Origin of the sequence: Halanaerobacter jeridensis (assembly GCF_016908315.1) — a bacterium.
In the GTDB taxonomy this organism is placed as follows: Bacteria; Bacillota; Halanaerobiia; order Halobacteroidales; family Halobacteroidaceae; genus Halanaerobacter; species Halanaerobacter jeridensis.
This window is the reverse complement of the sequence record NZ_JAFBDQ010000005.1, coordinates 57,672-115,342: the sequence shown is the minus strand read 5'-3', so window position 1 is coordinate 115,342 and position 57,671 is coordinate 57,672. Positions and strand designations below refer to the sequence as shown.

Sequence of the window (57,671 nt, the reverse complement as noted above, 5' to 3'; positions counted from 1 at the left end):
TAAATGAGTAAAGAAAGTAGTGGGAGTAATAATTGGATTAAAATTGTAGCATTTATAGCAATTATTGTGGCTGTATTTTTCGTAGTGAAGCAGATGGGATATATGAAATATTTAAAAGACCCACAAATGCTGAAGCAAGCAATTGATGGTTTAGGATTTTGGGGTCCTGTAGTATTCATTGGCTTATGGATTGCTTCTGCAGTCTTCTTGTTACCTGGTGGTGCATTAGGCTTAGTAGGAGGAGTTTTATTTGGCCCGTGGTTAGGAACTACTTATACTATCTTCGGTGCTACTTTAGGAGCAGTAGCTGCATTCTTAGCAGGTAAATATGTAGCTCGTGATATGGTTAAAAGTATGGTAGAAAATAATCCTAAATTACAAAAGATTGATAAGGGAGTAGAAGAAGAGGGCTGGCGTTTTCTAATGTTAACTCGTCTAGTACCTGTGTTCCCTTATAATGTACAAAACTATGTTTATGCTCTAACAGCAGTTGATTTATTGACATATACATGGACTACTTTTGTATTTATGCTACCTGGTAGTCTAGCATTTTCTTTTGCTGGAGGAGCTGTTACTTCAGGCGGAAGTCCTGTAAAGATTATCGCTTATTTAGCAGTAGCAGGATTAGTTCTATTTGGAATTTCTCTAATTCCAAAATGGTTAAAGAAGAAAAGCGATGCTGATGTATTAGATGAAATAGAAGAAGCAGAAGAATAGGATATGGTGCAATGAAATAGACCGAGTTTTCGGTCTATTTCATATTTTATTTTAAAAATCTACAGATATCGTGTATAATTTAAATTAGCTATTTGCTGTGGGCTATGGGCGGTTAGTCAAAACCAAAACTAAAAGCAAGGTCACCGGTAGTAGTTAGCAGTCAGCTTTAAGAAAAAGCAAAATTAAAAGTAGTTGTCAAGTTTTAGATGGTTGGCCATCAAAAAAATAAATATTAGCAATAAACTAGAGTGAGAATAATATTATGTAGAGAGTTTTACTAATCTTATTTTTAAATAAAATATATTTCAAAACTACATACTAAGAATTATGAAAAAAGCAGGGGGGATTGACAAATGAAAAAAATTAGTTTGTTTTTATTAATTTTATTATTAGTATTAACAGTAGGATGTGGGAATCAAGTTACAGAGGAAGAAGAAACTAGTTTGTTAGATCAAAATTGGGAGCAGATAAAAAAACAAGCTGAAGGAAGTAAAGTCAATTTTTATATGTGGGGCGGTAATCGAACTATAAATCATTGGGTTGATACATATGTTGCCTCGCAATTAAAAGAAAAGTATAATGTTGAGTTAAATAGAGTGCCAATGGGCCCTGACGATTATCTAAATAAATTGTTAGGTGAAAAGCAAGTTGGCAAAACAGATGGTAGTATTGATTTATTGTGGATTAATGGGGAGAACTTTAAAACTGCGCGAGAAAATGATTTGCTTTGGGGACCGTTTGTAGAGAAGTTACCTAACTATGAAAAGTACCTTGATACTGATGCTGATAAGAATACTACTGACTTTGGTGAACCAACTAAGGGCTATGAGGCTCCTTACAGTCGAGCCCAGTTTGTATTTGTGTATGACCAAGCAAAAGTGGAAAATGTTCCGCAAAATTATGAAGAACTGATTGCTTGGATTAAAGAACATCCAGGCAAGTTCACTTATCCAGCTCCGCCAGATTTTACGGGAAGTGCTTTTGTGCGGCATGTGATTTATCGTGAAACAGGTGGCTATGAGCAGTATTATGATATGACGAAAGAAGAAGTACGGGAAGCAATTCAACCAGCTATGGAAAAGTTAGCTGAATTAGAACCTTATCTATGGCGTAAAGGAGAAACATATCCGGCTACAATTGCTCAAATGGATAATATGTTTACTGATGGTGAAGTATGGATGAGCATGGGTTATGATCCAAGTAAAGCAACTTCTAAGATTAAAAAAGGTAATTATCCTGATACAGCAAGAACTTTTGTATTAGAAAAAGGAACTATTTCTAATACTAATTTCTTAGCTATTCCATTTAATGCAACTCATAAAGCAGCAGCATTAGTGGCAGCTAATTTCTTAGAGAGCTTTGAAGCTCAGTATTCAAAGTATAATCCTGATAACTGGGGAGCACTGCCAGTCTTTAGCTATGATAAGCTTAATCAAGAGCAAAAGTCTCAACTAGATGAGTTAGATTTAGGAAAAGCAACTCTATCTCAAGAAACTTTAGATGAGCATAGTGTACCTGAATTACCTGCTGATATAGTACCGATCATTGAAGAGGAATGGAAGGAAGTAGTAGGGCAGTAAGACAGTAACTAGTGATCAGTAATGAGTAAAGAGAGAAAAGCAGTAAAAACAGTAATCAGTGACTAGTGATGAGTGAAGAGTAAAGATGGTAGACAGTAATCAGTAAAAAACAAGAGAGTCAAATCTGTTTTTAGTTTGTAAGGTTTTGCCTTTAACTCATTACTCATTACTCATTACTTCTTACTAGTCACTGTTCTTAATGATTGGAGGAATTGATGCTTATGTGGAAGAAGCGTTCATTATGGGAACCATATCTGCTATTATTACCTGCTTTAGTTGTATTAGGTGGTTTGTTTTTAGGAGGGGTAGTTCTAGGAGTACTACAGAGTTTTGGCTATTTCCCATTGATTGGATTAAATAATTTTACCTTTGAATATTATACTGAAATGTTATCTAGTCCTGAATTTTTAGATGCATTGGGCTATAGTTTATATATTTCTGTTGTATCTTCAGTATTGGCTGCTGTAATTGGAGTGTTTTTAGCTTATCAATTAGCAAAGCTGCCTAAAAAACATACTCTGGTAAAATTAATTTATAAATTACCAATTGTTGTGCCGCATATTATAGCTACTTTATTAGTGTTTTTATTCTTTACGCAGAGTGGATTATTATCTAGAATTTTATATAATTTAGGAATTATTGAACAGATAGAAAGTTTTCCTGCTTTAGTATTTGATAAAAAGGGGATTGGAATTATATTAGTTTATTTATGGAAAGAGATACCTTTTATTGCGTTGATTACGTATACTGTTTTAAAACATATTAATACTTCTTTTGAAGAGGTGGCAGCTAATTTAGGGGCCAATAGTCGGCAGATCTTTTGGCATATTTATTTACCACTGTCATTACCGAGTATTGGGTCGGCAGTAATTATTGTCTTTGCGTTTTCTTTTGGTGCCTTTGAAATCCCATTTTTATTAGGGCCAACCTATCCAAAGACCTTACCAGTTATGGCTTATCAACGGTATATTAGTTCTGATTTGATGCAGCGGCCTTATGCGATGGTAATTGCTGTTGTTTTAACGGTGATTTGTGTAGGTCTAATTTATTTATATAAAAAATCAGTAGATTTAATGCTTCGCTATAATTAGTTGTAATTAGGAGGAAAAACTGATGGAAGATAGATCTAAAATACTACGATTAACTCTGATATATAGTCTATTTTTTGTATTAGTATTTCCGTTATTAGTTTTGGCTTTATGGGCTTTTACTGGTAGTTGGCCCTGGCCTGGTTTGTTGCCGCAGTCTTGGACTTTAGAAGGCTGGAAGTATTTCTTGAATCCAGTTAATGGGGCTTTAGAAGCTTTACAGACTAGTTTTTTAATTGGCTTAGGTGTTACTATTTTAGCTTTAGCAGTTAGTATTCCAGCTGGGAAAGCATTAGGAGTGTATGACTTTCCTGGTAAAGAGTTTATTAAGATTTTTGTGCTAGCACCAATTATTGTACCTCCGTTAGCAGTAACTTTAGGAATTCATATTAATTTTATTAAATTTGGCTTAAGTGATAGTATTCCAGGAGTTATTTTAGTTCATTTGATTCCGACGATTCCCTATTCAATTCGAATTTTAACTAATGTATTTGAAGCAGTCGGCAATAAGATGGAAGCTCAAGCGCAAGTATTAGGAGCTAGTATGTGGCAGAGATTCATCCATGTTACTTTACCATTGATTTATCCCGGCATTCTTTCAGCAGGAATTATGGTCTTTATTGTATCCTTCAGCCAATACTTTTTAACTTTCTTAATTGGGGGAGGACAAGTTGTAACTTTTCCTATGGTTTTATTTCCATTAGTTAATAGCGGTGATCGAATGTTAGCAGCAGTTTATAGTCTAGTATTTATTGGAGCAGCATTATTTTTTACTATTATTATGGAAAGACTATTTAAAAGTGGAGAGGAAAGAAGTGATCACTTTTATTTATAAAGTTTTATTTTATAAAACTTTATAGTAATGAGTAATGAGAAAAGAGGGATGAGTAAAAGTCAAAAGATAAAAAAACTTTTTACTCTTTACTGAATTAAATAAAGGGAGTAATTAATATGGTAGAAATAAAATTGCAGGATATAACTAAAGAATTTACAGGAGAAGAAGTAATTAAAGATTTAGATTTAACTGTTGAACCTGGAGAGCTAGTAGCTTTGCTTGGTCCTTCAGGCTGTGGTAAGACTACTACTTTAAATTTAATTGCTGGTCTGTTAGCACCAGAAGCAGGAGATATATTATTTGATGGTGAATCTGTTTTAGATGTAGCAACTGAAACGCGGGGGGCAGTTTTAGTCTTTCAGGATTATTTATTATTCCCTCACATGAATGTAGCAGATAATATTGCCTTTGGATTAAAGATGCGTGGTGAAGGTGAAGAAAGTAGAAAGAGGAAAGTGCATGATTTATTAGATTTAGTGGGGTTGTCTGGATATGAAGAAAGTTATCCTCATAATTTATCAGGAGGTCAACAGCAGCGGGTAGCCTTGGCCCGAGCTTTAGCAATCAATCCTGAAGTTTTATTATTAGATGAGCCCTTTTCTAATTTAGATGCTAATTTACGGGCTGATATGCAGAAATTCATCCGCAATTTACATTTAGAAGAGGAAATGACTACTATTTTTGTGACCCATGATCGTGATGAAGCAATGTTGATAGCAGATAGAATAGCAGTGATGAATGATGGGATTATTGAGCAGTATGGGACAGCAGAAGAGTTATATAAGCATCCCCAAACTGACTTTGTAGCTGATTTCTTTGGCAAGGCTAATTATTTACAAGGAGAAATTCAAAATGGAGAGTTTAGTTGTGCTGCTGGTGATTTGCCAGTGCATGAAGATTTAGTAGCTCCAGGAATTAAGATAGAAGAAGGTAAAGAATTAGCAGTAATGATTAGACCTGAATTTATCGAATTTGCTTCAGCTACTGAAGATGATAATTGTCAAGTTCATTTAGAGGGCGTTATTTGTGAAAAAAGATTTGTTGGAGAAAGAATTTTTTATGAAATTTTAGTTAATGGACAAGTGTTACAGGTGACAGTACTGCCTCCGTCTGAATTTGAAATTAAAGAAGAAGTAGAGTTAGTATTAGATGTTAATAACTTGTGGTATATGGAGGTTTGAAAATGAAACCATTAATTTCAGTGATTATTCCTGTCTTAAATGAAGAGGACGGAATTGTAGATATTTTAGAGCATGTTAATAGTTTAGCAGGGAATAAAGAAGTGATAGTAGTTGATGGGGGGAGTACAGATCAAACCCTGCAATTAGCAGAAGAATTGGCAGACCAAGTCTGTGAAACAGAAGCAGGCCGAGGCCATCAGATGAATTATGGGGCTCAAGGTGCTGGAGGCGATGTATTATTTTTCTTACATAGTGATTCATGGTTAGAAGAAGGATCTTTATTGGAATTAGAAGAAGTAATGCAGAAGCAAGAAATTATTGGCGGCTGTTTTAGTTTAAAAATTGATGATGATTCCTGGCCGCTTAAATTTATTGCTTGGACTTCTAATTTACGGGCCAAATACTTAAATTTGATTTTTGGTGATCAAGGGATTTTTGTTCGGCGTGAGGTTTTTGAACAGTTAAATGGCTATCCTGAGATTGAATTAATGGAAGATTGGGAGTTTTCGCAGCAGTTAGCTAAACAAGAGGGTAAGTTAAAGCAATTAGAACATAAAATTTATACTTCGGCTCGCCGTTGGGAGAAGAATGGTACCTGGCGTACTATTTGGTTGATGCATAAGATTAAATTTCTTTATCTGTTGGGAGTAGATCCGGAGAAGTTAAGAGAAATATATAGGAAAGGGTAGTAAGAGCAGTAACTAGTGATCAGTGATGAGTGACAAGAAAAACAGTGAAGAGAACATAGTGATGAGTAAATAGTGAAGAGGAAACAAAACAGTAATCAGTCACAAGAAAAACAGTAAGAAAATAAGATAGAAATCAGTGATGAGTGACAAGAAAAAATAGTGATCAGTAATGAGTAAACAGTGAAGAGAGGAAACAAAACAGTGATGAGTGACAAGAAAAACAATGAAAAGCAGGAAGTAAAGATAAAACAGTGATGAGTAAAGAGATAAGAGATTAAAAACAAGAAAAAATAAAATCAAAAGAGAAAGTAATTATTAATTACGATAGAGGTGATATAGTTGTCGACGGGAATTGTGTTAATGAGTCGAGCGCCGATTCCAGGTCAAACTAAAACAAGATTGGAAGCGGAGTTGAGTCTTGAAGAATGTGCTCAATTACATAAAGCATTTTTAAAAGATATGGGTCAGATGTTGTTAAAAGTACAAGAACACCGAGATATTAATCTTTACTTAGCCTATACTCCAGCAGGTACTGTTGATATGTTTGATGATTTAATTCCAACAGAGTTTGAAAGATTTCTGCAACGAGGACAGGATTTAGGGGCTAAAATGGAGGAAGCATTAAGTTATGCTGCTCAAGCTAATGACGAAGAAATTGTGATTGGTAGTGATTTACCTGCTCTCCAACCACAAGTATTGATTAGAGCTATTGATTTGCTACAGGAAAATGATATTGTGTTAGGTCCTTCTGAAGATGGGGGCTATTATTTATGTGGGACTAATCAACCATATTCATTCTTGTTTGATGATATATTGTGGGGGCAGGAAGATGTTTTAAAAGCAACTATTGCCAAGATTGAAAATCAAGATAATTTAAGTTATGATTTAGTTGCTAGCTGTGGAGATATAGATTACTGTTCTGAATTAATAGAACTAAAAGAAAAATTGCAACAGGCAGAAGAATGGAAATCTTATCCTCAACATACAGCAGAAAGAATAGAAAAATTAAAAATGAAAATATAAAATAATTAGACTTATTTACAAGGGGGTATATTATGTCGGAAACATCATTAGATAAAGATCAGTTGTTAAAAGAAGTTGAACATTATGTGCAGCGGGAGAAATTAAAGCAGCAGCTGCAGTTAACTGGAGAGCCTGAGGCGTCGTTTTTGGCCCAAGGAGAGTACAATCTTAACTTTTTAATTGAAGCTGATAATAAAAAGGTAGTCCTGCGTTTAAACACGGGTAGTCAAATGAATCTTGATAACCAAATAAAGTATGAATATAATGCTTTAGAATACTTAGAAAAATCGGGGGTAACTCCTAAACCTTTATTGTTAGATGATCGAGAACAAGAATTGCCATTAGGAATGTTAGTGATGAATTACTTACCAGGTCGCAGTATGCATTATCGTGAAGATTTACTTGCTGCTGCTCGTGTATTAGCTAAAGTACATAATGTAGAAGTGCCTGATGATCATCAATTAATTACTGAGTCAAAGCCTTTATCGGGGATTTGGAAAGAATGTGCGGAATTAGTACCTACTTATCTTAATTCTGACTTAGGAAAATATAAAGTTAAGAAAATAATTGATAAAATGGTGACTGAATTAGATGATTTACGGAGTAATGAACAAGATATTATGGACTTATTACCGTACTCATTTGTAAATACTGAGGTTAACTCTGGTAACTTTATTATTAATGAAGAAGATGATGAGGCTTATTTAGTAGATTGGGAGAAACCTCTTGTGACTAGTCCCCTGCAGGATTTAAGTCACTTTATGGTGCCGACAACTACTTTATGGAAGACTGATTATCAATTAGATCAATCAGAGAGAGAGGATTTTTTAGCTGCTTACTGCGAAGAACGTAATTTATCTAATAATACATTAAAAGAGATGAAAGAAGCACTAGAAATCTTTGATAAATTTTCTGCTATGCGCGGTATTTCTTGGTCGGCTATGGCTTGGGTTGAATATCAGCAACCTGATAGAATGCTGAAGAATCAAGATACTTTTGAAACAATGGATGAATACTTAACTGAAGAATTTTTGAGTAATCTGTTCCCAGAATTCAGTTAAAAAATATAAAAATAAAGATAAATAATTAATTTTAATTGCCAGAAAACTCTAATTGAAGTGATATGTAGTGTAAGTTATCAATCATTTCAATAGTTTTCTGGCTTTTTATTTTTTGAAATAGGTTATCTTTTTTACTATAGTTGAAAATATTAGAATATAATGGTAAAATTGATTTATGAACTATTTTCTGTTTAGGAAATTTTAAAGTCGCTGCGAAACACTTTTACAGTCATTTTAATAAATTTCGTTTTAAATAAATTATTATTTGGAGGCGAATATAAAATGAGAGACAAAAAAGTGGGATACTAAATCAAATTATAATGTGGGTTGTAATTATATTTGGCCTTTTCATGATTTTTCGAGTTGCTATCGGAATTATGGGTAGCCATAATAAAGAAGCTGTTAGAGCTAAGATAAAAGATTATCTCTATGAAAAGTATGGAGAAGAATTTGTGGTAGACAGAATTGGTCAAAGAAGAAGAAGAGGAGATGTTTTTTATCAAGCAAGAATATATCCTGAAGCAATTATAGGTACTAATAAATGGTGGGATGATTATTATTATGCAAGTGCAAGTGTAGCTAAGAAATCTTTTGGCAGGTTAGGTGGTGTTGGTGATAGTTATAGTTATGTAATGATGAATAAGACTGGTGAAGAATATTTATTACCTAAAGTAAAAGATATATTTGGAGATAGAGTCCGGTTAAAAGTAGATAGTGAAATAGAAATTTGGGGACGAGAAGATGTAATAGTAAAAGAATATAGAAAAAGAGATCCAAGTAGTGATGGGACAGATTCTTTTATAGGATATAAGGAATCAGATTTTAAAAAAGCTAAGGAAAGAGTGGTAAATGATCCAGAAAAGAACAGATTATTTTTAGACCTTGATGTATATATTTTCGACCGCATAGAAGATGATAATGAGAAAGAGAAAAGAAGAAAAGATATTTTTGAATTTGTGCAGTATTTGAAGGAGGAAGGGTTGTTTGAGTATTTAGAAATGAGGATAGTTTTTGTTGATGAAAGGGTGCTTGCTAATAGTTATGATGAGTTTGAGAGAGAAGTAAATTCTTCTCATAAAGTACGGAAGTATATAGAAGAAGAAAATACAATGGTAGAATTACCACCAGAGGATTTACGAAAAGAGATGTCAAGAAAGTTAGAAAAAGAAATTGATGGAATGAGTGAGGAAGAACTGTTGGCTAATATGGAGGGGATAAGAAAAGATGAGTTAAATTATGATGATTTAAGAAAATGGAATAGTCAATATCAATGTTTGATTTATTCAATAGGTATACTTGAAGAGAAATATCCGACTTCATTGGAACAAAATCCCGATGTAGCTAGAGAGTATGAGAAATTTAAAGATGTTGGAATAGGACCAAATTTAGAGTATGTTTATATAGAATAAAGGGGGTAAATTATGAGTGAAGAAAAAATAAGTCATAAAGAATTATTAACATTTTCTAACTTAACAAATCTAGAGTGGGAATTCGTTAATTTGAAAGCCATTAAGGAAGGGGATGAAGATGCACTTGGTGAAGGAATAGTTGGTGCTAATGTATCTACCCAACTAAACGACCTATTAATGCCAGAAGTATTTGCTGTCAGGGATGAAGAAGGAAACATAAAGAGATATATTTATGGAGAAGATAATAATGGGAATTACGAAGAACAACAAGGACTAATTGAGATGCGTAAACAAGCAGGCATAGCAATGGAATACTCAGAACATACAAAAGAAGGAGAAGAGGGTGATTTCTTAAAAGATTGGGAAGTAATCTATGGTGGAGACAAATATAAGATAGTAGAAGATTATTTAGATAAGCGTTGGATTTCTGTGATGAAAGAACATTTAAAGCCTGAAGATTTCAAACTAAGTGCTTTGGGTTTAACTGAAAAGGATTTTAAGACTTCTTGAGATTATAGAAATTATGACTATGAACAAGAGTATAAGAAGTATGTAGAACTAGCTAATATGCCTGAGCGAGAAGATTATGAAAAGTTTGCTAAAAATAAAGGCAAAATAGAATTTGTTGCCTCGCTAGCAAACCCAACTATTAGGTTACTAGCTCTTTGGTTTGATTTCACTAATGGTTTAAGTGCAGGAGGACAACTTACGTTTTTGAATAGAATAGCAAATCGGATAATTTATCAGCTGGGAACAAGTGATGATTATTATAGCTTAAGTTTTGGGTTTTTGTTTTTTCTTAATCCCTTTAATTTAAGTTCAGTGTTAACAGGAATAGATGCTGAAAAAGAAGGAAATGATTATATTAAAGCTGCTGGTAAAGAATTAGAAAAAAGGATGGATGATATAAATGATGCTTTAAAGGAACAGATAGTTAATAAATATACTTTGAATTTCTAATAGAGTTACAAATTTTATATTTGTATTAGAATTTTAAAGTGAAATAGATTAAAATTAAATGCCTTTTACTAGGCGTTTTTATTTTAATTTGCTCAGAAAATTATAATAATCAATTTATAAAATTGCATTAATGTTATATAATGGTAATAAAAGCATGTGATATCAGTTGAATACTCGTAATGTCTGTCAAAGTATTTCTCACTTAAAAAATTTCTTAAAACTCGTCTAAACTCACTATTATAAAAATAAAGTTAGCCTAATCAAAATGGGGGATTAGGCAGTTTGAACTTTATTTTCATTCTAGTTCACTAAGACTCGTTAATAATAAATTTTAAAGTCGTAGCGAAACACTTTCCCATTCATTTTGCTAATTTTATATATAGGGATTAGATTGAAAAAGAGAAATAGTTTGAAATATATAATTGCAGATCGATGTTGAAAAAATAATGCTTTGGAGGTGAAGGAACGTTGGCTAATCAGAGAAACTTCAGATGGACAAAAGCTCTAATTTGGGCAGTGGTTTTATTAATAGCTCCTGTGATTTTTCAAACTGTAATAGGGGATATAGGGGGGGTGATAAAGAAACTGTAAGAGCGAAGATAAAAAAATATCTCTATGAGAAATATGGAGAAAAATTTGTAGTAGATAGGATCGGTCAAAGAAAAATTAGAGATAGAGAGTTTTACCAAGCGAGAATATATCCTAAATCGATTAAAGGTACCAATAGGTGGCTTGATGATTATTATCATGCAACTGCATCTTTGTATAAAGATACGGGTGGTATAGGAGATGGCTATGGAATAGTAAAGATGAATATGAATGCAGAAGAATATTTAATGCCTAAGGTAATAGAGTTATTTGGAGAAAGAGTCAAGCTGAAAATAGGGGTGGATTATAGAGAAAGAATAGATGACAGTAAATTTTTCAGGCGTTATTTAAAACATAATTTTGAAGAAAGACTAAAAAAAGTCAAAGAAGACCCGGAAAATAAGAGAATGATGTTAGATTTGGATGTATATGTATTTGACCGTATAGAAGATGATAAAGAGAAAGAAGAAAGGCGACAGCAGATATTTGAATTTGTGCAGTATTTGAAGGGTGAAGGATTGTTTAAGTATTTGGAGTTAGGAGTAATATTCATAGATGAAAGAGTACTAGCCCCAAGTTATAATGATTTTGAATGGGATATAAGATATGCAGATAAGGTAAAAAAAGAGATAGAAGGAGAAACAGTGAGAATGCCGCCAATGGATTTAAGATAAAAAATGTCTAAGCAATTACAAGAAGAGGTAAATAAGATGAGTGAAGAAGAGTTACTGGCTAGTATGAGGAGTATAAGGAAAAATGATTTGGATTATGAGTATTTAGATAAGTATAATGCTATACACTATGGTCTTATATATTCGGTTGGAATATTAAAAGTTAAATATAACGTATCATATGAAAAATATAAAAAAAATAATAAATTAAATCATTATTATTATAAAGATGCTTCTGAAATTAAAATAGGAAGAAATTTAGAATATATTTATATAAACTAAGGAGATGATAAAATGCCAGAAGGAGAAACAATAACTCATAGAGAGTTATTAACATTTAGTAATTTAACAAATCTTGAGTGGGAATTTGTAGATATAGAAGCAATATTGAATGGAAAGAAAATAGGTAAAGAAGGAGAAAAAGTTGAATCGATCCAACTAAAAGATCTTTTAATACCAGAAGTATTTGTAAGGAAAGAGACTGACCCAGATACTGGAGATGAAAGGGAAATGCCAATTTATCCTGAAGGAGAAGAAGGACTAATCGAGATGCGTAAACAAGCAGGCATAGCAATGGAATACTCAGAACATACAAAAGAAGGAGAAGAGGGTGACTTCTTAAAAGATTGGGAAGTAATCTATGGTGGAGACAAATATAAGATAGTAGAAGATTATTTAGATAAGCGTTGGATTTATGTGATGAAAGAACATTTAAAGCCTGAAGATTTCAAACTAAGTGCTTTGGGTTTAACTGAAAAGGATTTTAAGACTTCTCGAGATTATAGAAATTATGACTATGAACAAGAGTATAAGAAGTATGTAGAACTAGCTAATATGCCTGAGCGAGAAGATTATGAAGAGTTTGCTAAAAATAAAGGCAAAATAGAATTTGTTGCCTCGCTAGCAAATCCAACTATTAGGTTACTAGCTCCTTGGTTTGATTTTACTAATGGTTTAAGTGCAGGAGGACAACTTACGTTTTTGAATAGAATAGCAAATAGAATAATTTATCAGCTAGGAACAAATGATGATTATTATAGCTTAAGTTTTGGGGTTTTATTTTTTCTTAATCCCTTTAATTTAAGTTCAGTGTTAACAGGAATAGATGCTGAAAAAGAAGGAGATGATTATATTGAATTAATTGGTCAAGAATTAGAAAAAAGGATGGATGATATAAATAATGCTTTAAAAGAACAGAATGAAGATGGAATTAAGCTAACTGAAAAGATAGACTTATATGATGAAGGGCGGTATGATGATGATGTAGAGGAATTTAGGGTTTTAGTTTTAAAAAATGATGATAATATAGTAATTACTTGTAAAGGAGAGCAAGTTGATGATAAAGAAATATTACCTCCCGATTTTGAGTGTTTACAAATTGTTTATGACAAGATAAAAAGACAGCATCCAAAAGCTAAAATAACTTTTACTGGTTGGAAAGGTGGAGCAGAAATTAGTTTTATTTTCAGTTTATTTGCTAGTCAAGATAAGAGCTATAAAGTAAAAAAAGGTGATACCTTGTGGGATATAGCTGATGGATTAACTGGAAATAGTGCAGAGTGGGGCAAACTATCAGATGAAGCTGGTAATACTTTTACCGAAGATGCTAAAGAGAATAAGAGAGCTGCAACAGAACTGCAAATAGGTGAAGAAATCGTATATTGCCCTGCTGAAAGTGAAGATGTTCAAGGTAGATTGTTTTGTGATAATTTAAAAAGATTAACAGAACAGATGAATTTTGATTTTGAAAGTATAAATGATTTAGAATATAGCTCTGTATTTGAATTTGGGTGTCAAGGTTTAAATACAGGCGTGAATACTGCGGTATATAAAGCAATATACCTTATAGGTGAAGCAATAAAGAATGTGCTACTTATAAAATCAGGAAAAAGATTAACTTATTTAGGAATTAAAAGTTTAGTAACTGTAGGAGGGGCTACAGGGGGAACCTTAAGTTTTGCTACTATGTTAACTGCGTTAGAAACGGGATTAATGGCTTTAGTTATTTTTATTGTGTTTGAAGGGTCAGAATTTGCCATTGATATAACTGAAATGTTAGAAATGAAAGAATTACTTATAGATGAGCTAGAGTTTATTAAGAAAAATCATAAGGGAATAAAAAATTATGTTACAGATAATTGTTTAGGTCAATATCAGGTTATAAATAAAAAAGCCATTGAGGCATTAACTAAAGAAGAAATTGAAGTACAAATACTTGATGATAAGTATGGAATATATGCTAGTTATATGAAAATGAGAAGAGAAAATTCTGATTTGGTATTAAATTGGCGAGAAGATGTGGGAAGAAAAACTATCTTTTTGAATACTGAAGGAGATGTATGGATTAAATTCGAAAAAAATAATCAAGGTATCTATAAAGCCAAAAGTTTCATATATCATCTAGGTAATGTACATCGGTGGATAAAACTAACTAATGATGTCGAGTATGCTTTTAATCTGGGAGATAAAGATGTTATAGAATGGAAGATAGATGAAATAATTTCAGAAAATGAATTAAGCGAAAAATTAAGCAAAAAATAGAAAACTTAAAAACAATAAAAGAACCTAAAAAAAGAGAGAAGGAGTTAGATGAATTTTATAAGTTAAAGAGGCAAAAGAATATACTATTTAATATTAGAAAAAAGTTAAGTGATTTTTCTTCACTAAGACCTATAATGAAAATTTTGGGTAATATGCAAAGAACTTATTTAAATAAAACAGATAAATTTTTTGAAATTATCTATCCTAATATCAGTAGATACAAAAAAGGCATCAAAGTAGCAAAAGGACTACCAGAAAATATAGAGCAAGTTGAACTAAATCAAAGAGCAGTAAATGAATTTATTTTTATGCCTTATTTAGATAAAGAAGGATATATAGGGGATAAACTAAGAGATGCATATCTAGCAAGTGTATTTAAAAGTGTATTAGCCTATAAAAAAATATTTTGTTCTAATTATCATCTATCCTTTGAAGATTTAAAATATAGAACAGAAAAGATGAAACGTATTAAACACGACTTTAGAGAAATGAAAATGAATGAAGTATTTATAAGCATGATGCTAGAATATGATCAGCCAGGAGAAGTTTTTGGTAATAATTTCAAAGTCTCTCCTCATTATTATAAGCATATATTAAAGACATTATTTGATAGTAAAGGTCAAAAGTTAATAGATGAATTTTATGAAGTAGGAAATATTGAAGATATGGAAGTAAACTTTAATTTTTCTCGGTGGAAAAATCTATTGAGAGATAATGATGATATTAAAGGAGAAGTAATTATAAATCCAAATTGGGAATCATCACTAGAGTATAAATATAATCCTGAAGATATTATTGTGGGAGGAGAATTAAGATTAATTGCTTTAGATTTATCAGATGAGTTAAAAGGGATAGACAGAATAAAAGATACTGAGTATTCAGAGTACAAGCCTAATTACACTATTGTTTACGGTAGCGCAGATGAAGAAAACCCGCCTGAAGGAGAACATAAAGATCTTGAATTTTGGTGTGGGACCCATCACTGCTATGAATACATAAAACACCCGAAAGAGCATCTTTCAAAAGCTAAACAATTACTTAGTAATCCAGAGGCGGAAGTATTTATTGAAGGCCAAAAAATTGGACAGAACTTAGAACGAGAGTTAGAGTGGGAAAGTTATATTGACCATTGTCAAGATCAACAGAAGTATAGAGAAACTATTGAGCTTGAAGATGATATGATTTTGGATTTAAAATATACTTATGACTTAAATGGCGGCTTTATAAGTTTATTTAAAAAAACTAGATTTGCTTATTTAAAGGTTGAATATAGACCTATAGCAAAAGAGGATAAGAACCGAGAGTTTAAAGAGTATGACACATTATTAATTAAGGAGTTTGATGTTTATAATCAAGATTATGGGATTAAAATTCCGGATGAAGTTTTTGTTAAGGCAGGTTTTCATTCTCAACAGGATGAGAGTCAAGAGCCAGAACAAGACCAGATAGAAGTTGAAGAACATAATCAAAATAGAGCAGAGAATAAAGAAGGAAAAATTTTAATAGATGGTAAGCCTGTTACCAGCTTAGGTTTAGAGAAGAATGAAAGAGAGACAGAAGAATATTGGAAAAATTGTTTTCAAAAGATAATCAAAGGAGATTTCCTGCCGGATTTTGATGATTCTAGAGAGCAAACTAGTATCAAAATAGGATTTGAATTATGGAAAGATCATAGTGAAAATTTAAAAAAGGAACACCTTATAACTGCTATTAGAAATAAAGATGAGGAGCAGTGGTCTAAAAAATTATGCAGTAGAGGATGAATTATATTAGTTGTAAAGGTTAAAAAAGCAAAATCTAAGAAAGATAAAAAATGGGCATCTGCCCATTTTTTATTAGTTATTAGCAGCTTGTTTTGATTCTTCTTTGTTTTTAGGTGCTCCTAAAAATTCTACTTGATTGGCAGTGACTTCTTCTGTTCTTTTAATATGTTCAGTACCACAGTCACATTCGATTGTATAGTGATTGACTCTTAACTGACCATCAACTCCAACTAATCTTCCTTTGCAAAGATGCTGATTACAAATTTCTGCTTGGCGTCCCCAAGTTGTAATATTGATAAAGTCTGCTTTAGTCTCTTCTTCTCCTTTGCTGTACCTTCTTTGCACTGCTAAGTTAAAGTTACAAACAGTATGTCCATTATTAGTAACATTTAATTCTGGGTCTCTAGTTAGGCGGCCAATTAAATTAACACGATTGATCATCAAATCACTCCTTGATTTTGTATTAATATCTAGTATAACCATATTATTATTAATTATTACTGATATTTTTTATTTTTCTAGTGCAGGAAAAATTATTATTTTATTTAAGATATAATATAAGGATTAAAATTAAAAGTTAAAAAAGAAAAATGAAAATAGAAAAGTTAGAAGAAATAAAATAACAAGATACATGAAGTATTAATGCTGATTATTAAGATAGTAATTTATTTAATAGAGGAGGGGATTGATTTGCCCAAAATAGAAAATAATAATTTATCTTTAACAGAACTAAATTGTAATTGCGGAAGCGAAGTATTTGATTTTGAAACAACAGAAGATTTAGAGCCTTTAAGTCAACAATTAATTGGTCAAGATAGAGCAGTCAAAGCAATGGATATTGGACTGCAGGTTGACCAAGAAGGATATAATATCTTCATGTCAGGAATTACTGGTACGGGACGAACTACTTATGCTAAGCGCTTGGCCCAGGATAAGTCTGAGGAAGAACCTCCTCCTCAAGATATTTGTTATGTCTATAACTTTTCTGAATCTGAAAAGCCGAGGGTATTGATGTTACCTGCAGGAGTAGGTTCTGAATTGAAAGCAGATATGGAAGAATTGATTGAAGAATTAAAAGAGGAAATTCCTCAGAGTTTTAGTGGAGAAGAATATGAAGAGCAGAAGAATCAAATTATGAATAGTTATCAGAAAAAATCAAATAAATTAATGGAAGAATTCAGAAAGAAAGCCCGCGAAGAAGGGTTTGAATTAGAAAATACACCGCAGGGTTTAATGCCTGTGGCTCTTAATGAAAATAATGAACCGATCAATCAAGAAGAATTTCAAGAATTAGATGAGGAAGAAAAAGAAGAATTAAGAGAAAAGAGTCAACAGATGCAGAATGAATTAGACCAAGTAATGCGTAAAATTAGAAATTTAAAAGATGAAGCTTATCAAGAATTAAATGATTTAGAGAAAAAGATTGCTTTTTCTGTTATTCAGCCGATTATTGCAGGGATGGAAGAAAAATATAGTGACTGTCAACAAGTGATTGATTATTTGGAAGCAGTTAAAGAGGATATTACTGAAAATTTAGATCAATTTAAAGAGATGAGTCAGCAAAATAATGGTAGCCAAAAGAAAAATCCATTGATGATGATGGGCCAACAAAAACAGGACGATAATTTTTTCCACCGTTATGAAATTAATTTATTTGTTAATAATGAAGATGCAGATGGTGCCCCAGTAGTTTATGAATCTAATCCTACCTATTATAATTTATTTGGTAAGATTGAAGGGAAAACACAATTCGGGATGATTAGTACTGATTTTACAATGATTAAAAAAGGTGCTATTCACAAAGCAAATGGTGGATATTTAATTCTTAAAGCTAAAGATGTTTTATCTAAATTTAGAGCTTGGGAAAGTTTGAAAAGAGTTTTAATTAATCAAGAGGCAGTAGTAGAAAATATTGGTGAAGAGTATCAGCGGATTCCAATTACTACTTTAAAACCAGAGGCAATTGATTTGAATGTTAAAGTGATTATGATTGGTTCACCACTACTGTATCAATTACTATATCATTATGATGAAGAATTTAAGAAATTATTTAAGATTAAAGCTGATTTTGATGTAGAAATGGATCGTACTTCAACTAATATGAAAAAGTTTGCATCTTTTATTTCTCATATCAGCAGAAAGGAAGATCTCAAGCACTTTACTGTTGATGCAGTGACTAAAGTAATTGAATACAGCAGCCGCTTAACTGGTGATCGTAATAAATTATCGACTCGTTTTAATGAGTTATTAGAATTGATTTATGAAGCTAATGCCAGGTCGGAAGATAGCCAGTATGTGCAATTTGATGATGTACTAACAGCTATTGAAGAGAAAGAATATCGGGATAATTTAGCTGAAGAGAAAGTGCAGGAAATGATTGAAAAAGAGCATATTTTAATTGATACTGAAGGAGAAAAGGTAGGTCAAATTAATGGATTAGCAGTTTATCAAACTGGTCAATATTCCTTTGGGCGTCCGACTAAGATCACTGCAAGAACTTTTGTCGGCCAAAGTGGATTAGTAAATATAGAACGAGAAGTAGATATGAGTGGTAAAATTCATAATAAAGGGGTTATGATTCTATCTGGTTTTCTAGGTGGTAAGTATGCTCAGGATAAACCCCTTAGTCTATCTGCATCTTTAACTTTTGAGCAAAATTATGGTGGAGTTGATGGAGATAGTGCTTCTTGTGCAGAATTACTTTCTTTATTGTCATCACTCTCGAAAATAGATATTAATCAACAGTTAGCGATTACAGGTTCATTGAATCAAAAAGGAGAAGTACAACCAATTGGTGGTGTCAATCAGAAAATTGAAGGTTTTTACAAAACCTGTCAACAAAAAGGGTTAACTGGTGATCAGGGAGTAGTAATTCCTTATCAAAATGTTGATAATTTAATGTTAAAACAAGAAGTATTGGATGCAGTAGATAATGGTGACTTTAATATTTATGCGATCAAAGAAATTGATGAAGCAATTGAAATCATGATGGATGAAGCAGCAGATAAAGTCCATCAAAAAGTACGAGAAAAATTAGAAGAGTTTGCAGATAAAGCTGAACAAGCGGGAAATGCTGAAGAAGATGAGTAAGTATAAGTATTAAATCTAAGGATAAGTTTAAAGATAGGATTAAGGGTTAGGTGCTAGTGCCTAACTCTTAATTTGTTTAATGGATTAGAATTTAATAGTATTGATTAATATAAAATAATTACTTAATTGAATTTTGAAAAGGAGCGGATAAAATGAAAGATGTTGGGTTGGTTTTAGAAGGGGGAGGGATGAGAGGAATTTATACGACGGGAGTTTTGGATTATTTAATGGAAGAAGATTTATATTTTCCTTATGTAATAGGAGTTTCAGCTGGGGCATGTCATGGCTCCTCTTATGTTTCCAAACAAAAAGGTCGTAGTAAGAGAGTCAATGTAGATTATGTCACTGATTCCCGCTATATCAGCTATAAAAATTTATTGAAAGGGCAGAGTTTATTTGGGATGGACTTTATGTTTGATACAATCCCAAAACAGTTAGAACCTTTTGATTTTGAAGCTTTTTTTGCTTATGAAGGCAAATACATAGTGGGAACTACTGATTGCCAGACAGGTGATCCGCGTTACTTTGACCGTAGTGATTGTGATAGTCATGATGATATTTTACAGATTGTTAGAGCTTCAAGTAGTTTACCTTTTATTTCTCCCATAGTAGAATTTAAAGATTATGAACTATTAGATGGTGGTTTAGTAGACCCAATTCCGATAAAAAAATCAATTGCTGATGGAAATGATAAGAATGTGGTAGTCTTAACGCGACCACCGGGTTATCGTAAAACACCCTTTAAGGGAAAGTGGTTAGCTAAATTATTTTACCGCGATCATCCCCAGATAGTGGAAGCTTTATTGAATCGTTATCAAGTTTATAATCAAACTTTGGAATATCTTAAGGAATTAGAAGCGTCAGGAGATATATTTTTAATTCAACCAGACGATTCTTTAGATGTAGACCGGATTGAAAGAGATCAAGAAAAGTTAGAAGATTTATATTGGCAGGGTTATGAGAGCATGAAAGAAGAATTCAATAGTTTAGAACAGTGGTTAGAACAGTAAGTTTTTAAGCCAGGGTATTTTCCTGGCTCTTTTAATTTTCATAGTCTCTAATTTCAATTGGAACTTCGATTTTATCATTTCGAGTATCTATGTACAATATTCCCTCTGTATCTAAGGTAGCTAAGAACACCTCTCTGCTGGAAGAAATACCTGCTTGCTTAAGCTGATTTTCTAACCATTGTGTATCTAATTTGAATTGTTTGAGGTTTTCTTTGATTACTTGCCCATCATAAATCACTTCGACATTAAGTCCTTTATAATTGCTATCTAAATTCATATCTTGTGGTGTTAAATTTTGATGCTGAGATTTTTTTAAGACTGATAATTTACCGCTAGTTTCTAAAATAGCAAATTCAATTTGAGAAGGGTTAAAGATTCCTTTAACTCTCAGCATTTCTAACAAATCAGTAGCGCGAAATCTCATTTTCTTTAGATTCTCTTCCATGATCTGTCCATTCATAATCACTATTGTAGGTTCTCCATCTATATATTTAGAGAGATGGCGAGATTTTAAGGCAATAGTTTTCATGAGGATTGATAGTATGACCCAAGTTGCTATCCCTAACCAGACTAACCGAGCTTCAGATTTCAAATCAACACTTAAAATTCCAGCTATAGAACCAACTGTAATTCCTAAGATATAGTCAAAATAGGTTAGTTGACTAACCTGCTGTTTACCTAATATGCGCGTAAAGATTAATAAAGTAAAAAAAGCGATTGAACTCCGACTGATAATTAATAGAGATTGGTCGATTTTTCTCCCTCCAAAGCTTTAATAGTAATTACAAATATATTATTTAACAAGAAAATTTTTTTATGTACAATAATTTCACATTTTAATTGACATATGTTCAAAACTTAGTTATACTAAAGTTAAGAATGAGAATAGTTATCGGAGATTGGAGGGTGAAATATAAGATGCATGAAAAAATGATTAAAAAATTAACGGCTAATGTTGATTTTAGAGTTACTAAGCAGCGCAAAAAAATTTTAGATGTTTTAATTAGCCAAGACCAGCATTTATTGGCCCAAAATATTTATGAAATTTTGCGAGAAGAGGATTCTAAAGTTGGCTTGGCTACTGTTTATCGTACTTTAGATCTGTTCGAAGAGTCAGGAATTATTAAAAAAAGAAAATTTAATGGTGATTCGGCTTATTATGAAATTAATGATGAACATCATGGCAATCATCACCATCTTATTTGTAAATCTTGTGGAGCAGTAATTGAAGTTGATGAATTACTGCCGGAAGATATTGAAGAAAGATTAGAGGAAGAAGAAGGCTTTCAAGTAGAGGATTTATGTTTGCAGATGTATGGTTATTGTGAAAACTGCCAGAAGAACAGTGATGAGTAATGAGTGATGCAGTGATGAGTAAGAAGAAAAGAGTGATGAGTGATGCAGTGATGAGTAAAGAGAAGTAAAAACAGTAAAACAGTGAAACAGTAGCTAGTAGTGAGATTAGGAGAAATAGTTGCATATAGATTGCGTAGCTAATAAAGCGGAAAGTAGAGAGACTAGGACTGCACGGAGTGTTTTTTGAATTTTAAAAACACGGAGGAAACGGTTAAAAGGATAATGAGTAAAGAGAAGTAAAGAAAGTAAGACAGTGAAACAGTTAAAAGAATAAAAAATGTAGAGACTTGGCATGCCAAGTCTAGATTGTAGGTTTACAATAATATGATATGAGAAAATGAAAAAAACAAATGACGCAATGTATTCGCGGATAAAATTGCAGTATCAGTAGTGATAATCGTTTATAATATCATTGTTTTTAAGTTGTTAATATGTTGAATTTAGGATTTTAATTCTCAATTTTCAATTATAGATTATCAATTCTAAATTATCAGGTGTATAAAAATCAATAATAGGGGATAATAATTAATAATTTGAGGAAAGTTTTGTTATAATATTGACATATGTTCATAACTTCTTTATACTATTATGTGGAACTGGAATTAATTAAAGCTAATAAAATAAATTTAATGGGAGTTGATCAATTATGAAGATTGTAGTAACTGCTGCTGATGATAATGGTTTAAAGGCTAAATTAGATTCTAGATTTGGTCGAGCAAGTTATTTTGCTTTTGTGGATACTAAAGATGATAGTGTAGAATTTATTAAAAATGATGCGAAGAATGCTAGTAGTGGAGCAGGAGTACAAGCTGCTCAAACTGTTGCTGATACAGGAGCAGATGTTTTAATTTCTGGTAATATCGGGCCAAAAGCTTTTGATGGATTAAGTAGAACAGATTTAGAAATCTATTCTGGACCTGAAGAAAGTATTCAAAAGGTGATTGATGAGTATCAATTAGGAAATTTAGAACAATTAGAGAGTGCAACTAAGTCTGCTCATGCTGGTTTGAATTAGGAGGGGTGGAAGATGCAGATAACTGTTTTAAGCGGCAAAGGTGGGACAGGGAAGACTACTGTATCAACTAATTTAGCCTTGTCTCTACCTAATGTCCAATTCTTTGATGCTGATGTAGAAGAACCAAATTCTTATTTATTCATTAAGCCTGATTTTGCTGATAAGTCAAAGTCTGTGCTGCGTAAAATTCCTGAAGTTGATCAAGAGAAATGTACTTCTTGTCGTGCTTGTGTTGACTTTTGTGAATATAATGCTTTAGCAATGTTAGGTGATGAGGTATTAGTTTATCCCGAGGTTTGTCACAGTTGTGGTGGTTGTAAACATATTTGTCCAGAAGGAGCAATTACGGAAAAAGATAAAGAGGCGGGAGAAATAAATTGGGATTTAGAAGTAACAGAAGAATTAGAATATTGGCAGGGTAAGATGAAGATAGGTGAAGAATCATCAGTCCCGATTATTGAAGAACTAAAAGAAGAAATAAAGCCGGAGAAAAATGTAGTAATGGATGCTCCTCCAGGAACTACCTGCCCGACAATTGAGGCAGCGATTGATAGTGACTATTGTATTTTGGTGACTGAGCCAACTCCATTTGGTCTGCATGATTTAAAGATGGCTGTAGAAGTAGTGGAAGAGTTAGGTAAGCCATATGGAATCATTATTAATCGGGCAGAAGAAGGAGAAAATGAAATCATTGAAGATTATGCGGCAGAAAATAACATAGATATTTTATTAAAGATTCCATTTCAACGTCAAATTGCAGAATTGTATTCAGATGGGATTCCTTTTGTCGAAGAATTACCAGAATGGAAAGAAAAATTTCAAGAAGTCTTTGCAGATATCCAGGCGGTGGTAGAATGAAAAAATTAACTGTAATTAGTGGTAAAGGTGGAACAGGGAAAACAACAGTGACTGCTAATTTAGCTGCTTTGGCCCAGGATTTGGTTTTAGCAGATTGTGATGTTGATGCCCCTAACTTGCATTTGCTAATGAATCCTGAAGTTGAAGAGCAAGAAGATTATAGAGGAGCAAAGTTAGCAGTTAAAGATGATAGTAAGTGTATTGATTGTGGTAAATGTTATGAATTATGTGAATTTAATGCTGTAACTCCGGATTATGAAATTAATGATATTAAGTGTGAAGGTTGTGGACTTTGTGTAGCGCAGTGTCCAACAGATGCTTTAACTTTAGAAAAACAAGTAACTGGAGATTTGTTTTATTCTAAATCTGCTGTAGGGCCAATGGTTCATGCTAAATTGAAGATTGGGGCAGAAAATTCAGGTAAATTAGTTAGTGAAGTGAAAGAAAATGCTGAGCAGTTAGCTAAAGAGGAAGGAAAAGATTTAGTGTTAGTTGATGGGTCTCCAGGCATTGGTTGCCCAGTAATTGCTTCATTAAATGGAGTAGATGGAGCTTTGATTGTGACTGAACCAACTCAATCTGGGTTAGCTGATTTAAAGAGAGTCTTAGAAGTTGTTGATCATTTTTCTCTTCCTGCTATGGTTGCAATTAATAAGCATGATTTGAATCAAAATTTAAGTCAGGAAATAAAAGAGTTTTGCCAAGAAAAAGATGTTAAGTTAGTTGGAGAAATTCCTTTTTCTACTACTATAGTAGAAGCAATGCGCCAAGGGGAATTAGTGATGGATTATGCAGCGGATAGTGAAGCTGCTGAAGCAATAGAAGAGATTTGGGGTAAGGTAAAAAAAGAATTATAGTAATCAGTAAAGAGTAGAAAGTCAAATCAAATTCAAAATATTTGCTATAGATTTTACTTGTTACTACTAAATATTAATAAACGGAGGGTGATTTAAATGCATAAAATAGCTATTCCAACGGATAATGGTCAAGTTGCTGGTCATTTTGGACGATGTCCTGAGTTTACATTAGTAGAGGTTAATGATGATGAAATTGTGGAGCAAAATGTAATTGAAAATCCTGGTCATAAACCGGGTTTCTTACCGCGGTTTTTAAATGAAAAAGGTGCTGACTGTATTATTGCTAGTGGTATGGGAATGAAAGCTAAGAATATTTTTGATGATAATAATATTGAAGTAGTAACTGGTGCTCAAGGGCCAATTGATGACGTAGTTAAATCTTATATTCAGGATAGATTAGATACAGAAGAGAATTTATGTGACCATGGTGCCGATGGACATGATCACGATCATGAACATGGTAATTGTCATTAAAGGTAAATAATTATTCTCTTAATGTAGTATTTATTAAGTGTAAGGAGTGGATTGTTAATGTATGAAAAAGAGGAAGATAAATATCAGTTAGAATTAGGTACGGTAAATGAGAGATTTATTGCTGTAGCTAGTGGTAAAGGCGGAGTTGGTAAATCTACTGTTACTGCTAATTTAGCTGTAGCTTTAAGTGAACGAGGATATAAAGTAGGTGTGATTGATGCTGATATTAGAGGATTTAGTATTCCGCGAATTTTAGGAGTTGAAGAACGTCCTAAAGCTGAGAGTGAAAATATAATTATTCCACCGCAAGTAAATGGGATTAAGGTTATGTCAATGGGGGGCTTAATGGAAGAAGAAAAGCCAATTATTTGGCGTGGTCCTCTATTATCTAAAACCTTCAAACAGTTTGTTAAAGAAGTAAGATGGGGTGAGTTGGATTATTTATTATTTGACTTACCACCGGGGACTGGTGATATGCCCCTTAACTTAATGCAGCAACTGCCTGATTCTGAATTAATGGTGGTTACAACGCCGCAAGTAGCAGCGACTAAAGTTTCAGGCCGCGTTGCTAAGATGGCTGATGAACTTGATTGTGGTTTATTAGGTGTTGTAGAAAATATGTCTTATTATCAATGCTCTGAATGTGGAGCAAAAGAGTATATCTTTGGTCAAGGCGGTGGTGCTGAATTAGCTGCTAATTTAGATACTGGTCTATTAGCTGAACTGCCTTTAGTGACAGAAGTCCGAGAGAGTAGTGACCAAGGAGAACCGATTGTAACTGTTAATCCTGAAGCCGATATAAGTCAAAAGTTCTTTACTATTGCTGACAAGATTACTCCTTAATAAAATAGATGACTCAAGACCTAAATGAAAACGAATTTCATTTAGGTCTTGACATTTTTTTCTGTGAGAGATATAATTAAATTGATAATGAACAAATGATTATAACCTTGTTAAGCAAGGGTTATTTTTTTAGCATTATAACCCCACCCCGTTGGGCTGGATAGGAGGGATGTAGATTATGAATTTACGTGTGGCTTGTGCTACAGATGATGGACAAGATTTAATTAACCGTCATTTTGGTGATGCTGAAGCTTATTTAATTTATGATGTTGATGATGAAAATTTTGAGCAAATAAAAGAAATTAGTAATTCTACCGAGGATGACCATGATGATGAGACAGAAGAACATGCTGACCCTGAAAAAGCAAGGAGTATTAAGGAATTACTCAAAGAAGAAGGAGTACAAGTATTATTATCGCGACAGTTTGGTCCTAATATTAAACGGGTTAGAAAGCATTTTGTCCCTGTAGTAGCTAAAAAGTTTCGTTTAGTAGATGCAGTGCGGATGTTAAAAGATAATTTAGATTTAGTAAGACATCAATGGGAAAAGGAAGAAGAAAGAAAACATATAGTATTAGATGGTAAGAATTATCATAGATCCTAAAGAAGATATAAATTAATGGAGGGATAGTTAATGACAGATTATGAAGTGTTAGTTTTAGGTGGAGGACCAGCAGGAATTACAATTGCTAAAACACTTGATGGAGCAAAGGATTTAGCTGTAATGAGACCAGAGAATCATTCAATGGTTTATTGTGCAATGCCGTATGTGATTGAAGATTTATTACCAATGGAGAAAACATTAAAGGAAGATAGTTTAGTGACCGATACAGGAGCAGATTTGATTAGAGATTATGCTGTTGATGTAGATTTTGATGAACAAGTTGTAACTACTGGGGCAGGAGATAAATATGGTTATGAAGAGTTAATTATTGCTACAGGGGCTAGTCCAGTCTTAGCTCCAGTTGGAGGCACTGATTTAGATGGTGTGACTACATTTAAACATGAAGAAGATTTAAATAGAATTTTGAATCAAGTTGATAGTGAAGTGGAAGAAGCAGTTGTAGTTGGTGCAGGAGCAATTGGTATTGAAATGTCACAAGCTCTTAATGAAGCAGGCTTAGAGACTCATTTAGTAGATATGGAAGATAGTATTTTACCGCATTTGCTCGATGCAGAGATGGTAGCAGAAGGTGAAGAACAGCTTGAAGATTTAGGAATTAATCTGCATTTAGGAGCTCAAATTGATTCTTTAAACGGTACAGAAAAAGTAGAGCAAGTTAAATTAGCAGATGATGAAACGATTGACTTTGGTCCACAAGGTGGTTTAGTTGTCTTTGCCATTGGAATGCAGCCTAATGTAGAGTTTGTTGAGAATAGTGATTTAGAAATTGGTCAATTAGGTATTAAAGTGAATAGCAAGATGGAAACTAATCTAGACAATGTTTATGCTGTTGGAGATTGTGTAGAATATAAGAGTGCAATTACGGATGAAGTAACTGGAGGTAATTTAGCTACTAATGCTGTACCGATGGGACGTTTATTAGCTCAGAATTTATTAGGTGCTGATAGAGAATATGAAGGATTTTATAATGGCTGTGCCACAAAAGTGAATGATTTATTTGTTGGTGGTACTGGTTTATTAGAAAAAGAGGCCGCAAAAGATTATGATATTGTAGTCGGTAAAGCAGAATTTACAACTGCCTTCCCAATTATGCCTTTTGCTAAGCCAGTTAAGGCTAAGTTGATTATTAATCGTGATAATTTAGAAATTTTGGGTGGTCAAATTGTAAGTGGTGAGCCTGCTACGGATAAGATAGATAAAATTACTATGGCGATTCAATACGGTATTGATGCTGAGGAATTATTAGACTTTAGTTATTCTTCGCAGCCCTATCAGTCTTTCTTCCCCGCTCATAATTTATTGGTTAAAGCAGCAGAAAATGCATTAAGTAAATTAACATAAATGAAGAAATGATTTTATCTCAGGGTTTTTGGCCCTGGGTCTCTTTTTTTGAAAAAAGTAGTCCATTATTATTGACATATGTTCATAATCGAGTTATAATATAATTGTAATGAACAAATGATTAAAACAAAAAGGAGATGATTGCTATGCCTCGTAGAGATGGTACAGGTCCTGAAGGTCAAGGTTCTGGAACTGGTAGAGGTCTTGGCCCTTGTAATACTGAGAAGCAAGTTGGAGTTAATGACTGTAGAGGATTAGGTCGTGAAGCTGGTCGTGGCCAAGGAAGAGGTCAAAAACAAGGTCGCGGTAAAAATGCTAGTCGAAATGGTCGTGGACGTAATAGAAGATAAATAAAATCAATATTATAAAGGAGTGATTCTAATGCCAAGAGGAGATGGAACAGGTCCAGAAGGATTAGGACCACAAACTGGTCGTGCTGCAGGATATTGTTCTGGATATAATGCTCCAGGTTATGTTGATAATGCACCTGCTGATCGTGGTGGAAGAAGAGGATTAGGTCGAGATCCTGGTCGCGGTAGAGGTCGTGGCAGAGGATTCGGTCGTGGTAGAGGTTATGCTCGGAGAGCTAATAATGCGCCTGTAGCTAATAATGCACCAAGAGAAAGTGAAGAAGAATATCTTAAAAGAGAAAAATCAGCTCTTGAAGATGAACTAAATGCAGTCCAGAATAGATTAGAGCAATTAGAAGATGATGAAGAATAAACAGTCTTATTAATCCTACTGGTTTCTCAGTAGGATTAATAATTTTAAGCAATCAAATTGACTTAAGTGTTAAAATATATTATCATTTAATTACAATTAATATAAATGGCTTTAAATGATGGTTAATTACTTTATTAGAAACTGAGCAATAAAATAGATAATTAAATTTAATGAGGGGGCGGTATAATGGCAAAATGCAGCTGTTGTGAAGGTCGCGGTTTTATCACTTGTGATTGTACTGAGGCTGGAGGCAGTAGTCCCGACCCTGAATGTAGGTCTTGTAATGGTACTGGCAAGATTGATTGTCCTAGTTGCGGTGGTGATGGTGAAGAAAAATGGCAATAGGCAAAGCTAATTTAGAGTAATTAATCTTATTATTTAAAGCGTAGCTTGACAGCTGCGCTATTTTTTTATGATTGGCGGACAATGATTTTGACATATGTTCATTATAGTTTTATAATTATAGATGGTAATATTAATTTGTTGAGGTGATAAAATGATAATTAGGAAATCAAGTAAAGAAATTAAGAAGATGAAAGAGGCAGGACAAATAGTTGCAGAAACACATCAATTATTAGCAGATAATATTGAGCCAGGAGTTACTACGCAAGAATTAGATAAATTAGCTGAGGATTATATTAGAGGGCAAGGAGCTGAACCAATTTTTAAAGGATATCATGGTTTTCCCGCCTCTATTTGTGCTTCAGTTAATGAGGTGATTGTTCATGGTATTCCGGATGATTACCAATTACAAGAAGGCGATATTATTAGTATTGATATTGGTGCTAGGATTAATGGTTTTTGTGGTGATGCTGCTAGAACTTGGGGAGTTGGAGAAATTTCTCAAGAAGCTAGTGATTTATTAACAGTGACTAATGAATCATTAGCAGCAGCAATTAAAGAAGCTAAAATTGGTAATAGATTATCGGATATTTCTCATGCAGTACAGAGTTATGTTGAAGCAAAAGGATATGGTGTAGTTCGTAATTATAGTGGACATGGTATTGGACGTAAGATGCATGAAGCACCACAAATTCCTAATTACGGTAAACCTGACCGGGGGCCAAGATTACGTGAAGGAATGGTCTTAGCTATTGAACCGATGATCAATATTGGCACGCATAAAAATAAGACTTTAGATGATGGTTGGACAGTAGTAACTAAAGATAAAAAAATGTCAGCCCATTTTGAAAATACAGTAGCAATTACTGAAGATGGACCAGAAATATTAACTGTGCTTGACTAAACTCTTATCAATTGTATAAATGAGGGGATAAATATGCAAATCGAGTTAGATTGTTTTCCATGTATCTTTCGTCAAGTATTGGAATCAAGTCGAATGGTTACTGATGATGAAGGCTTGATTAAAGAGATTTTGGATGAATATTCTAAATTAGTACCAAAAGTAGATGATAATATAATGGGGCCCACTTTGGGGAAATATGGGCAAGATATTGTGAAAGAAAAAACGAATACTGATGATCCTTACCGTGAGTTTAAACGCAAGCATATGAAATTGGCCCAAGAGATCTATCCGGAAGCGGAAGAAATCATTAATCAAGCTGATGATTCTTTATTTGATGCTTTAGTTATTGCTGCTACGGGTAATGCTATTGATGCCGGAGTAAGTTTAGATGTTGATGTAGCTCATCATCTTAAGCAATCTACAGGAAGTGGCTTTGTCAAAAGTGATTATGCAGAATTAAAGACTAAACTGCAAAATGAAGAAAAAGTATTAATTATTGGGGATAATGCCGGGGAAGCTATATTTGATAAGTTATTAATTAAGGAACTAAAGAAATATAATGTAGAAATCATTTATGCTTATCGGGATGCGCCTATTTTAAATGATGTGACGATTAAGGAAATTAAAGAAATAGGAATCGATAAACTGGCTGATAGAGTTTTATCTAGTGGCTGTCAAACTCCAGGTACTATTTTAAACGAGACAACAGATGAATTTAGGAAAATTTATAATCAAGCAGGAATTGTAATTAGTAAAGGACAAGGGAATTTTGAAGGTTTATCTGGTGCCTCAAGAAGTATCTTTTTCTTACTTAAGGCTAAATGTGAGTTAATAGCAAGTATCTTAGATGTAGAGCAAGGAGATTTAATTCTATCCGGCGGAGGTTTTAAACTCCGCTGAGATGATTTTAAGACTTAGAAATAGTATGTTATAATAAAAATAGAATAAAAAAAGTGAGGGTGATATAGATGGTGCGTCCAACTAAGAAAAGACGGGTAGCTAATATACCAGATGTTAAGTTTTTTAAACCAGCCGGTATTAGAAAAAGAGACTTAGAAGAAGTTGTTCTTTCTTTAGAGGAAGTGGAAGCAATTAGACTCAAAGATAATGAAGGATTAACGCAACAAGAAGCTGCAGACAAGATGGAAGTTTCTCGCCCAACTTTCCAACGGATTTTAACTAAAGCACGTCAGAAGATTGCTGATGCATTATTAGTAGGTAAGGCACTTAAGTTTAAAGGAGGAGATTATGACTTTAAACCTCGTTGTCCTGAATGTGGTCAAGATGTGAAATCTAAGGGGAGAAATCGTAAACGAGGTAAAGCAGAAGATTGTCCTGAATGCAGAGAATAGAGGGGGGGTATCATGGGGGACGAAGTAGAGATTACTCTTGTAGTGGAAAATTCAGTCTATAAAAGTCAGTTATTAGCAGAACATGGTCTTTCATTTTGGATAGATTATGATGATAGTAGTTATTTGTTTGATACTGGTCAAGGTCAAGTTTTGACTCATAATTTAAAAACATTAAATTTGAATATTTCTGAATTATCAGGAGTGCTGCTCAGCCACGGTCACTACGATCATGCAGGAGGATTAAGTGCTATTTTAGAGCAGCAGCCTGAAGTACCTGTTTATGGTCATCCGGATCTGTTTTTGCCGAAATATTCACAAAATACTGCCGGAGAAGTTTTCCGAGGCTTTGCTATGACTAAAGATGAAATTAATAATTTTAATCCTAACACAGATTTAACTGCTGTGCAGTCTGGATTGTGGTTAACTGGTGAAGTTCCGAGAAAAAATGAGCGGGAAACTTTAAATGATCACTATCAAGTAAAGGAAGACCGAGAGTTAAAAACTGATCCGTTTAGAGATGATCAAAGTTTAGTCCTTGACACAGAGGAAGGTTTAGTGATAATATTAGGCTGTAGTCATGCGGGTGTGATTAATATTTTAGAGCATGTGCAGCAGAATTTTGCGCAAGAAATTTACACTATTATCGGCGGAATGCACTTAGTAAATGCCAGCCGCGATCGAATTGAATGGACGATTGAACAGTTACAAAAGATTGATTTTACTCAGTTAATTCCGTTACACTGTACAGGCGAAAGAGCAGTCAGAGCAATGCAGTCTGCCTTTGGTGAGCGAGTAGAAACACTGTCTGTAGGAGACAAGATTAAATTAAAAGGGAAAAAGTAAAAGATAAAAATGAAAATAGCGGGCTGTAGCGCAGTTTGGTAGCGCACTGCACTGGGGGTGCAGGGGTCGCTGGTTCAAGTCCAGTCAGCCCGACCAATTTTTAAAGTAAAAATTAAAATATAAAAGATTAAAGTGAGAAAAAGCCCTGCTTAAAAGCAGGGGATAATTTATTATATGCCTAATTTATTTGCTGTCCACAGTTCGCCTGCCTTATCAAGCATATCTTCCCAATTGAGAAAAACGGTCTTATCATTAATGAAGTTATCTAGTTCTTCTTTATCAATTGTTGTAAAGTCGTTTTTATTTTCGATGTCAAAGGGACTAGCTGCAAACATTTCTTCAAGTGAATCAAAATCAGTATACTTATTCATGAAAGTTTCATTAAATAATTGATGAAAACTAACTTCATTGCTTTTCTCTAATTCGTCAATTGCTTCTGATTTTTGTTCTAAATCTGCGGTTAATTCTGCAAAAAGTTCTAATTCTCTATTATTCATAGCATCCCCCCTTTGAAATAGTTTAAAAAGAATTCTACTTTTAAATAATAAAATTTCTTGCATATTTAATTCTTTATTTCTAACTCAATACCTGCAAGTAACTGTAAATGATTTTAATTCATATTTATTTTTTCTTACCGAAAATACGTAGTAAATAGATAAATAAGTTAATAAAATCTAGATAGAGAGATAAAGCTCCTAATACTGCTATTTTATCACTAGCTCTGCTACTTTGAGCTAGATTTTTTATTTTTTGAGTATCATAAGCTGTTAAACCAGTAAATAGGATTACTCCTCCATAAGTAATAATCCAATAAAGCATAGAACTATGCAGAAAAATATTAACTATACTAGCAATAATCAATCCCACAATTCCCATAAGGGCATAACTGCCAAAGGAAGTTAAATCTTGCTCGGTTTGATAACCATAAACAGCCATAAAACTAAAAATTCCTGCTGCAATAGCAAATGTAGAAACAATTGAAGTACTAGTATAAGCTAAGAATATTGCCGAAAAAGTTAGACCATTTAAAGCAGCATAAGCAAAGAAAATTAGTTGCGCAGCTGATAGAGATAATTTTTGAATTTTCCCTGATAAAATCACCACCATAATTAACTCGCCAATCATAAGACCAAAGAAGATAAATGGATTAGTAACGATTGGTCTAACTAATCCTGATTTAATCGTTAACATGCTAACTACTGCAGTAATACCTAAGGCTAAAGCCATCCAGCCAAAAACTTTGCTGAAAAGTTCCTGTTCAGACAAATCATTAGCAACAACTTGCTCTTGATTCATTTTTTAGCTCCTCTCTTTAAGATTAATTTATTTGTATTTACAATCAATTAATCATTTAGTATTAGTATAGCAGTTCTATTTCACATTATCAACATTTTAACTCATTTAACATATTTTAATAAATGGGTGTGCTAAAAGGAATTGTAACTACTCTTAATCTAACTATTGAATTGGACAAATTATATATATTTCAAATTAATAGTAATATAACCGCAAGTAAAGTAATAACATTAGATTAGATTTCACTTTACGAGGGGGAAGAATATGTTGAAACAGAAAATTGGACCAATGATTTTAGTGTTAACCTTATTTTTAGTATTAACAGTCCAGCCAGTAAATGCTGCTGATACTGAGCAGCAGACTCAAGAAGAGCCTGTAGTAACTATTACTTTTTTTAGTACTGATTTAAGGGAAGCATTAAAAGAAATTTCATTGCAAACAGGTGTTAATATTATTCCGGACCAAACAGTCGGAGGGCAGGTAACAGCAGAATTTCAAGAAATGCCGTTAGAAAAAGTATTAGAAAGAATATTAGCTAGTGGGGGTTATACATACCGTAAGATTGAAGATTTCTATTTAGTGGGACTTCCGAGTCCTAAAAGTAATACTTTCAGTAAACTGAGTGAGATAGAGATTATCCGTTTAGATCATATTAGTTCTAAGCAGGTATTTACTTTACTACCTAATTTCTTTAGGTCTTATGTACATGGTAATACCGAGGATAATATCATAACTATTAGTGCTCCTACCCAGAAGTTAACTCGAATTAAATCATTTATTAAAGAATTAGATCAACCGCGACCACAAGTGAAAATAAAAGTGATAATTACTGAGGTTAATTCAAGTCAAATGAGAGAAATAGGCAATAAATTGTTTAATTATAATAAAGATGGTGATCCTAATAAAACTGCCAGCTATGATTTAGATGATGGATTATTGACTTTTGAAGGGGATATTTACGGTAAGTTTCTAGGGCAGTTACGGATGTTAGAGAAAGAACATCAAGCCGAGGTAAGAGCTGATCCTCATGTCTTAGTTACTTCAGGGGAGAATGCTAAATTATTTGTTGGTAAAGAAGAGAATATCATTATTGATTCTTCAGATGATGATTATGATGATGATTCTAGAATTGAAGAGATAGAAGTAGGAATGAAATTGAATTTAACTGCTGAAGTGAGAGGCGAAGAATTGATTGATTTACAAGTAAGTCCTGAAATCAGCCATTTTTTAAATGAAAAACGACCTGATATTATAGTCCGTAAAAATTCATTAACTACTAGTTTACGTTTAAAAAGTGGTCAAACAGCTATTTTAGCGGGGATGACCAAAGAGAATGAAGCAGAATATGAAGAAGGGATGCCTGGTTTTAATAAGATTCCTTTAGTACGTTGGTTCTTTAGTAGAAAAAGCAAACGTAAAGATAAAAGAGAATTGTTGATTTTAGTAACGCCAACGATTCAAAGTCAATCATAGGTGGTGGGATTAATAATGTTTAAAGTAAAGTCAATTATTATTTTAGTGTTACTTTCAATTATTATTGTCTCCCCAGTAGAAGCAGCAAAAGAAGCGGTTATAATTTATTCTTTAGAATTTATTGAAATGAGATCTGAAATTGAAAAATCTTTAAATATAGAATTTAATGAACAAAAATCGGGGGCCAAGGAATGGCAGGTGATTAACAATCAAGACTGGTTAAATTATATACATAATGTTGAGAAAAAGAATTTTTTTATGCTGCGGGGAGGGGGCAAAGAAGAACAGTCGAGATTACACTATAATGCGTGGTTGACTACGATTAATCGTAAGCAGGCAGCAATTGAGTTTACAGAGCGATTAATTAATTGGGAAGAAAATAATTATAGTGATGACCAACGCACTCAATTTAAATTTGAAATAAAACCGCTGCTGATTAATCAACAGCAAAATAAGATTATGACTAATATTAAATTTAAGCACTGTAGTGTTGAAGGAAATAAATCAAAACTAGAAATGAATAGTGCAATCACTACAATTAAAGAACAACCAATCACAATTTTAAGACAGAAAGTAACTAAAAATAATAATTCTAGTTATAGATATTTTGTTCTTTATTTGACTGCTTCTATTGTAAATCCTGATGCTATTGAAGATAATTCTTTAATAGCAATTGGAAATATGAAAGATATTAATAGCCTCTTTGCCAGCAGAGAAGATAAATCTCAACTAAAAGAGAATAAAATTGCTCTGTATCTAGCTAAAAAAGCAGAGAAAATGAAGTACAATTATGTAAATAATAAGTTCCAGTGTAAAATCGAACTGGCTCATGAAAATGAAGAGTTTATTTATTCTGGTGATTTTAGTTATAATTTATCAGAGCAAAGAGGTCTCTTTTTAGTAGGACGGATAGATAATAGAATTGAGCAGCAATTAGAGGCAGGGGCTGCTTTAGGATTTGGAGATAGAATTCAATGGACGAAAAATTTAGCTTTTGAAGTTATCTATTTTCCAGTTTTAGAAGGGGTAAAAGAGGATATAAATAAAGATTCTATCTTAGAGGCTAAATTAGAATTAGATACTACAGATTGGAATATATGGTATTCGAATACCAAAATAGATGATGACTATTTCAATCGCGCTGCAATTAGTTATTACTTCAATCCTAGTTGGGGGCTTGTAGCGGAATGGGAAGAGAATTATAACACTGATGGAAAAATATACTTGGGGACAATTTTTAATTTTAACGAATAATTTAAGAATTATTTCATAATATAGGTTTGGAGGTAAAAAGTGAAATTGATTTTTTAGATAACTCAGAAATTGTTTATATAAAATTCGTTGAAGGACTCTAGAGTTCTGGTCTAAGATATCTTTTTTGGGAGGTGATATAGAGAAGATAAGAGTAAGCAATACATAACAGATAAAGCAATTATCTGTTACTAGGAACAACGGAAAACAATTTTAAAACCAAAAAAACTGAGGGGGATTTTCTCATGAAAAAAGTAATAACTTTAATTTTAGCGTTAGTAATGGTCTTAGGTGTGAGTGCAGTAACAATGGCAAGCAATGATATTGGTAATGACACTGATGTAGATGTTAATGTAACAGTTGATCCTTATGCTGAACTTAATTTAGAAACAACAGAGGTTAATTTAGATAATATTGACCCAGAAAATAATACTGCTACTGGTACAATTAATTATAATGTTAAAGCCAATACAGCAATTACTGTAACATCAGAAATTACAGATAAATTTACTGACAATAACAATCTTGTTTTATCTAGTAATGAAGATGATGAATTTGATTATGTAAATGGTGGTATTAACGAAGATGATTCTATTGGTGTTAAAGCAGAATTAAGTCATGTTGATAATGAAGATGGTGCTTGGGAAAGTATTGAAGCTGGAGATTACAGTGGAGTAGTTACTGTAACTGTAGCAGCTAAAACTACTGATTCTGAAGAATAATAAAGCTAAATGCTTCAGGTGTCTATTTTTTAAGAGTAGGCACCTGCTTTCTTATTGAATTAGATAGAATTTTAGAAAAGTTGTAAACTAATAAAAAGGTTTAATTTAGAAAAGGAGAGATGACTAATGAAACTAATTTTTAACAGCAGTATGTTATTGATCTTATTTGTGTTTTTGGTAGTTGGCACTGCTTACGGTAATCTTGCCTCTAACAGTAATCAAGTTGGTATTAACTGCAAGGTAGACAAGTATGTGAAAATTCAGTGTGATGATATTGAGGAGGATGCGTGGATTGATTATGATGCTCCCGAGTGGCTTTCTTTAAAGAATCGGTTGCGGTGGTCACGAGATAAAAGTTCCACTAATGGAGAAGGTTCGCCTTTTACAGGTCAAGGTGGAGAAGTTAAATGGGCGAGGCAAGAAGTAACAGTCAGGTCAAATACTTTCTTCAGAATTCGAGCTGAAGCTAGTTATCCAGCTCATAGTGATAGTAAGTCAGTATTACATAACAAATGGGGCAAGCCAAAAACTTTTTATAGTTATTTACTGCCTATTTGTGGACCAATTGGTTTTGCTCGGAAAATTATTCCCGGAGAGAATTCAGCTTATTTACCGGGAGTATGGGGTACAACAAAATATATATTAGCATCTAAAATTGCAATGCCAGAAGAATTTTGGCGAGTTGAAGCTGGTCATTATGTAGGTAAAATTACTTTGACAGTTGAATCTTTTTAGAAAATTTTTAGTGTTTAATTTAGATTAAGTAGGGGGCATTAAAGAATGAGAACTAATAAACAGTTGACAATATTTTTAGTAATATTTTTCTTTTTTATTGGCTCAAGTATAGCTAATGTTTATGCAGCAGGAGTCAAACCATTAGTTATCGATATTAAGGCTCAGCCAGGGGATACTCATGAATTTGAATTAACTTTAACTCCTAGCGGTAAAGAAGAAAAAGTTGATTTTTCTTTTTATAAACCAGTTCAATTACTATCAGGAGGTTTGAAATATAAACAAGATACGTCTAAATTTGTTGCTAAAGAATGGGTTAATTTGGAGGAAAAGCAAGTGACTGTTTATCCTGATGAGAAAAAAACAGTTAAAGGTGCAGTTAAAGTTCCTTTTAGTGCAGGAGGTTCCTACACAGTAGTAATTATGGTGGAACCTGGGAAGACAACTACTAAAAAAAATGGATTGCAAATGAAAGTGCGTTATGCAGTCCGAATTAATATTCGAGTTGAACGTCCAGGAATTTATCCCCAAGCGGAGGTTGTTGACTTCGGTTTAGGAGCAGATAAAGATAAGAAACCACAAGTGCAGGCAAAGTTAAAGAATCCATCTAAGACAGATTACTTAGTAGCAGCAGAAGCTACTATTCGTGATCAAGAGCGCCGTTTAGTCGAGCGAGTAACCTTAAAAAGTCCACAAGGAAATAATCCTAAGATTGATAAAACTAGAATGTATCCCAGCAGTAAAGTAGTTTATTTAGGGCAGGTGACTAAGAGAATAACTCCCGGAGATTATGAACTCCGAATTTTCTTTAAGTATTCTGACCATGGTCAAATTATTAAAGCTAAAAATATTAAGGTCAAAGAAGGACAATTTGATTTACCGAGCGCAGAAGAATTAGGCGCATTTACAGTTAAGCCACAACAACTAGACTTAAATTTACAACCAAAGGCCTATAAAAGCAAAGTAGTGCGCTTAAATAGTGAGATTGGCTCAGATGTCAAAGTAACAGCAGCAGTTAGTAATGTACGCAAAGACTACAGCAATTCGCTAGTAGACTGGTTAAAAATTAGAGGGCGAAAAGAGTTTAAATTGCGGGCTAGAAATAGAGGAAAGATTATTTTAACTACTATAGTACCAGAAAAAGTTAAGCTAGGTAGTTATCACGGAAATATTATCTTAAAGGCTTTTAATACTGAAACTGGTAAATTTATTTCGCAAAGAAAAGTACCAGTGACAGCAGTAATTGGCAAGGAGCATAAGTATCAACTTGAAGTTAAGAGTTTATATTCTCAGTCCGTAAAAAAAGGAGATTTGTTATCACTAGATTTATTTAATGCTGGAAATATTTTTGTTGCTCCGCAAGCAGAAGTAATCATTAAAAATGCTAAAGATGAATTTGTAGAGCGGGTAAGATTAATTACTGTAGAAGCAGGACAGAAAATATTACCCAAAACTAGTCAGCGCTTACAAGGCCAAGCGAAAAAACTAACACCGGGCAAATATAAAGCCATCATTACATTTCAGCAGCAGGGCCAAGAATTAAAAAAGCAGACACTCAATTTCACTGTGGAAGAGTAAGGAGGCGGAGATCGTGAAACGGATTGTAAATTTAAGTGTAGTTTTTTCGCTGATCTTTCTTTTTTCTTATAATTGTGGTTTGGAAGCTAAACCAACAAATAAAATAATTCTTAGATATCCTTCTAATAGAGCTCGGGAGATTAATTTTAATCTGAATCCCTGTCAACCGGCGCAGAAGTTTATTCATTTTCAAGTTAAAAATTCAAGCCGTAAAAAATTACTGGTGTGGCTCGATTTAGATTTATATGGTGCTGCAGAGTTAAGAGAGGCTATTGATTACCGAATTCAAGATAATAAACCTAAAAAGAAGAAAGAAAGTTGCTATCATATTAGTTCGAAGCCGCAGGTGAGAAAGAATCCCTTTGTGATTGATAAGAATTATAACGGTTGGATTAAAGTTAACTTTTCGGGTTTAGAAGAGTGGTGGCAGATAGAAGCTGGTGATTACCGCGGGGAGTTGGAGATTCGAGTTAAGGAAATTAAAAAGTAAATAGTATATTGAAAATCAGCCGGGTTAAAAGCCCGGTTATTTTAATTAATATTTTAGTCTAGAAGCTTAAGCGAGTATTATATGATATTTGCTGTTTTATGCAAAAGAAGGGAAAATATAATTTATCTACAATTATAATAATATGACGTTTTATTCACAAAGGGAGGAATTTAAATGCCGAAATTTACTGAAAATGAAATATTAAGATTCTTAGGTAAATTAGCTAATAAGTGGGGTACAGGTCACGAAAGCATTACTAAGATTTTAACTAAAGTAGAGAACTTTTTAGAAGATAAAAGTGAGAAACTACAGTTTTTAGATAAAGTTAGATTATTTGTATCAATGCTCAAAGATCATTCTGATGAAAAATACTATATAGATGATAACTCTCTAGGACTAATTATTGCTACTTTAGCTTATTTAGTGTTGCCAACGGATTTAGTACCAGATTTCATTCCTGTAGTTGGATTTACTGATGATGCGGCAGCTTTTGCTTTAGCAGTGCAGCAGTTATCTTCGGAAGTGAAGAGCTATAAAGCATGGAAAGAGAAGCAGAATGAAGATATTATTGATTTACCGATTGAAGAGGAATAACCTAATTTTATAATCAGCAAGTTATCATTTTTAATGGGTAATACCAGACACCGCATTGCGGTGTCTGGTTGATTTTTGGCTTAAAAAAGTATATATTAGATTGTCTTTAGGTTAAATATTAATCTGTTTCATCTTCTTGTTGATATTTATTAGTTAATTCTTTTATTTTTTTATCTTCCCAAGTTTTAAAGAGGGAGGAAGTCAAGTTGAATACTTTGAACCCATGACTCATTATCCCAATCCCCCAACCTAATAATGGCCAGTAAAACCACAAGTGGTTTGGACTATTAACTAAATTAATGACTAATAAGATAGTATTAACAATTGAATAGACTGCTAAATGCCTATAAAAACCTTTTAATTCTGCTACTCTCTCTTTAGCCTTTTTTCGAGCTTGCTCTTCATCCAAGTTTATCCCTCCTTTATTTATACATTTAAGTTTATTATAATATAAATTAGAATAAATTTCAGTAGGAACTGGATTTAATTGCATTAATAGCCAAGGTAATTGTGAAAAAATTATTAATTAAGCAGGTTTTAGAGTTTGTGTCTAGAACAATATTAGTTAAGTAAATTGTTTTAAAATATTTGGTGGGAGGTAGATAAATGTGAAAACTATTGATGTAATTGAGCTTAATGAAGAGGGTGTTGCTGTTAACGATAATGAGAAAAATTATTTTGATGGGCAGGGAGATTATCCTGATGGAAATTATTTTCGCGAAGATGGAGAACCTACTAATATTGCTGGTGAGTGGTTAGTAATTGATGAGTTATTAGATATTGATAATAATTATCTTACTTATGCTCAACTGCAGGATGATGAACTTACTTTAGTTAAGTTGCCAGAAAAATACGTAGAAAAAGATTATTTAATAGATTATGAAACTGACGAAGAATGCCCAGTAGGGGTCGATGTATTAGTTCGTGAAAATGGTTTTAATGTTGATATTGTACCAGGTTGTGCTTATCAAGGTGATGCTAATGTAAGTAACCATCTTGATGGACATAAATATTCAGGTTACCTAGGTTTTCAATTAAATGATGACTATTTTGTGACTTATAAAAAAGGTGAATTTAAGATGCTTAGTTTATAAATTTATTTCTTAATCACAGCCGGCTTATGCCGGCTGTTTGAATTAAAAAATAAATTTTATCAGTCTGTTGTGAAATATAATTTTATTTGCGATCAGATTTACTGTAATGCTATAATTAATTATAAAAGTAATTTAATAACATTATAAAATATTTAAGGATTAAATTGAAATTTAAGTTGGTTTTTGGCAGTTAAAATGTTATTATAAAGTAAAGTATCTTTAATTCGTGAACTATTTTTCTAAGAAAGAAGGTGTAAATAATGATTAAGAAAATAGGGTTTGGAGTTATAATTTCTTTAGTTTTATTATTATTACAAATTGGCTGGATAACTGGAATTATAATTTTATCGATTATTATAGCTGCTCAAGAAATTTATAGTTTAGCCTATTTACAAAGAAACAGAATTGATTGGAAAAATGTAGTTTTTACTGAATTAGGTGGTATAATAGTTTATGGGATTAGTTATTTTTTATAAATTTAATAAGATTAGTTATCCATCCTCAATTTCCAGGATGGATTTTTTATATTTGTAAATAAAAGAGGTCTTTTGAAAGATTTATGCAATTATATATATATAAGCAGTTTAATTGCTTGGATTGGAGTTTTTTTTATGAATTATATTCAGCAAGATAGACAACAATTAATCAATCAATTAGAAAAATTAGAAAAAGAAAATAATCAATTACGAAAATTTTTCAATAGGATTGAACTAGCAATAGGAGAAGGTAATTTAATAGTAGCCCAGTGTGACGAAGATTTAAGATATGAGTGGATTTATAATATTCATAGTAATTTTAATAACCAAAAGGCAGTGGGAAAACGAGATGATGAATTAGAGCAAGGACCAGGGATTGAAAAATTAATGAGTTTGAAACGAAAGGTATTAGAAACAGGTCAAAAGATAAGGCGAGGGATTACTTTTCACTTTTCTGACCAAGAAATTGTCTATTATGTAATGGCTAAACCTGTAATCAATGAACAAGACTCAATTGTAGGTGTTTTTACTGTTAGTGTAGATGTGACTGAATTTAAAAAGACACATCAGCAAATCATGCAGCAGAACAAAAATCAAGTAATGAGGCAATTAGCTTTAGGTATTTCCCATCAAATTAATAATATGTTAGCAATAGTCATGGGTGATGCTGAATTAATATTATTTGAGAGTAAAAAGAATGATAATCAATTACCACAAAAATCCATTCAGATGATTAATGATATTAAAAAACAATGTAACAAAGCTAAACAATTAATTTTAGATCTTAATTCTATGGTAGAGACTAAGAGTGATAATACTCAAAAGTGTTTAATTACAAATTTGATTGAAGATATATTGTTTGATTTTAATTGGCCTGAGTATAATGTTGAAGTAGAGAGAAGATATGAAGATGTTTCTAAAATAAAAGTTGATAAAAGTAAATTAAAAAAGGCGTTAAGTAATATAATTACTAATGCTTATCAAGCTGTTATGACTAAAGAAAATACTAAGATTACAATTGCAGTGACTGAAACTTCAAAAACGATTAGGATAAAGATCAAAGATACAGGAAGTGGAATGTCAGATGAAGTACAAGAAAAAATATTTCTTCCTTTATATACTACTAAAGGAGAGTGGTCGCAAGATAATAATCAAATTAAGGGTTTAGGCTTAGGTTTAACAATTGCTGAAAAAATCATTAAAGATCATCAAGGCGAAATAAAAGTAGAAAGTCAAGTTGGAGAGGGTAGTATCTTTATAATAGATTTAGCGAAAAATTAAATTGTATAGATGATGTTTACTTAAATTTAATCTAATTTTAAACTCTATGTAATGGATATTAGAGTGAATTATGATACACTATAAATGCAGGGCAAATATTGCCCTAACCGCCCATATATTATTTTATTTTTTTAGAACCTCATCTCCTTTAAGATTTCGGGAGCCAGTTACTGGCTCCTCTTTTTTTATTTTTGGTTGTGATTTTTTAGATTCCGTGGTAATAAGCAAGGAATATTAATAATTATCAAGAATTAATTAAAATAGTCAATAATAGCAATTTTAATTAGATCAAAGTTATGAATATAGAGATTTAATCTACTAAAAAGTATAAAATCAAAGAAATCAGGTGAGTATAATGGAAGAAATCACTTATGATTTGACCCAAGATAAGTATTATGAAGATATTAAAGATTTTGCTCAAAAATTAGTTGTTAAAGGAGAAGAAAATCATAGTAAAATCATTAATGATTTTATGAACTTTATTGCAGCAGAAGAAATTGAAGAACTGCGGGATCGTAAAGAATATATTTTTGAATTTTTATCTTTAGGAGTATTAGCTAACCTTTATTTGAATGATGTGCTGCAGACTTCAAAAACTTCTTATTTATTTATGCGTAAATTAATTGAGTTTAAAGCTAAGTACAGCAAGTTATCTAAAATAATTGATGTATTACAGGGGTTTTTAAATACTACTTTGCTTCACTCAGCCCAGCGTGATAATTATAATTATGAATTTGTGAATAAGGATGATCTTAATGAACTAATTATCTGGTTAGAGTCGATGGGAGAATATCAAGAAGAAGTACAGCGATTTAAAAATTGGCAAAAGTATTTTAATAGTAAATATTCAGTTAAAGTTAGTTATGATTTAAAAGTAGCTCTGAAGTTTGCTCAGTGGTTTCAAAAACAAGGTCAAGCAAGATTGAGTCAATATACTAAGAATGTAAAGACTTTTTTAAAGGGGAAACAGAATAAACATTTATGGAGACAAGATATATTGCTGCGAACTAAAGCAGAACCAGAGTATCATTTGAACATGCTAGGAATAGAGATTATTAATCAAGTGCAGCGTAAAGATTTTTTAGAAACAGAAGAAAGAGTGATTTTAGCTCCAACTTGTATGAGAGATAAATCTGCTGCTGAATGTGCTGCCCAGGAGACAGATTTGGGTTTACAGTGTACTCATTGTGATCGAGATTGTAATATTAATTTAATTGATAGTTTAGGCAGTCAAGGTGATTTTGAAGTTGTAATTATTGACCATGCTTATAGTTTTGCAGATTACTTTGCTCAATGGAGAGAGCAGCAGCAGACAGGATTAATTGTAATTGCTTGTGTTCCTAATTTATTATTGATAGGATATCAATTGCAACGTCTTAATATTCCAGCTCAGGTAATGCCTTTAAATTATTGCGGATGTCAATTGCATTGGTGTGAGAAAGGAGTAACTACTGATATGAATTTAGATCAATTATTAGTTACTTTACGGGAAGATCCCCAAGAGAAGTTTATTCAAATGAGTATTTTTAATGATTAAAAGAAGAGAGAAGGGAGTAGTTTAAATAATGTTAAAGAATTTAGATAGCAAAAGTAGAATTGTTAGTTTAGTAATGTTAGTATTAAGTTTAGCTTTAATACTAACAGCTTGTGGTGGGAGTTCGAATCCTCCTCAAAAGCAAGCAGACAGTAAATTTGGTGGTAATTTAATTTCAACTGAGTTAGGAGATCCTAAGACTTTTAATCCTATTATGGCGCAAGAGACTTCTAGTAGTAATATTTTTGAGGGCTATATTTTTGAAAGTTTAATTACTGTGAATGGTAAAACAACAGAATTAGAGCCTGGATTAGCCAAAAGTTGGTCAGCAAATGATGATGGTACTGTCTGGACTTTTAAGTTGAGAAAAGATGTCAAGTGGAATGATGGAGAAGAATTTAGTGCTGAAGATGTTATCTTTACTTATAATGTGATTTATGATGAAGATATACCGACTAGTACTCGTGATGTATTAACAATTGGGGGCCAAAAGATTAAAGTAGAAAAGGTTGATAAGTATACAGTTAAAATGACTTTGCCGCAGCCTTTTGCACCATTTTTAAGACAGCAGCCACCGATTATACCTAAACATAAATTATATCAAGCTTGGCAAAATGGTGAGTTTAAAGAAAAATGGGGAATTGATACTGACCCGGCTAAAATAGTAGGGACGGGACCATTTATAATAGCAAATTATAAACCTGGTGAAAGGATAGTGATGGAAGGAAATCCTCATTATTGGCAAGAAACTGAAAGTGGCAAAAAGTACCCTTATGTTAAACGATGGGTTCGGGAAATAGTGGATAGTACTGAAACTCAAGTTTTGAAATTTGAACAGCAAAAAGTGGATTTCATCTTAGTACCTAATAAAGATTACCGGCGTTTAAAGAAAAAATCTGAACAAGAAAATAATAAATATCAATTAGTTAATGCGGGGCCAACTTTTAGCAGCAATTTCGTAGTTTTTAATATGAATCCTCGCAATCCTGAGTTAGATAAAAAACCGTGGAAATTAGACTGGTTTACTAACTTGCATTTCCGTCGGGCAGTAGCTCATGCAGTTGATAGAGAGACAATTACTGAGCAGGTCTTTGCTGGTTTGGCTACCCCGCAGTGGAGTCCAGTGAGTAAACCTAATCAGCAATTTTTAAATGAAGATGTGCAAAAGTATCATTATGATTTAGATAAAGCAAGAGCTGAATTAAAAGAAGGCGGTTTTAGTTGGAATGAGCAAGAGCAACTAGTTGGTCCTAATGGTCATCGTGTAGAATTTAATTTTGTTACTAATGCTGGTAATAAAGACCGAGAAGCAATGTTGAATATAATTGCTAATGATTTAACTGCCTTAGGAATGAAAATTCATACAACACCAATTGAATTTAATAAGATGGTTAAACAATTAACTTCCGAATGGAATTATGATGCTATTTTAATTGGTTTTACAGGGAGTATAGAGCCTAATGTAGGGGCCAATGTCTGAAAATCAAGTGGTAGTTTACATGCTTGGAATCCGCGGCAAAAGAAGCCCGCTACTGAATGGGAAGCAAGAATTGATGAGTTGTTTAAAAAAGGTGTGCAGGCTACTTCTGTAGAGCAAAGAAAAAAATATTATGATCAGTGGCAGGAAATTGTAGCTGATAAGGTACCAGTTATTTATACTGTTGCTCCTAATGCGATTTATGGAGTGCGGGATAGAGTTAAGAACACTGAAGTGAGTGCCTATGGTGGAGTTAGTTGGAATGCGGAAAAAATTTATATAAAGCAATGAAGAAGTAAAGAGTAACGAGTGATGAGTGAAGAGAGTAAAGAGAAAAGCGGTAAGACAGTAAAACAGTAAGAACAGTAAGACAGTGATGAGTGACGAGAAAAGAAAAAAACAGTAAAGAAGTCAAAATTAAAAAAGGAAAAAGAAGTAATAAAACTAAAATATAATAGATGAATTTGAGGTAGGGATCATATCCCTGCCTCTTGAATAAGAAGACTATTGAGTAGGAGAGAAGGGAGTTGAATTATGTTATCTTATATTGTCCGGAGGTTACTGCAGATTGTACCGTTATTATTAGCGATTTCGCTAATTGGTTTTTTCGTGATGCAGTTAGCTCCAGGGAATTATCTCGATACATTGAAGATGAATCCTAATATTTCTGATCAATTAGTGCAGCAGCTAAAAGAGGATTATGGTCTTGACCAGCCGGTATGGAAACAATATGTACTTTGGTTGTGGCGGGCGCTGCATTTAGATTTTGGTCGTTCTTTTAAATGGAATGTGCCTGTGAGTCATGTGATTGGGACAAGATTATTGAACACCTTAATATTATCTTCGGCAGCTTTGCTAATTGGCTGGGTAATTGCGATTCCCATTGGTGTTTACGCCGCGACTCATAAATATCAGTGGAGTGATAATCTAGCGACTGTATTTGCTTTTGTTGGTTTATCGATTCCTAATTTTTTCTTTGCTTTATTATTACAATATTTAATTACTCAGAGTGGAATCGATTGGCCGATTAATGGCATGACGAGTATGAATTATGAATGGCTTTCACAGTGGGGGAAAGTAATTGATGTTGCTCAGCACTTAGTCATTCCAGCGGTGGTCTTAGGTACAGCTTATGTAGCTGGATTAATGCGGCAAATGCGGGGTCAAATGCTAGAAACTATAAATGAAGATTATATTAAAACTGCTCGAGCTAAAGGGTTATCAGAACAGAAGGTAGTTTATAAGCATGCGTTTCGTAATGCAGTGAATCCTTTAATTACTATTTTAGGTTTTAGTATTAGTACTTTATTAAGTGGGGCTGCTATTACGGAAATTGTAACTGGATGGCCTGGTTTGGGAAAAATGATGTTAGAGGCAGTAATGTCGCGTGATATATATTTGGCTCAAGCGGGATTAATGATGAGTAGTTTATTATTAATAGTTGGTAATTTAGCGGCTGATATATTATTGGCAGTAGTAGACCCAAGGATTAGATATGATTAAGGAGGTTGCAAGGTGGAAGATAGTAGTCGAGTAGGAAAGGAAGATTTAGCAGCATTAGCAGATCAGGAGTCAAGTTTGCAGGTTTTTTGGTGTTATTTTAAGCGCCATAAAATAGCTTTGATTAGTGGAATCATAATTATAAGCTTATATCTATTAGTTATTTTTGCTGGGTTTTTAGGACCCTATGGACCCACTGAAACCTTTAAGCAGCATTTTTTTCATGCTCCCAGTAAAATTCATTTATTTGATGATGGTGGACTAACTTGGCCCTATGTCTATGAAACTAAAAAGGTAGGTTGGGGAGAGTTTAAAGAAATTAAAACGGAGTAATATCCGTTAAAATTCTTTTACGAGGGCACTCAGTATAAATTTTGGCACTTAATCCCGACCCGGCTTCATCTAGTCGGGGTGGAAGAACCTGCTCATCTCTTTTTATTAGGGACTGATAATTATGGGCGTGATTTATTAACTCGTTTATTACACGGGGGACGTGTTTCGATGTTTCTTGGTTTTGCTGGAATATTGATCACTAGTTTCTTTGGTTTGCTGATAGGAGGAATTGCTGGTTATTATGGAGGCTGGATTGATAATTTATTAATGCGCGGTGTAGAAGTGATGCTTAGTATCCCTAGTTTTTATTTATTATTAGCTTTAGCTGCTGTTTTGCCTATTGAGATGTCGTCTACCCTCAGATTTTTCTTAATTATTATAATTTTATCATTTATCGGTTGGGCAGGGATGGCAAGAGTAATTCGTGGTTTGGTGTTATCAATTAAAGAAGAAGATTATATTACTGCAGCTAAGGCCATTGGAGCTAGTGATTGGCGAATAATTACTAAACATATCTTACCACGAACTTCTACTTATGTAATTGTGCGGGCTACTTTAGCTATTCCTAGTTATATTATTATGGAATCAGCTTTAAGTTTTATTGGTTTAGGGATTCAACAACCAGAAGCTAGTTGGGGTAATATGCTTTCTGCAGCACAATCAGTGACTAAAATGACTTCTTTTCCCTGGTTATTACTGCCGGGAGTGATGATTTTTATAGCTGTATTGAGTTTTAATCTTTTAGGTGATGGTCTGCGTGATGCCCTTGATCCTAAGTCTGTAGAGGATAGACATTAAACAGAAACAATCTTAAGCATATACTCTAAAATTAAATGCATATATGTTTAAAGCTAAGTTGAAAATAAAGAAAGAAGAGTAGATTGGATTAATGTGAAATAATTTATAATTGATAGAGGTAATAAGATAGTTTTGTAAAATTATTATACAATAGAAGTAATTTCTTTTACATGTTATTTTTTTGTTGTTAATAGAAGGGGGTTTAGTAGGATGGCGAAGCAAGAATTGCGAGCTAAAGCTCATAAGATTTTTGATTATTTAGCAGATGTTGTTAAATTAGGCTATAAGGTAGTTTATGATCTGCAGGATCATGATGATTTTTTATTGACTGCAGCAGAAATTAAAGAAGTGCAGCACTTGAAAATTAGTAATGAGTTTTATTTGCCGCAGGGTGAATTATTGACTATGCAGCGTTTACAAGAGACTCCTCACTCTAAAGAAGAAAATAAAACAGCAGCAGTGACTGCTAATCATAAATTGTTTGATAAGTTATTTAATATTAAGCAGCGTTTAGAGTATGAAGAAAAGACAGAATTGGTCTTAGGATATGGTATTTTGCTGTGGGAGCAAGAAGGAAAGCAGTTAAGATATCCACTTCTAACTCGTAATGCAGTAATTGAACATCAACCAAAGGAAAATAAAATTAGAGTAGTTGCCCCTGATGATGCGCAGTGGAAGTTAGAAGTAGAACCGTTAATTGATGTAGGAGCTACGCAATTAGCTGCGCTGCGAGAAAAATTTAATCAAATTAATAGCCTTAATTCCACAGGAGATAATCCTTATTTAGATCTATTGTATGAAGCAACAGGAATTACTGCTGATGGAGAAGTGATTACTAGTTCAGAACCTGCCCAAGCAGCAATCACTGAAAATTTGCAGATTGTTGATGATTGGGTTTTATTTATGCGTCAGCGTAAACAGAATGAAGTATTGAATGATATTGAAGCTTTTAAAAAGCAGTTAGCAGATGATAAAATAACTTTAGCAGATAGTATTAAAAATATTTTATCGGACCCAGAAGAAAGTAATTTTGAATGGGAGGATAAGAATTTTCATGATGAATGGAGTAGTTATTTAGACCAAGAGATACTTTTTCCTAAGCCAGCTAATGATGAACAAGTGAAAATTTTAGACTGTCTAGAACAGTCTAATGGTGTGGTAGTACAAGGTCCGCCGGGGACAGGTAAAAGTCATACTATTGCCAATTTAGTCTCTCATTTTATGGCTCAAGGAGAGAAAGTACTAGTTACTAGTCAAAAAGACCAAGCACTTAAGGTATTAACTGATATGATTCCTCAGCAATTACAGTCATTGACAATGCCGGTTTTTCAGACTGATGTACATCGCAAAGAAAAATTAGAAGAAGTAGTTACAGATATTTCTGATATTGTCTCTAATCAAAGTTATGCGCAGTTGAAATCTGATGTAGAAGAGTTAGAAGAACAATTTGCTACAATTAAAGACAGATTAGAGATCGTAGTCGATGATTTACAAGAGTTAGGTCAAGCAGAATTAGAAGTTAGAACTGAGAGTATGAAGTATTCTTTACCGCCTGCTAAAGCAGCTAAAAAAGTGGCTCATGAACAGGAGAAATATAGCTGGTTTAAAGATGAACCGGATTATGAAGTCAAGCAGCAAGATGGTGTTGTATTATTAAAGAGTGACTTTCCTTTAACAAAAGAAGAATTGGAGACGATGCAGCAATTAAGAGCAGAGCTAAAACCTAATTTAGATGAACTAGTTCAGTATGAACTACCAGATATTGATAAATTAGTAGATTTGCAAAAATACCGCATTATGTCTCATCAACTAAAAGAAGCTAGAGAATTAAAGAATAAAATAGAACATGATTATCCTGATTTAGTATTTAAAGTGACTGAAGATGAAGTAGGAGAATTGCTAGAGCTAATTAAAGAAACTTTAAATGTTTATAATCAAGTCAGTTATTCGCGCAGTTTAAACTTTATTAAGAAAAATCAAGATGCCAAAGAGGAATTAAAAACTGCAATTGATGAATTAGGGATAATAGTTGAGCAGATAACTGAATTGCAACAGCAGGTAGGGAGTACAACTAAAGTTGATTTAGATAAGCGAATTAAACTAAGAGATTATTTAGAATATGTAGAAGATGCTATTGCTCGTGTTAAAGAATCTAAAAGTGTTATATCTTGGTTTAACCTTTTTAATAATGCTAAAAAACAGGCTTTAAGAAATATAAGGATTAATGATCATGAAGTATCTGATTTAGAAGAATGGATTGCAGTAAGAGATTATATTAAGTTAAGACTAACGATTGAAAAGTTCATTGCACATTGGCAGGGTTTAGAGAATAGTTTTATGGGACAATTGCCTGAATTTTCGACGCAAGTAACTGCTAAAATCAAACATAATTATGAGCAGTTGCAGCAAGCTTTTCTTTATAAATATGAATTACGGCCGCAGCTAAAAGAGAGACTAGATGATACTATTATTGGAGAATTAGATGTTGAACAGCGTGATTTTGCTGAACAACTGAGAGATTTATATTATGTCTTTAAGTTAAAAGAGGAAGAAAGTAATTTAAGTCGTGCTCAAGAGTTATTTGATTCTATGCGACAAGAATTAAAAATTTATCAAGAACAGAATGGGCATCCTGCTGTAGAACAATTAATTGATTGTTTAAATATCACTGCAGTAGAAGAATTAGAAGATAAAATAGCTCAGTGGTCGATTTATTATAATCAATTGCAGGAATTAGAAGAATTAAAACCTCAATTCAAAGAATTTGAAGAATTAGTAGATAAATTAGCTACTCAAGCTCCACAGTGGGCAGAAAAATGCTTGGATGCAAATTATGAAGTATTAGATTTAGATCTAAGTGATTGGCAGGAAGCTTGGGAACATAAGGTTTTAGAGTCGTATTTAAAAGAGATTATTAGTCAGCAAGAAAAAGTAACAGAATTAGAGACACAACAAGAAGAATTTCAAGAACAGTTAACTAATTTAAAGCGTAAATTAGTTTTAGCTAAAGTGAAATTGAAATTAAAAGAAAATACTTCACAGGCTGATATTAATGCCTTGAAGAAATGGAAACATGCAGTTAATAGAATTGGTAAAGGTACGGGGAAGAATGCTGCTAAATGGAGTAAAGAAGCGCAAAAGTATATGAAAAAGGCTAAAAATGCTGTTCCCACGTGGATTATGCCGCTTTATCGTGTGTCGGAGACGATTACGCGGGAGATGAATTCTTTTGATGTGCTAATCATTGATGAAGCTAGCCAGTCGAATATCACAGCATTATTGGCTTTGGCCCGGGCTAAAAAGGTGATTGTTGTGGGAGATGAAAAACAGATTAGCCCTAGCGTAGTAGGAATTTCTCGGGATAAGATTGAGGTCTTTATTGAACAGCATTTAAAAGATTTAGCTAATAAAAATATGATGGATTTAAAGACGAGTCTTTATGATATTGCTAAAGCTACCTTTGACGGACGCTATAATTTAATGTTAAAAGAACATTTCCGCTCACTGCCTGAAATTATTGAATTTAGCAATCAAAATTTCTATGAAGGAAAGATATTACCGCTGCGTAATGTACGCGAAGAGCAAAGATTAAAGCCAACTTTAGAAAATATTTACCTCAAAGAGGGAGAAATTGATAGTAAGGGTAAAGTAAATAAACGAGAAGCAGAAGTTATTTGTGAGAAAGTGAAGGAATTAAGCCAAGATCCAATGTATCAGGATAAAACTTTTGGGGTTGTCTCTCTTAAAGGAAAGAAGCAGGCGGAATATATTGCTGCTAAAATTGATGATTATCTAACTCCCCAAGAGCAAGAAGAGCATAAATTTTTAGCTGGTGATGCTTATACATTCCAGGGAGACGAAAGAGATGTAATGCTATTATCAATGGTGGTTGCTAGTAATCGGCGCTTTAGAGCTTTAACGCGAAGTAGTGCCCGGCAGCGTTTTAATGTAGCAGTTAGTCGAGCTAGAGATCAAGTGATTTTAGTGCATTCGGTTAAATTAGAGCAGGAATTAGATAATGAAGATGATATGCGCTATAAATTATTAGATTATATTAAAAATCATCAGTACTTAGAGCAGAAAAACAGAAGCGTTAAGTGTGAAACACAGTTAGAAAAGGATGTTTATCAGTGGTTAAAAGCTGAAGGATACAATGTAACGGTTAAGGAACAAATCGGCAATCATGTGCTTGACCTAGTAGTTAAAGGAGAACAAAATCGAATGGCGATTGAGTGTGCTGGTGATCAATTTTATTCGCCTGAACAATGGTGGGAGGATAAGAGAAAACAGCGGCAGTTAATTAGAGTTGGCTGGGATATTTATAACCTGCAGGGGGCTAGTTTTTACCTTAATGCTGAACAGTGCAAAAGGCAGCTCAAACGAAGGATAGAAGAAAGTTTGAATTAAAGTATTTCTGTCAGATAGAGAAAATAATAAAAAGATATATTTCCTTAATAATGTTTAATTACTAATTACTAAGGAGGGATTAATTATATCTAAATCTACTGAAGATTATTATCAACAGGATTTAGAGCAATTAATAGAGAACTTCGCAGTTGATACAGAAACTGGTCTGAGCAGTAGTGAAGCTCAACAAAAATTAAAAGAATATGGGCCAAATAAGTTAGAAGAAAAAAGTGAAGTCTCAATTTGGGAAGTACTATTAGAGCAGTTTAAAGATATAATTGTATTAATTTTGTTAGTTGCTGCAATTGCTGCTTTTGCGATTGGTGATGTAATAGAAGGGGCGGCTGTGTTAGCAGTTATTATATTTAATGGAGCCTTTGGATTTATTACTGAGTATAAAGCTGAAAAATCTCTTGCCGCTTTAAAAGAGGTGATTTCACCAACTGCAAAAGTAATCCGCGGCGGAAAAACGATTGAAATTGAAGCAACTGAAGTAGTCCCTGGTGATATCTTAGTAATTGAAGAAGGGGACCGGGTTGCGGCTGATGGTCGACTGCTTGATGCGGATAAACTGCAGATTAACGAATCACTTTTAACAGGAGAATCGGAGACGGTAGCGAAAGACCATAATTTCACGGTTGATGAAGAGATAGCTTTAGCTGAAAGAGAGAATATGGTCTATATGGGAACTTCAGTGACCAGAGGTAATGCGGAAGTACTGGTAACTGGAACCGGTACTGACACTGAAATGGGCCAAATTAGTGACATGCTGCAAGAGACTGAACAAGAAGAAACTCCGCTCGAAGAAAGATTGGATACAATGGGTAAAGCCTTAGTTAAAATCACTTTGGTAGTGGCAGTGATTGTGACAGGGATTGGAATTTTGGTCGGACAGCCAATCAAAGAAATGATTAAAACAGGTATTGCCTTAGCAATTGCTTCTGTGCCTGAGGGATTACCAATTGTAGCAACTATCACTTTAGCAATTGGCATGAACAAAATGGTAGATAAAAATGCCTTAGTTAGGCGTTTGTCGGCAGTAGAAACACTGGGTTCAACGACTACTATTTGTACTGATAAAACAGGTACAATTACTGAAAATCAAATGACTTTACGCCAGATTATACTGCCTGATGCTGAGATAAATGTAACGGGCACGGGCTATGAGCCGCAGGGTGAGTTTGAAGATGCAGACGGTAGTCAGTTAACTGCAACTGAGAAAAAGAATTTAGATCTCTTTTTACAGTCAGGAGCTTTATGCAGCAATGCTGCGATTAATCAAGATGAAACAGGAGCTTGGAAAGTAGTAGGCGATCCAACTGAAGGGGCATTAGTAACTGCTGCCCACAAGGCTGGTTATGATAAAGAAAAAATGGAAGATAATGATTATCAACGTTTAGAAGAGATTCCTTTTAGCTCGGAATTGAAATATATGGCTGTCTCTTATGAGATTCCCGACGGCGATTATATTTTTGTTAAAGGTGCGCCGGATGTAGTTTTAGAAATGTGTGATCAGGAATTAACTACTGACGGAAAGAAAGAACTAACCGAACAGAGGATTGATGAGCTAACCGAGCGCAATCAAGCCTTGGCCCAAAATGGCCTGCGTGTCTTAGCTGTTGCTTATCGAGCCGATGTGAGGGCGGAAACTGAAGCTGAAATTGAGGAAGCAATTGAATCTAGTTTGGTTTTTGCAGGATTAGCTGGTATTATGGATCCCCCGCGGCAAGAAGCAGCTAATGCAATTCAAGAAGCGCAAGCAGCAGGAATTGAAACTAAAATGATTACTGGTGATCAACGCGATACTGCTGTTTCTATTGCTGAAAAAGTTGGGATTAGCAAAGATAGCAACTCTGATTTATCAGGGCAAGAATTTGATGCTATGACGACAGCAGAGCGTAGTAGTGCAATTAAGACTCATTCGGTATTTACGAGAGTGTCGCCGGAAAATAAATTAGAAATTATTGATGCTTTAAATCAAAATAATGAGATTACGGCTATGACTGGTGACGGCGTTAATGATGCTCCAGCTTTGAAAAAAGCTGATATTGGAGTAGCTATGGGCCAACGCGGTACTTCTGTAGCTAAGAATACGGCAGATATAGTCCTGCTTGATGACAGCTTTAGTACAATTGTTAGTGCTATTAAGCAAGGGCGAATTATTTTTGATAATATTAAGAAGTTTATGTACTATCTCTTTTCAAGTAACTTAAGTAAAATTATTCTTATTTTCTTAGGTATAGTACTACAAGTGCCTGTTCCAATGTTAGCGTTACAGATTTTATGGTTAAACCTAGTAATTGATGTCTTCCCAGCTTTATCTTTAGGATGGGAAGTAGCAGAACCTAATGTCATGAGCAGGTCACCGCGTGACCCTGATAAGCCGATTTTACATGATGATTTTAAGAAAGAAATTTTGCTGCACAGTAGTTTGATTGCTGCTGGAGCCTTGGTTACTTATTTAATAGTCTTAAACAGCGGATATAGTGTGGAGTTAAGTCGCACCATTAGTTTTGCTGTGTTCTCCTTTACCCAGTTGCTGCATGCCTTTAATGTTCGACGGCAAAAGGGAACTGGATATGACAAGTCAGTATTAGAAAATCCATATTTGATCTTGTCGATTGTAGTTAGTTTTCTATTACAGATACTAGCTATTTATAATCCGTTTTTACAGACAGTTTTAAAGACTACGGCTATTCCGTTAGGAATGTGGCCGGCTATTTCACTAGGATTTATTATTCCGAATGTAATAATTCAGGTACTGAAGATTAGACAAAGCAGCACTTAATAGCTGTAATTAGCTGTCAACTATCAGTAGTAGTCAGCTAAAAGCTAAAAAAGAACTAGCTAAAAGAAGCCATGCCCGAAAGGGCATGGCTTCTTTGTCTTAAAAAGAGTTTGCCTTTATGTTCTTAACTTCAATATCCTATCTTTTCTTCTAAGTGCTGAGAGCTGACAACTAAGAGCTTTCAACTAGTAATATTTCAACTCCTGCCTCACTGCTCAGAGCTCATAGAGTCTTCGTCTAACCGTTGAAGGTTGACAACTGAACGCTGACAGATTCTAAAACTGAAACGTTAATTCTTCTTGCTGTAATCTTTCAAACTCGTCTATTAACTCCCGAGGACAAGAAAGGGAGTTAATTTTATCTAAGCGCTGTTGTGATTTAATCTTAAAATTGTCATTTGGTTCTTTAAGGCCGACTAACATCAAATTACCTTCAATTTTTTCTTCAGGTAAAATACTTGGCGTAGTCGGTTCCCAGACATAAACTTGCTTTCCCTGCCGCAGTGCATAGTTAGTTGTGTGTAGTGTACCTCCAGTTCGGCCAGTTTCTACAACAAAGATACCTTTAGTTAACCCACTCTGCAGTCTATCCCGCCATTTGAAAAAGTGGGGGGCTGTGGAGGTTGAAGGAGCAACTTCGGACAATAAAAAACCGCCGCTACTTATAATTTCTGCAGCTAAATCTTTATTTTCCGGGGGATAAATATCTGCTGCCAAGCCGTGGGCCAAGACTGCCCCGGTTAAACCGTTGGCTTCTAGTGACCCCCAGTGACCATTCGTGTCACACCCAGCGGCTAAACCGCTGATATTCCACCAACCGTGTTCACTTAAGATTCTGCCGGCTGAATGGGCAATATTCTGACCGTACTGTTCACAGTCGCGCGAGCCTACTACGGCTAAGGATTGCTGCAGGGCGGCATCAGATGGGAGTTGGCCCTGGTAAAATAAGACTACAGGTGGCGTAGCAATTTCTTGCAGTGGTGCCGGATAATCTTTGCTTTCATATTCTAAAAAATTGATATTATTTTTTTGACAAAGTTCTAATTCGGTTTCTACTTGAGATGTTAATTTGTTGAGATATTCTTGATTTAAAAACACCTGCTTAGCCTTTTTAACGCGGCTTTCATAGTATTGATTATGATCAAAAGCAGTGGTGATTATATTTTCACGCTGCTGTTTGCTACAGGAAAAAATATTTATTTCTTGCCTGAGTGAATGCTGAAAGATAGTAGTTAAAAGGTGCAAACTTAATTTTGACTGCGGATATTTTTTCTGTTCATAATCGCTCACAATTAAAGCAAATTTCATATAATCTTTTTGTGTGTAAAGCAAAATTTCACCTCCAGGTTTAAGTAATAATGGATAATAGATAATTAAATTCAAGACCATTAAAAGCAAAAAATGAAATGATTACAGATAGCAACTATAATATTTTGCTTTTAACCGAAAATTATATTCGAAATAAAAAACAAAGATTAATGTCCTTGTAACTAATAAATTGCTGATAAGCAGTGAAAAACCTGCAATTTATTAAAAATAAAGTGTAGGTTAAACTAAGATTTAATTCACTGGACCGCATTTTTGGTAGATTAAATTTAAAATATAAGCGGCAATCATGCCATACAGTGTAGCGGATAAATAATATAAAACTAGGGTTAGTGAAGTAGTATTAATTATTTCTTGAGCGTTTAAAATAGAACTTGAATATTATTCTCTAGTGGAAGAAAGAATATTAATTTTTAAAATAGCTATTAATTATTCTGGTCACAGAGAAGATATGAGCAACATAATTTTCATTTAAACAACTAAACTATGCAGAAAATTATTTGGTCCAATAGATTTATAACGGGTAATAAACCACTTTTCTCTACTATAATCATCTCAAGCACATATATTATATAATAAATCATAAGGATTCTCGGCTAAATTTATAATAATTTTCATATTTAAAATGTTAGTAGTTGGGCTCAAGACTATGAATTAAGCAACTAATTTAGCCGAGAGTACTATATCATATTAATTGAGGTGGTTGGTTTGAGTGAGCAAGAAGTTAATTGTAAAGGAGAAACTTATACTGTTCAAGCGGGCTATACTTTAAATCAGATAGCG

The 57,671-nt window shown here is 33.4% G+C and carries 57 protein-coding genes and 1 tRNA gene (1 of these 58 only partly in view); 52 read left to right on the top strand and 6 right to left on the bottom strand.

The genetic code is table 11. The features are described 5' to 3' along the window. Positions 1-3 precede the first annotated feature (3 nt). The 15 genes from JOC47_RS06170 to JOC47_RS06100 all read left to right on the top strand — a co-directional run bounded on the left by JOC47_RS06170 (position 4) and on the right by JOC47_RS06100 (position 16,106). Positions 4-717, top strand: a complete 714-nt coding sequence (locus JOC47_RS06170) for a TVP38/TMEM64 family protein (RefSeq protein WP_204701188.1) — start codon at positions 4-6, stop codon at positions 715-717. A gap of 353 nt (positions 718-1,070) precedes the next feature. Next, a complete protein-coding gene (locus JOC47_RS06165) occupies positions 1,071-2,297 on the top strand; it encodes an ABC transporter substrate-binding protein (protein ID WP_204701187.1) in 1,227 nt (408 codons plus the stop codon). A 221-nt stretch (positions 2,298-2,518) separates the two neighbouring features. Then, positions 2,519-3,388, top strand: coding sequence for an ABC transporter permease (locus JOC47_RS06160; RefSeq protein WP_239550949.1), 870 nt, complete (start codon positions 2,519-2,521; stop codon positions 3,386-3,388). Positions 3,389-3,410: 22 nt separating this feature from the next. Next, positions 3,411-4,220 (top strand): ABC transporter permease, encoded by an 810-nt coding sequence (locus JOC47_RS06155; RefSeq protein WP_204701185.1) that lies wholly within the window; start codon positions 3,411-3,413, stop codon positions 4,218-4,220. A gap of 116 nt (positions 4,221-4,336) precedes the next feature. After that, entirely contained in the window at positions 4,337-5,401 is a 1,065-nt protein-coding gene (locus tag JOC47_RS06150; protein WP_204701184.1) for an ABC transporter ATP-binding protein, read from the top strand. Between the two features lie 2 nt (positions 5,402-5,403). Beyond that, entirely contained in the window at positions 5,404-6,090 is a 687-nt protein-coding gene (locus JOC47_RS06145; RefSeq protein WP_204701183.1) for a TIGR04283 family arsenosugar biosynthesis glycosyltransferase, read from the top strand. 339 nt (positions 6,091-6,429) lie between these two features. Further along, positions 6,430-7,113: a TIGR04282 family arsenosugar biosynthesis glycosyltransferase gene (locus tag JOC47_RS06140; protein ID WP_204701182.1), complete on the top strand. Its 684-nt coding sequence runs from the start codon at positions 6,430-6,432 to the stop codon at positions 7,111-7,113. Positions 7,114-7,145: 32 nt separating this feature from the next. Beyond that, complete coding sequence (locus JOC47_RS06135) at positions 7,146-8,174, top strand: aminoglycoside phosphotransferase family protein (RefSeq protein WP_204701181.1); 1,029 nt, start codon at positions 7,146-7,148, stop codon at positions 8,172-8,174. 377 nt (positions 8,175-8,551) lie between these two features. After that, positions 8,552-9,583, top strand: a complete 1,032-nt coding sequence (locus tag JOC47_RS06130; RefSeq protein WP_204701180.1) for a hypothetical protein — start codon at positions 8,552-8,554, stop codon at positions 9,581-9,583. 12 nt (positions 9,584-9,595) lie between these two features. After that, positions 9,596-10,093, top strand: a complete 498-nt coding sequence (locus JOC47_RS06125; protein ID WP_204701179.1) for a hypothetical protein — start codon at positions 9,596-9,598, stop codon at positions 10,091-10,093. 57 nt (positions 10,094-10,150) lie between these two features. After that, entirely contained in the window at positions 10,151-10,543 is a 393-nt protein-coding gene (locus tag JOC47_RS06120) for a hypothetical protein (protein WP_204701178.1), read from the top strand. 491 nt (positions 10,544-11,034) lie between these two features. Continuing rightward, positions 11,035-11,805 (top strand): hypothetical protein, encoded by a 771-nt coding sequence (locus tag JOC47_RS06115; RefSeq protein WP_204701177.1) that lies wholly within the window; start codon positions 11,035-11,037, stop codon positions 11,803-11,805. 36 nt (positions 11,806-11,841) lie between these two features. After that, entirely contained in the window at positions 11,842-12,084 is a 243-nt protein-coding gene (locus tag JOC47_RS06110; RefSeq protein WP_204701176.1) for a hypothetical protein, read from the top strand. A 12-nt stretch (positions 12,085-12,096) separates the two neighbouring features. Then, positions 12,097-14,343 (top strand): LysM domain-containing protein, encoded by a 2,247-nt coding sequence (locus JOC47_RS06105; protein WP_204701175.1) that lies wholly within the window; start codon positions 12,097-12,099, stop codon positions 14,341-14,343. Between the two features lie 152 nt (positions 14,344-14,495). Beyond that, entirely contained in the window at positions 14,496-16,106 is a 1,611-nt protein-coding gene (locus JOC47_RS06100; protein ID WP_204701174.1) for a hypothetical protein, read from the top strand. Positions 16,107-16,178: 72 nt separating this feature from the next. Here JOC47_RS06100 and JOC47_RS06095 read toward each other — a convergent pair whose 3' ends face one another. Continuing rightward, the gene (locus JOC47_RS06095) at positions 16,179-16,547 is read right to left on the bottom strand and encodes a single-stranded DNA-binding protein (RefSeq protein WP_204701173.1); all 369 of its coding nucleotides are present in this window, start codon (positions 16,545-16,547) and stop codon (positions 16,179-16,181) included. Between the two features lie 249 nt (positions 16,548-16,796). On the opposite strand from JOC47_RS06095, the gene JOC47_RS06090 reads away from it, so the two are divergent. Together JOC47_RS06090 and JOC47_RS06085 are read left to right on the top strand one after the other, a co-directional pair. Continuing rightward, the gene (locus tag JOC47_RS06090; protein ID WP_239550948.1) at positions 16,797-19,196 is read left to right on the top strand and encodes a Lon protease family protein; all 2,400 of its coding nucleotides are present in this window, start codon (positions 16,797-16,799) and stop codon (positions 19,194-19,196) included. A 152-nt stretch (positions 19,197-19,348) separates the two neighbouring features. Beyond that, positions 19,349-20,206, top strand: coding sequence for a patatin-like phospholipase family protein (locus JOC47_RS06085; protein ID WP_204701171.1), 858 nt, complete (start codon positions 19,349-19,351; stop codon positions 20,204-20,206). A 31-nt stretch (positions 20,207-20,237) separates the two neighbouring features. On the opposite strand, the gene JOC47_RS06080 is transcribed toward JOC47_RS06085, so the two are convergent. Next, a complete protein-coding gene (locus JOC47_RS06080) occupies positions 20,238-20,960 on the bottom strand; it encodes a YetF domain-containing protein (protein ID WP_204701310.1) in 723 nt (240 codons plus the stop codon). 164 nt (positions 20,961-21,124) lie between these two features. On the opposite strand from JOC47_RS06080, the gene JOC47_RS06075 reads away from it, so the two are divergent. From JOC47_RS06075 to JOC47_RS06000, 16 genes are all read left to right on the top strand, one after another. Next, positions 21,125-21,562, top strand: coding sequence for a Fur family transcriptional regulator (locus JOC47_RS06075; protein ID WP_204701170.1), 438 nt, complete (start codon positions 21,125-21,127; stop codon positions 21,560-21,562). A 646-nt stretch (positions 21,563-22,208) separates the two neighbouring features. Next, positions 22,209-22,577 (top strand): NifB/NifX family molybdenum-iron cluster-binding protein, encoded by a 369-nt coding sequence (locus tag JOC47_RS06070; RefSeq protein WP_204701169.1) that lies wholly within the window; start codon positions 22,209-22,211, stop codon positions 22,575-22,577. A gap of 12 nt (positions 22,578-22,589) precedes the next feature. Next, the gene (locus JOC47_RS06065; protein ID WP_204701168.1) at positions 22,590-23,435 is read left to right on the top strand and encodes an ATP-binding protein; all 846 of its coding nucleotides are present in this window, start codon (positions 22,590-22,592) and stop codon (positions 23,433-23,435) included. Beyond that, complete coding sequence (locus JOC47_RS06060; RefSeq protein ID WP_204701167.1) at positions 23,432-24,292, top strand: ATP-binding protein; 861 nt, start codon at positions 23,432-23,434, stop codon at positions 24,290-24,292. Before JOC47_RS06065 ends, JOC47_RS06060 begins: the two co-directional genes overlap by 4 nt. A gap of 96 nt (positions 24,293-24,388) precedes the next feature. Continuing rightward, entirely contained in the window at positions 24,389-24,766 is a 378-nt protein-coding gene (locus tag JOC47_RS06055) for a NifB/NifX family molybdenum-iron cluster-binding protein (protein ID WP_204701166.1), read from the top strand. Between the two features lie 57 nt (positions 24,767-24,823). Next, positions 24,824-25,609 carry an Mrp/NBP35 family ATP-binding protein gene (locus JOC47_RS06050; protein ID WP_204701165.1) on the top strand — a complete coding sequence of 262 codons (786 nt, stop codon included), beginning with the start codon at positions 24,824-24,826 and terminating at the stop codon, positions 25,607-25,609. Between the two features lie 178 nt (positions 25,610-25,787). Continuing rightward, positions 25,788-26,213, top strand: a complete 426-nt coding sequence (locus JOC47_RS06045) for a NifB/NifX family molybdenum-iron cluster-binding protein (protein WP_204701164.1) — start codon at positions 25,788-25,790, stop codon at positions 26,211-26,213. Positions 26,214-26,243: 30 nt separating this feature from the next. Further along, on the top strand, positions 26,244-27,575 hold the full coding sequence (locus tag JOC47_RS06040) for an NAD(P)/FAD-dependent oxidoreductase (RefSeq protein WP_204701163.1): 1,332 nt from the start codon (positions 26,244-26,246) through the stop codon (positions 27,573-27,575). Between the two features lie 146 nt (positions 27,576-27,721). Then, positions 27,722-27,925, top strand: coding sequence for a DUF5320 domain-containing protein (locus JOC47_RS06035; protein WP_204701162.1), 204 nt, complete (start codon positions 27,722-27,724; stop codon positions 27,923-27,925). A 31-nt stretch (positions 27,926-27,956) separates the two neighbouring features. Then, complete coding sequence (locus tag JOC47_RS06030; protein ID WP_204701161.1) at positions 27,957-28,298, top strand: DUF5320 domain-containing protein; 342 nt, start codon at positions 27,957-27,959, stop codon at positions 28,296-28,298. Positions 28,299-28,484: 186 nt separating this feature from the next. Further along, on the top strand, positions 28,485-28,643 hold the full coding sequence (locus tag JOC47_RS06025; protein WP_204701160.1) for a hypothetical protein: 159 nt from the start codon (positions 28,485-28,487) through the stop codon (positions 28,641-28,643). A gap of 151 nt (positions 28,644-28,794) precedes the next feature. Then, positions 28,795-29,544: a type I methionyl aminopeptidase gene (gene map, locus JOC47_RS06020; RefSeq protein WP_204701159.1), complete on the top strand. Its 750-nt coding sequence runs from the start codon at positions 28,795-28,797 to the stop codon at positions 29,542-29,544. A 33-nt stretch (positions 29,545-29,577) separates the two neighbouring features. Further along, complete coding sequence (locus tag JOC47_RS06015; protein ID WP_204701158.1) at positions 29,578-30,444, top strand: damage-control phosphatase ARMT1 family protein; 867 nt, start codon at positions 29,578-29,580, stop codon at positions 30,442-30,444. 68 nt (positions 30,445-30,512) lie between these two features. Next, entirely contained in the window at positions 30,513-30,896 is a 384-nt protein-coding gene (locus tag JOC47_RS06010) for a DUF134 domain-containing protein (RefSeq protein ID WP_204701157.1), read from the top strand. 12 nt (positions 30,897-30,908) lie between these two features. After that, a complete protein-coding gene (locus JOC47_RS06005; protein ID WP_204701156.1) occupies positions 30,909-31,739 on the top strand; it encodes an MBL fold metallo-hydrolase in 831 nt (276 codons plus the stop codon). Between the two features lie 19 nt (positions 31,740-31,758). Further along, positions 31,759-31,835, top strand: a tRNA-Pro gene (locus JOC47_RS06000). A 74-nt stretch (positions 31,836-31,909) separates the two neighbouring features. Here the strand turns inward: JOC47_RS06000 and JOC47_RS05995 are convergent. Beyond that, on the bottom strand, positions 31,910-32,236 hold the full coding sequence (locus JOC47_RS05995) for a hypothetical protein (protein WP_204701155.1): 327 nt from the start codon (positions 32,234-32,236) through the stop codon (positions 31,910-31,912). A 124-nt stretch (positions 32,237-32,360) separates the two neighbouring features. Next, positions 32,361-33,035, bottom strand: coding sequence for a Bax inhibitor-1/YccA family protein (locus tag JOC47_RS05990; protein ID WP_204701154.1), 675 nt, complete (start codon positions 33,033-33,035; stop codon positions 32,361-32,363). Between the two features lie 264 nt (positions 33,036-33,299). Here JOC47_RS05990 and JOC47_RS05985 point away from each other — a divergent pair, with 264 nt between their 5' ends. The 7 genes from JOC47_RS05985 to JOC47_RS05955 all read left to right on the top strand — a co-directional run bounded on the left by JOC47_RS05985 (position 33,300) and on the right by JOC47_RS05955 (position 39,875). Continuing rightward, positions 33,300-34,508 (top strand): secretin GspD/PilQ domain-containing protein, encoded by a 1,209-nt coding sequence (locus JOC47_RS05985; RefSeq protein WP_204701153.1) that lies wholly within the window; start codon positions 33,300-33,302, stop codon positions 34,506-34,508. Between the two features lie 15 nt (positions 34,509-34,523). Further along, complete coding sequence (locus tag JOC47_RS05980) at positions 34,524-35,762, top strand: hypothetical protein (protein WP_204701152.1); 1,239 nt, start codon at positions 34,524-34,526, stop codon at positions 35,760-35,762. Positions 35,763-36,004: 242 nt separating this feature from the next. Then, a complete protein-coding gene (locus tag JOC47_RS05975) occupies positions 36,005-36,481 on the top strand; it encodes a hypothetical protein (RefSeq protein ID WP_204701151.1) in 477 nt (158 codons plus the stop codon). Positions 36,482-36,607: 126 nt separating this feature from the next. Beyond that, complete coding sequence (locus tag JOC47_RS05970; protein WP_204701150.1) at positions 36,608-37,216, top strand: hypothetical protein; 609 nt, start codon at positions 36,608-36,610, stop codon at positions 37,214-37,216. 45 nt (positions 37,217-37,261) lie between these two features. Further along, positions 37,262-38,791: a COG1470 family protein gene (locus tag JOC47_RS05965; RefSeq protein WP_204701149.1), complete on the top strand. Its 1,530-nt coding sequence runs from the start codon at positions 37,262-37,264 to the stop codon at positions 38,789-38,791. Positions 38,792-38,804: 13 nt separating this feature from the next. Next, a complete protein-coding gene (locus JOC47_RS05960) occupies positions 38,805-39,281 on the top strand; it encodes a hypothetical protein (RefSeq protein WP_204701148.1) in 477 nt (158 codons plus the stop codon). A gap of 174 nt (positions 39,282-39,455) precedes the next feature. Further along, positions 39,456-39,875 carry a YkvA family protein gene (locus tag JOC47_RS05955; RefSeq protein ID WP_204701147.1) on the top strand — a complete coding sequence of 140 codons (420 nt, stop codon included), beginning with the start codon at positions 39,456-39,458 and terminating at the stop codon, positions 39,873-39,875. 118 nt (positions 39,876-39,993) lie between these two features. Here the strand turns inward: JOC47_RS05955 and JOC47_RS05950 are convergent, their stop codons facing one another. Next, positions 39,994-40,284 (bottom strand): 2TM domain-containing protein, encoded by a 291-nt coding sequence (locus tag JOC47_RS05950; RefSeq protein ID WP_204701146.1) that lies wholly within the window; start codon positions 40,282-40,284, stop codon positions 39,994-39,996. A 199-nt stretch (positions 40,285-40,483) separates the two neighbouring features. On the opposite strand from JOC47_RS05950, the gene JOC47_RS05945 reads away from it, so the two are divergent. The 11 genes from JOC47_RS05945 (at position 40,484) to JOC47_RS05900 (ending at position 55,563) form a co-directional block, all read left to right on the top strand. After that, on the top strand, positions 40,484-40,969 hold the full coding sequence (locus JOC47_RS05945) for a hypothetical protein (RefSeq protein WP_204701145.1): 486 nt from the start codon (positions 40,484-40,486) through the stop codon (positions 40,967-40,969). A gap of 260 nt (positions 40,970-41,229) precedes the next feature. Then, positions 41,230-41,445, top strand: coding sequence for a hypothetical protein (locus tag JOC47_RS05940; protein WP_204701144.1), 216 nt, complete (start codon positions 41,230-41,232; stop codon positions 41,443-41,445). A gap of 135 nt (positions 41,446-41,580) precedes the next feature. Continuing rightward, positions 41,581-42,726: a two-component system sensor histidine kinase NtrB gene (locus tag JOC47_RS05935; RefSeq protein WP_204701143.1), complete on the top strand. Its 1,146-nt coding sequence runs from the start codon at positions 41,581-41,583 to the stop codon at positions 42,724-42,726. 355 nt (positions 42,727-43,081) lie between these two features. Next, positions 43,082-44,263: a DUF116 domain-containing protein gene (locus tag JOC47_RS05930; RefSeq protein WP_204701142.1), complete on the top strand. Its 1,182-nt coding sequence runs from the start codon at positions 43,082-43,084 to the stop codon at positions 44,261-44,263. A 28-nt stretch (positions 44,264-44,291) separates the two neighbouring features. Further along, the gene (locus JOC47_RS05925) at positions 44,292-45,740 is read left to right on the top strand and encodes an ABC transporter substrate-binding protein (RefSeq protein ID WP_204701141.1); all 1,449 of its coding nucleotides are present in this window, start codon (positions 44,292-44,294) and stop codon (positions 45,738-45,740) included. Between the two features lie 78 nt (positions 45,741-45,818). Next, the gene (locus tag JOC47_RS05920) at positions 45,819-46,028 is read left to right on the top strand and encodes a hypothetical protein (protein ID WP_204701140.1); all 210 of its coding nucleotides are present in this window, start codon (positions 45,819-45,821) and stop codon (positions 46,026-46,028) included. A gap of 243 nt (positions 46,029-46,271) precedes the next feature. Then, entirely contained in the window at positions 46,272-47,240 is a 969-nt protein-coding gene (locus JOC47_RS05915) for an ABC transporter permease (RefSeq protein ID WP_204701139.1), read from the top strand. Positions 47,241-47,252: 12 nt separating this feature from the next. Continuing rightward, complete coding sequence (locus JOC47_RS15395) at positions 47,253-47,570, top strand: ABC transporter permease family protein (RefSeq protein ID WP_338035327.1); 318 nt, start codon at positions 47,253-47,255, stop codon at positions 47,568-47,570. A 78-nt stretch (positions 47,571-47,648) separates the two neighbouring features. Further along, a complete protein-coding gene (locus JOC47_RS15390; protein WP_338035326.1) occupies positions 47,649-48,368 on the top strand; it encodes an ABC transporter permease in 720 nt (239 codons plus the stop codon). 210 nt (positions 48,369-48,578) lie between these two features. Then, entirely contained in the window at positions 48,579-52,775 is a 4,197-nt protein-coding gene (locus tag JOC47_RS05905; RefSeq protein ID WP_204701138.1) for an AAA domain-containing protein, read from the top strand. Positions 52,776-52,839: 64 nt separating this feature from the next. Next, positions 52,840-55,563: an HAD-IC family P-type ATPase gene (locus JOC47_RS05900; protein ID WP_204701309.1), complete on the top strand. Its 2,724-nt coding sequence runs from the start codon at positions 52,840-52,842 to the stop codon at positions 55,561-55,563. A gap of 275 nt (positions 55,564-55,838) precedes the next feature. Here the strand turns inward: JOC47_RS05900 and JOC47_RS05895 are convergent, their stop codons facing one another. Then, positions 55,839-56,894 carry a DNA-processing protein DprA gene (locus tag JOC47_RS05895; protein WP_204701137.1) on the bottom strand — a complete coding sequence of 352 codons (1,056 nt, stop codon included), beginning with the start codon at positions 56,892-56,894 and terminating at the stop codon, positions 55,839-55,841. 702 nt (positions 56,895-57,596) lie between these two features. Here JOC47_RS05895 and JOC47_RS05890 point away from each other — a divergent pair. Beyond that, a protein-coding gene (locus JOC47_RS05890) for a YoqH family protein (RefSeq protein WP_204701136.1) crosses the window boundary here: on the top strand, positions 57,597-57,671 show its start. The gene runs 1,119 nt beyond the window's last position; only the first 75 of its 1,194 coding nucleotides appear in the window; it begins with the start codon at positions 57,597-57,599; the stop codon falls past the right edge of the window.

Excerpts from the sequence above, each read along its gene's own strand:
- JOC47_RS05925 (WP_204701141.1), top strand. The coding sequence starts at position 44,292 with ATGTTAAAGAATTTAGATAGCAAAAGTAGAATTGTTAGTTTAGTAATG.
- JOC47_RS06170 (WP_204701188.1), top strand. The coding sequence starts at position 4 with ATGAGTAAAGAAAGTAGTGGGAGTAATAATTGGATTAAAATTGTAGCA.
- JOC47_RS06105 (WP_204701175.1), top strand. The coding sequence starts at position 12,097 with ATGCCAGAAGGAGAAACAATAACTCATAGAGAGTTATTAACATTTAGT.
- JOC47_RS06060 (WP_204701167.1), top strand. The coding sequence starts at position 23,432 with ATGAAAAAATTAACTGTAATTAGTGGTAAAGGTGGAACAGGGAAAACA.
- JOC47_RS06045 (WP_204701164.1), top strand. The coding sequence starts at position 25,788 with ATGAATTTACGTGTGGCTTGTGCTACAGATGATGGACAAGATTTAATT.
- JOC47_RS06065 (WP_204701168.1), top strand. The coding sequence starts at position 22,590 with ATGCAGATAACTGTTTTAAGCGGCAAAGGTGGGACAGGGAAGACTACT.
- JOC47_RS06165 (WP_204701187.1), top strand. The coding sequence starts at position 1,071 with ATGAAAAAAATTAGTTTGTTTTTATTAATTTTATTATTAGTATTAACA.
- JOC47_RS06100 (WP_204701174.1), top strand. The coding sequence starts at position 14,496 with ATGCAAAGAACTTATTTAAATAAAACAGATAAATTTTTTGAAATTATC.
- JOC47_RS06070 (WP_204701169.1), top strand. The coding sequence starts at position 22,209 with ATGAAGATTGTAGTAACTGCTGCTGATGATAATGGTTTAAAGGCTAAA.
- JOC47_RS06030 (WP_204701161.1), top strand. The coding sequence starts at position 27,957 with ATGCCAAGAGGAGATGGAACAGGTCCAGAAGGATTAGGACCACAAACT.
- JOC47_RS05905 (WP_204701138.1), top strand. The coding sequence starts at position 48,579 with ATGGCGAAGCAAGAATTGCGAGCTAAAGCTCATAAGATTTTTGATTAT.
- JOC47_RS06110 (WP_204701176.1), top strand. The coding sequence starts at position 11,842 with ATGAGTGAAGAAGAGTTACTGGCTAGTATGAGGAGTATAAGGAAAAAT.
- JOC47_RS06050 (WP_204701165.1), top strand. The coding sequence starts at position 24,824 with ATGTATGAAAAAGAGGAAGATAAATATCAGTTAGAATTAGGTACGGTA.
- JOC47_RS05930 (WP_204701142.1), top strand. The coding sequence starts at position 43,082 with ATGGAAGAAATCACTTATGATTTGACCCAAGATAAGTATTATGAAGAT.
- JOC47_RS06055 (WP_204701166.1), top strand. The coding sequence starts at position 24,389 with ATGCATAAAATAGCTATTCCAACGGATAATGGTCAAGTTGCTGGTCAT.
- JOC47_RS05955 (WP_204701147.1), top strand. The coding sequence starts at position 39,456 with ATGCCGAAATTTACTGAAAATGAAATATTAAGATTCTTAGGTAAATTA.
- JOC47_RS05985 (WP_204701153.1), top strand. The coding sequence starts at position 33,300 with ATGTTGAAACAGAAAATTGGACCAATGATTTTAGTGTTAACCTTATTT.
- JOC47_RS06095 (WP_204701173.1), bottom strand. The coding sequence starts at position 16,547 with ATGATCAATCGTGTTAATTTAATTGGCCGCCTAACTAGAGACCCAGAA.
- JOC47_RS06040 (WP_204701163.1), top strand. The coding sequence starts at position 26,244 with ATGACAGATTATGAAGTGTTAGTTTTAGGTGGAGGACCAGCAGGAATT.
- JOC47_RS06115 (WP_204701177.1), top strand. The coding sequence starts at position 11,035 with ATGGACAAAAGCTCTAATTTGGGCAGTGGTTTTATTAATAGCTCCTGT.
- JOC47_RS06010 (WP_204701157.1), top strand. The coding sequence starts at position 30,513 with ATGGTGCGTCCAACTAAGAAAAGACGGGTAGCTAATATACCAGATGTT.
- JOC47_RS06150 (WP_204701184.1), top strand. The coding sequence starts at position 4,337 with ATGGTAGAAATAAAATTGCAGGATATAACTAAAGAATTTACAGGAGAA.
- JOC47_RS06130 (WP_204701180.1), top strand. The coding sequence starts at position 8,552 with ATGGGTAGCCATAATAAAGAAGCTGTTAGAGCTAAGATAAAAGATTAT.
- JOC47_RS06015 (WP_204701158.1), top strand. The coding sequence starts at position 29,578 with ATGCAAATCGAGTTAGATTGTTTTCCATGTATCTTTCGTCAAGTATTG.
- JOC47_RS06035 (WP_204701162.1), top strand. The coding sequence starts at position 27,722 with ATGCCTCGTAGAGATGGTACAGGTCCTGAAGGTCAAGGTTCTGGAACT.
- JOC47_RS06155 (WP_204701185.1), top strand. The coding sequence starts at position 3,411 with ATGGAAGATAGATCTAAAATACTACGATTAACTCTGATATATAGTCTA.
- JOC47_RS06005 (WP_204701156.1), top strand. The coding sequence starts at position 30,909 with ATGGGGGACGAAGTAGAGATTACTCTTGTAGTGGAAAATTCAGTCTAT.
- JOC47_RS05965 (WP_204701149.1), top strand. The coding sequence starts at position 37,262 with ATGAGAACTAATAAACAGTTGACAATATTTTTAGTAATATTTTTCTTT.
- JOC47_RS06160 (WP_239550949.1), top strand. The coding sequence starts at position 2,519 with ATGTGGAAGAAGCGTTCATTATGGGAACCATATCTGCTATTATTACCT.
- JOC47_RS06085 (WP_204701171.1), top strand. The coding sequence starts at position 19,349 with ATGAAAGATGTTGGGTTGGTTTTAGAAGGGGGAGGGATGAGAGGAATT.
- JOC47_RS05975 (WP_204701151.1), top strand. The coding sequence starts at position 36,005 with ATGAAAAAAGTAATAACTTTAATTTTAGCGTTAGTAATGGTCTTAGGT.
- JOC47_RS06120 (WP_204701178.1), top strand. The coding sequence starts at position 10,151 with ATGCCTGAGCGAGAAGATTATGAAAAGTTTGCTAAAAATAAAGGCAAA.
- JOC47_RS06145 (WP_204701183.1), top strand. The coding sequence starts at position 5,404 with ATGAAACCATTAATTTCAGTGATTATTCCTGTCTTAAATGAAGAGGAC.
- JOC47_RS06075 (WP_204701170.1), top strand. The coding sequence starts at position 21,125 with ATGCATGAAAAAATGATTAAAAAATTAACGGCTAATGTTGATTTTAGA.
- JOC47_RS05940 (WP_204701144.1), top strand. The coding sequence starts at position 41,230 with ATGATTAAGAAAATAGGGTTTGGAGTTATAATTTCTTTAGTTTTATTA.
- JOC47_RS05990 (WP_204701154.1), bottom strand. The coding sequence starts at position 33,035 with ATGAATCAAGAGCAAGTTGTTGCTAATGATTTGTCTGAACAGGAACTT.
- JOC47_RS06135 (WP_204701181.1), top strand. The coding sequence starts at position 7,146 with ATGTCGGAAACATCATTAGATAAAGATCAGTTGTTAAAAGAAGTTGAA.
- JOC47_RS06025 (WP_204701160.1), top strand. The coding sequence starts at position 28,485 with ATGGCAAAATGCAGCTGTTGTGAAGGTCGCGGTTTTATCACTTGTGAT.
- map (WP_204701159.1), top strand. The coding sequence starts at position 28,795 with ATGATAATTAGGAAATCAAGTAAAGAAATTAAGAAGATGAAAGAGGCA.
- JOC47_RS05915 (WP_204701139.1), top strand. The coding sequence starts at position 46,272 with ATGTTATCTTATATTGTCCGGAGGTTACTGCAGATTGTACCGTTATTA.
- JOC47_RS05970 (WP_204701150.1), top strand. The coding sequence starts at position 36,608 with ATGAAACTAATTTTTAACAGCAGTATGTTATTGATCTTATTTGTGTTT.
- JOC47_RS06125 (WP_204701179.1), top strand. The coding sequence starts at position 9,596 with ATGAGTGAAGAAAAAATAAGTCATAAAGAATTATTAACATTTTCTAAC.
- JOC47_RS05935 (WP_204701143.1), top strand. The coding sequence starts at position 41,581 with ATGAATTATATTCAGCAAGATAGACAACAATTAATCAATCAATTAGAA.
- JOC47_RS05995 (WP_204701155.1), bottom strand. The coding sequence starts at position 32,236 with ATGAATAATAGAGAATTAGAACTTTTTGCAGAATTAACCGCAGATTTA.
- JOC47_RS05980 (WP_204701152.1), top strand. The coding sequence starts at position 34,524 with ATGTTTAAAGTAAAGTCAATTATTATTTTAGTGTTACTTTCAATTATT.